Genomic DNA, 55,317 nt, shown 5'->3' on the forward strand with positions numbered 1-55,317 from the left:
CAGTTGCGCGCAAAGGGACGGCAGGCTTTCTGGTAATCGCTGTCAGTGAGGACTTCCAGCGCATCGAGGGCCTTGAGACTCTCGTCATCGGCCAGCGCTCCCATGCTGCGGAACCCTTCAATGACTTCCGGCGTGATGGGCGCATCCGCCGTGCCTACCATCACCACGCGACGGCGTCCGCTGCGGATGTCATTCAGGCCCAGCTTCAGGTTGTAGAGGAAACTGGCGCAGGCACCCATCGCGGCACCGGCTCCCCCGACATTGCCAAGCACATAGGCATTCAGGAAGTCGGCCGGCATCTGGGCATAGCCCAGCGGCATCTGCTTGGAGGTGGCGCGCTCGCCGGCCACGAAGGACTTCATCAGTCCGCCCCAGCCTTCAGTGTCCATCTGGCCGATCGAGTTGCCGGCATAGACGGCAATGTCGTCGGGGTCGAGGCTGTCGCGCAGCGAGTCCCAGTCAAGTCCGCTGTCGCCGAGGCAATCACTGGCGCCGAAGATGGTCATCGACAGGCCGCGAGGGTGATGCACGCTGCGGTAGAGCTGCTCCGGCGCGAAGCCGCTGGGCAGCTGACCGGCGGCGCGGACCAGTGCCCTGCGGTTGTCCGGCAGAAGAACATCGAATTCGCCTGCCGGCACCGTGACTTCGACGCGACGATTGTCCAGCTCGCGGATCTGCCACGCGGCGGGTGGCTGCTCCGGCAGCTGGCGGCTGCGCAGGGTGAAGCTCAGGTCCTCGGTCAACGTCAGGCGTGACTGGCGGTTGGCGGGAATCCCGGCGTCATTGAAGCGTTCGTCTTCGATGCGACGAATCAGGGAATGTGCCAGTACCTGCTCTTCCAGACGAGCCGCGAGTGCCTGTGCCTCGGCGGGCTGGCCTTCGGCATCGAACCACTGACCCTGCTCGTCGCAGCGGGCGAGATTCATGAGCGATGCAAGGCCCAGCAGGGTCTCCTGGCGGTCCGTCTCCGACAGAGTCTCGAGCACCGTGCGCCGGAAGGCTTGATGACCCGAAGTCCTGCCGGCGGCGTTGACTCCGCCCATGCCGACGATCACCGGTAAGTGTGACAAGCCGCTTTCCTCGTGAAAAATGCTGTGAGTCGTTGGTCTGGGCGACGCCTCTGCGGGCATTCGTCCAAATGATGCCGCGATGATAACACCCCCTCAATACAGGCGTCATGCACCCTGCTCTCAGGCTGCGGCGCTAGCGAGGACTCGCTGCGAACACTGTGCGATATCCTGCGTTGCAGGGTAGGCCATTCCACCGAGGTCTTGGGTCACGAAAAAAGATCAATCGTTTGTTTGATTATGGGCGTGACGGATGAGATGCTTCAGGGGCTGTTTGAGTCGCTAGAGTTGGTGTAGGCGCGTGCCGAGAGGCATGCGCCTTTTTTTGTGCATTGCCTGCCGGCGCTTGCCGCCAGACCGAGCGGGGCGCGGCGGATTCCCGAAAGAGGAATCTGCTAGAATTCCCTCGTCCATTTTCTGCTCGCCTGCCACCGGAATTCCGATGTACGCCAACTCCCGTCAGATCGACTCTCCCCAGTCCGGCCCCCACGAGGACATCGAGCGGCGCGTACGCCGTGCGATGGCACATCCGCTTCGCAAGCCAGTCGCGGAGCACACGCGTGAGGCGTTTGAACAGGCGCAACGCTGGCTGGCGGAACAGGACAAGCCCTTGTGGCTGGACAGCGGCTGTGGCGTCGGGCGCTCGACCCGCCAGCTGGCACTGGCCCATCCGGATCATGCGGTGATCGGGGTCGATCGCAGCGAGGACCGCCTCACTCGCAAGCACGGCGAGCTTCCGGACAACGCGTTGCTGGTACGTGCTGATCTCGTTGATTTCTGGCGTCTCGCACTGGCGGCAGGCTGGGCGCCGGCTCATCACACCCTGCTGTATCCCAACCCCTATCCCAAGGCGCGTCACCTCAAGATGCGCTGGCAAGGCCATCCGGTATTTCCGATCATCATGGCATTGGGCGGTCGGCTCGAGTTGCGCACCAACTGGCAGATCTACGCACTGGAATTCGCTCAGGCCATCGGTCATGCCACCGGTGTCGAGGTGACGGCAGAGGCCTTTGTCCCGCACGGCGATTATCTGACCCACTTCGAGCGCAAGTATCATGAGTCCGGTCAGGCGCTGTGGCGCCTTGAATGCCAGCTCGAGCACACGCCTGAGCGTTACCCCCTGCAGGTGTGAGGCGTGTCATGCCGGCGGCAGGTTCTGGTTGGCGATGGCGGCGTGACTGTCACGGAAGGTGTCGCGCAGTGATTGGCGCAGCCAGCTGGCGGCAGGGCCGCGGGGGCTGTCACGTCGCGAGATCAATTCGATATCAATATCGGCGGTGGCGCCCAGTGCACTCAGGTCCAGTATCGTCAGCCGCTTCTGGAAGGGCGGGTAATGGGCGATGTGACGTGGCACCTGTGCCCAGCCCAGGCCACGTGTCGTCAGTTCCGCCATGGCATAGAAGCTGTTGAGCTGCCAGAAACGCTGTGAACGAGGAGCTTCCTGGCCGGGGCCCAGCTGCTGACGCTGACCGATCATCAATTGACGGTGATCCGCCAGATCGCTGTGGGTCGGGCTCTCGAGCTGTGCCAGGGGATGGTCGCGGGCGACGATCAGCACCTGCTCCAGTCGTCCCAGAGCCTCCCGCTCCAGTGCCATGGCACAGAGCGGCTGGCAGAACAGGATGCCGAGGTTGGCCTCGTGCTGCTCCACCCAGCGCGCCACTTCATCCTGAGCCCCATTGAGCAGATTCAGTGTCAGTGTCGGATACTGCACCGCCATCTTTTCCAGTACTTCCATCACGGGTGGCATCTCCACCAGCGCTTCATCGATCGCCAAAGTCAGGCTGGCTTCCAGGCCCTCGCTGAGGGTGCGTGCGCGGGCCTCCAGGCGTTGGCATTGCACCAGTACGCTATTGGCTTCGTGCAGCAGTGCCTTGCCTGCAGGTGTCAGGATGGGGGTACGCGGGGTGCGATCGAACAGTTCGCAGCCCAGGTCCATCTCCAGATTGGCGATGGCGGTGCTGACGGCGGACTGCGCACGGCCTAGACGACGTGCCGCGGCGGAGAAAGACCCCGTTTCCGCCACGCAACGCAGCGTCGTCAGCTGTTCCAGTGTCCAGTTCATTGCCTTGCCTCTCGCCTCGATCCATCTGAATACTAGATGGATACTAACTTTTATCCATCTCCATGACCTCTAGAATGCCTGACATATCCACCTCGCACAGCCGCACGGCATCATGTGCGAAGTCTGAGCAGGAGTCTCGGTGATGCGTTCCAACAAAGAGCGATTGGCACAGGCTGGGTTGCTGGAGCTGGGCGGCATTCTGATCGTGGCCCCGCTGTCCGCCATGTTGACGGGGCATGATCTGGCGAGCATGGGGAGCCTGGCCGTGGTGATGTCCACGCTGGCCGTGATCTGGAGTACGGTCTGGAACTGGATGTTCGACCGCTGGGTACCGACTCGCCAGCGCAATATGCTTCAGCGCATCACCCAGGCACTCGGCTTCGAGCTGGGACTGGTGCTGGTGACGGTCTTCCTCGTCGCGGCCTGGCTGGAGATCGGGCTATGGCAGGCACTGTTGCTGGACCTTGGTTTCGTGGCCTTCTTCCTTGTCTGGGCCATGATCTTCAATCCACTGTTCGACGCGGTCATGACCCGCCTGCTGGCACGCAAGGCTGCCCGTGAGCGGAAGCACCCGTCACCACATTCCATGAGGTGAGTCGATGAGTTATGTCTTTCTGGCGCTGGCAATACTGGCAGAGGTCATCGCGACCAGTGCGCTCAAGGCCTCCGAGTCCTTTTCGCGACTCGGCCCCAGCCTGATCGTGGTGGTGGGGTACGGCATCGCCTTCTATCTTCTGACGCTGGTGCTGCGGGACCTGCCGCTGGGCGTCACCTATGCGGTGTGGTCTGGACTGGGGATCGTGCTGGTCACCCTGTTCGGCGCGGTGGTCTATCGCGAGATGCCGGACCTGCCGGCGATCCTGGGTCTGGCGATGATCGTGGGGGGAGTTGCCGTCCTGCATCTGTTTTCCAGCGCCACTCCTCATTAAGCTAGAGGCATCACGGCGCCAATCCGGCTGTGACATGGATGCTCACCGACGACGTCACTGGATGCCTCATGCCTCTACTTCGCACTGCACCAACCTCTGCGCGGCCTGCGTTACTGCCCACGTTGCTCTCTTCGCTGCTTCGCCCGTTCAAGGCGGCGGCACACCCCGCGGTGTCGGGAATGCCGCTACGCTTCACGCGCTCGCTGCGCGGACTGGCCATCGCCGCCGGCGCTACCCTGGTGGCGACCGGGCCGGCGCAGGCAGCCGGGTTCGACAACCTCACTCGCCTGGCTGACAAGGGCTTCATCGTCAGCGCCCAGGCCCGCATGCTGGACACCGGCGAGACGCTGGCCTCGGTCGATCCCGGCCTGCAATTGACGCCCGCATCGTTGTCCAAGCTCTATATCGCCGGCGCGGCGCTGGACCGTTTCGGGCCGCAGTATCGCTTCTCCACACGTCTGCGCAGCACGGGCTCGATCAATGACGGCGTGTTGACCGGCGATCTGGTGCTCGAGGGCAGTGGTGACCCGGCATTGACCAGTGAAGAACTGTGGCGTCTGACCGAAGAGCTGCGCTTCAGAGGCATCCGGCGCATCGAGGGACGCCTGCTGGTCAGTCAGTGGCGTTTCGGGCCGGTGCCATGCATCAGTACCGATCGCTGCAATGCCTCGCGTCGCTCGAGCAACGCCTATGATGCGCTGCTGTCGTCCGCGGCCAGCAACTATGCCAGCTGGTGCGTGAAGGTGATGCCGGGGGCGGGCAGTCAGGCGCCGGCGCGACTTGCCAGCTGTGACACGACCCAGCCCACCGAGATCTTCGACAATCAGGTCACCACCGTCGCGGCCGGCGGAAAGAATGCCCTCAATGCGCGGCGTACCACCAGCAACGGGCGCGATACGCTGGTCGTCAGTGGCACTATCGCCGCCGACAGCCAGCCGCGCAGCATCTACCGTGCCGTGTCCAACCCGGCGCTGTATACCGGCGAGCTGATGCGCGACATGCTGGCGCGTGCCGGCATCGCGGTCACGGGCGGCGTGGACATCACCACCACGGCGCCGCCTTCCAGTGCGGTACAGCTGGGGAGTGTCGAGGGCAAGCCGATGCAGGAGCTGTTGACGCGGATGCTCAACTACTCCAACAACTTCATGGCCGACCAGCTGACATTGGCACTGGTCGGTGGCAGTCAGGCCACGCTGCGTCAGGGAGGTGCCAAGCTTGAGACCTTCGCCAGCGCGATCCCGGGTCACGGCCCGCTGACGCTGTATTCAGGCAGTGGTCTGACCTCGCAGAACCGTACCAGCGTCAATGGTCTGATCGCGTTGCTCGACAGCATGTACCACCGCCCGGCCCTGTTCCCCACTTTCGTTGCTGGGCTTCAGGCGCCGGCCAATGGTCCGATGCGCTTCATTCGGCGCGGCAGCGAGACCTTCCGCAACCACGTGATGGTCAAGACGGGAACGCTCAACAATCCTGTGCCGGTGCGCGCCATCTCGGGCTACTTCCGCACCCAGACAGGCCGCTGGGGAGCCTTTGCCGTGATGGTCAACGGGCGTGCCGCCGTACCGTATCTTTCCTGGCCGCAGGTGCTGGATCCGGTCGCGGAGGACCTGACCGCGATGATCGAGCGCAATTGATCCATCGGCCGTGACTGCATGACACGAAAGCCCCCGCCAGCTGGCGGGGGCTTTCGTCTTCATGGCCTGAGTGACAGGCACAAAAAACCCCGCCCGAAGGCGGGGTGATCCTCCACACGCCCGGCATGGCTGAGGGGAGGGCACTCGGGACGCTCGACAGGGCGTAACGAGATGCCTAGAGCATAGCGTCGTGAGGCCGCCTTGGCTAACCTCAAACAGCGTATTGCACCGCAACAATCAATGACTTGGCGCAATTTTCGATGCAATGGCGCATTTTTTCCGTGATCGGCTGCGATTCGTGGTGCGCGCTGGCATGTCAGCGGGCGGGATCCAGCAGTACGCGGCCACTGATGTTGCCGTCGATCATGGCCTCGGCACGTGCCGCGATGTCATCCAGTCCCACCGTCTCCAGCTGCATCCGCGCGTGCAGCTCGCTGGAGACCTCGGCCAGTCGTTGCCACACCTGCTGGCGACGCTCGGCATTGATCATCACGCTGTCGACGCCGAGCAATGAGACGCCGCGCAGGATGAATGGCATCACGCTGGTGGGCAGGTCGGCGCCCGCCGCGAGTCCCACGGCCGCCACCTTGCCATCGTAATGCATCTGCGCCAGCAGGTTGGCCAGTACCTGGCCACCGGCGGTATCCACGGCACCGGCCCAGCGGCTCTTCTCCAGCGGACGGCCCTTCTCCTCGAAATCGCTGCGCAGATGGACCTCGCTCGCACCCAGTGACTCGAGCCACTCACGCTGCTCGGCCTTGCCGCTGACCGCGTGGACCTCGAAGCCCTGCTCGGCCAGCATCTGCACTGCCCAGCTGCCGACCCCGCCAGTGGCACCGGTGACGATCACCGGGCCTTGCTGGGGCGTCAGGCCGGCCTCTTCGAGACGCATCACGCACAGCATGGCAGTCAGGCCCGCCGTGCCGAAGGCCATGGCCTGTTCGGCGCTCAGGTTCGCGGGGCGCTTGACCAGCCACTCGGGCTTGACGCGCATGCGCTCGGCCAGTCCGCCCCAATGACGCTCGCCCACGCCCCAGCCGGTCAGGATGACCTCGTCGCCTGGCTGGAAGTCCGGCGAATCGGAGGCCTCGACACGACCCGCGAAATCGATGCCCGGCACGAAGGGCAGCTCGCGCACGATCTTGCCACGGCCGGTGATGGCCAGCGCATCCTTGTAATTGAGGCCGGAACGCTCGATGGCCACCGTGACAGGCAGGTCGGGTAGCTGATCATCGGAGAGTTCGACGACTCGGGCGCGTGGGGTCTCGTCGTGCAGCATCAGTGCGCGGGACATGGCAGTCTCCTCGTGATTGGCGTTGGTGTTGGCGCTCTTCCTGCGTGAAGGTGTCAGGGCGTCTGGCGTGAGACGCTCGGTCTCACAGTGCCTGCAAGCGACGCCGCGGGGAAGTCCCGAGACCTCGACATTGGGATGAGACTGACGCAACCGGGGCCGCTGATCAGATGAAGCTGCGCACGGTGGCCAGGCCGACCAGGGTCATCAGCACGGTATAGGGCAGCGCCATCCATACCATGCGCCCGTAGGACAGCCGGACCAGCGGGGCGATGGCCGAGGTCAGCAGGAACAGGAACGCCGCCTGACCATTGGGGGTCGCCACGCTTGGCAGGTTGGTGCCGGTGTTGACCGCCACCGCCAGCGCATGGAAATGCTCACGACTGATGTTGCCCGCCAGGTACTCGTTCTTTACCTGAGTGATGTATACCGTCGCCACGAAGACATTGTCCGAGATGGCGGACAGCAGTCCGTTGGCGAGGAACAGCGCCCCCGCCTGGTCCTCCATCGGCAGACTGAGCACCCATTGGATGAAGGGCTGGAACAGATGCTGCTCGTGGATGACGGCGACGATGGTGAAGAACACCACCAGCAGTGACGTGAAGGGCAGCGCTTCCTGGAAGGCGCGTCCGATCTGATGCTCATCGGTGATGCCGTTGCCGGCGGTTAACAGGATGATCACCGCCAGCCCGATCAGCCCGACCTCGGCCAGATGCAGCGCCAGTGACAGGACCAGCAGGATGGCCACCACCCCCTGCACGATCAACGCTGCGCGCTCGCGCGGGGTGCGGCGCGCATCCTGATGGCGATCATAGTCCTCGAGAATCCGGCGGACGCTGGCAGGCAGGCGTTGGCCATAGCCGAACCAGCGGCCGCGTTCCAGCAGCACGCATAGCGCAAGTCCGGCGAAGAAGGTGGGAAGGGTGACGGGGGCCATCTGCAGGAAGAAGGACAGGAAATCCCACTCGGCGGCCTTGGCGATCACCAGATTCTGCGGCTCGCCGATCATGGTGCTGACGCCCCCCAGCGCGGTACCGACGGCACCATGCATCAACAGCGAGCGCAGGAAGCCGCGGAAGTCCTCGAGATCTTCGCTGTGGATCGCCTCGACACTGATGTCGTTGGCGTGATCATGCTGGGTATCGAAATTCTTGCCTGATGCCACCTTGTGATACACGGAGTAGAAGCCCACCGCGATACCGATGATCACCGCGGTCACGGTCAAGGCATCCAGGAAGGCGGACAGCAGGGCGCTGGCCAGACAGAACATCAGCGACAGCCAGGTCTTGGAGCGGACGCCGAGAATGATCTTGGTGAAGGTATAGAGCAGCAACGGCTTCATGAAGTAGATGCCTGCCACCATGAACATCAACAGCAGGATCACCGGCAGATTGCGCTCCATCTCCTGCATGATGGCATCCGGGGAGGCCATGCCGATGGCGACGGCCTCGATCGCCAGCAGGCCGCCGGGTTGCAGCGGGTAGCACTTGAGCGCCATGGCCAGCGTGAAGATGAATTCGCCCAGCAACAGCCAGCCGACGATCACCCCCCCCTGAGGGCCGCTGAACCACAGCAGCAGCGGATTGGTGATCAGGAACAGGCACATCAACTGCTTGTACCAGCGCGGCGATTGGCCGAGGAAGTTGCGCGCCAGTCCGTGACCGAGTGTCTGGCGTGTGTCGTGAGATGAGGAAGGCATGGGCAGTTCCCGGGCGTTGACTTGTTGTTGTTGGATGACAGTATCGGCAATGCCGCAACATCGCGGGCTTTGCTATCATCGCCGCCGTCATCGAGCGCCTGGCGGTATTAGAGCATGCTCGGTGATGAGGTCTCGGGTAGCCTTTGGTCGTGAAAATCGCGCAGCTAGCGCTGCGAGGTCGCCAGCCGGTGTGCTGGCAGCTCTCCCCGAGACGTGTTTCTGGTAAACGTCATCGTCCGATTGAAAGATCGGCCTTTGCAGCCACCGTGCTGCGTCTGCACGAGACCCGAAGATGAAATCACGGCATACCGGCCTGACCCACCTCAAGCACTCCGCGCGTTACTCTCTCAAGGGGCTCAAGGCGGCCTGGCGCAATGAAGAAGCCTTCCGGCAGGAGTTGATCCTGTGCGCGCTACTCTTGCCGTTCGCCTGGTGGATCGGAGAATCGCACATCGAGTGGCTGCTGCTGGTCGGCTCCATCCTGATCGTGTTGATGGTCGAGCTGCTCAATTCCGCGGTGGAGTGCGCGATCGATCGCATCGGCCCGGAGTTTCATGAACTGTCCGGACGCGCCAAGGACATGGGCTCGGCAGCGGTGATGCTCGGTCTGATCTTCGCGGGCCTGACCTGGGGCACGCTGCTCTACGACAAGCTGTTCGGATAGGGCATATCGCCTGTGGGGCATGGCCGTGTCATGTCCCCTCTGCCTCCGTTATGCTGAAGGTCGGATCGAAGGAGACGACCATGCCCGACAACGCCCCCGCCTCATCACCTCACTCTTCCTGTCCGTCAGCGGATCTCCCGCTGCCGGCAGACTTCCTGCCGCTGGAGTCGCTGCTCGGCCAGCAATTCGAGCACAGTCGCCAGACACTGGAGGAGGCTGCCGGCGCCGCACGGGAGCGTCTGAACGAGAGCCTGATGCAGGCCCGGAGTCTCAGCGAGATGCGCGGCGATGCCAGCTCGCCCGTGGCGACGTTTCTGGCGCTGGGGGCGCAGCAACGTCTCGAGCTCGCCCGTCTGGTCACGCTGTCGGACTTCGCTCTCGATACCCTGTGCCGTCGCCCTGAGCTTCTGGCCGAACTGATCGAGAGCGGCGAGCTTGAACGCGCCTTGCCGCCACGGGAATTGAGCGCACGGCTGGCGGAGGGGCTGTCGGCCGCCGAGGATGAAAAGGCGATGCAGCAGGTGCTGCGGCGTTTCCGCCAGCTGCGCATGCTGGGCATCATCTGGCGTGATCTCAATGGCACGGGCATGTGGGACACGGCGGGCGCGGTCTCGCGTCTGGCCGAGGTCTCGCTTGAAGGTGCGCTGGGATGGCTGGAGGCCTTTCTTGAACCGCGCTATGGCCGCCCGGCAGCGGATCGCTTCGGAGAGCCGCAGCGGTTGGTGGTGCTCGGCATGGGCAAGCTGGGGGCCGGAGAGCTCAACCTGTCCTCCGATATCGACTTGATCTTCGCCTTCCCCGACAAGGGCGAGACGACGGGCGGGCGCAAGTCGCTGGATCACCAGGAATATTTCACGCGGCTGGGCCAGAAGTTGATCGCGGCGCTGGATGCGATGACCGCCGATGGCTTCGTGTTCCGCGTCGACATGCGCCTGCGGCCGCTGGGGGACGGCGGCCCACTGGTGGGCAGCTTCTCGATGCTGGCCAGCTACTACCAGGATCAGGGGCGTGAATGGGAGCGCTACGCGATGCTCAAGGCGCGTCCAGTGGCCGGCAGCATCACCGCGGGCGAGCGACTGATCGCACATCTACGGCCCTTCGTCTACCGCAAGTATCTGGACTTCGGCGCCATCGAATCCCTGCGCGAGATGAAGGGGATGATCAATCGCGAGGTCAAGCGCCGCGGGCTCTCTGACAACATCAAGCTGGGGTCCGGTGGCATTCGCGAAGTGGAATTCGTCGCCCAGGCCTTCCAGTTGATCCGCGGTGGGCGCGAGTCGGAACTGCAGGTCACCTCACTCAAGACAGCCTTCGCGCGACTGCCCGAGCTTGGCTTGCTGCCACAGGCGGTCGTGGATGAGCTGGTGCCGGATTACGTCTTCCTGCGTGATCTTGAGCATGCCCTGCAGGCGCAGGCCGACCGCCAGACCCAGACATTGCCGCTGGACCCGCTGGGGCGCGAGCGTCTCGCGCTGGCGATGCAGCTGCCGGACTGGGAGGCGCTCACCGAGCGACTCGAAGAGGTGCGCGCTCGCATCCGGCTGCACTTCGACAACGTGATCGCCGCGCCGGAAGACGAGGAAACCGAACCGCCCGAAGGGCAGCAGGCACTCGATGAGTGGCGTGCCCTGTGGCGCGATGAGCTGACGGTGGAAGAGGGTCGGGAGCTGCTCGCCGAAAGCGGATTCGAGGCACCCGACGAGAGTCTGCGGCGCCTGAACAGCCTGCGTCGCTCACGGGCAGTGCAGGGGATGCAGCGCATCGGTTTTGATCGTCTGGATGCCTTGATGCCCTCATTGCTGCAGGCGCTGGGCTCGGCGGCGGGCGACCCGGAAAAGCCCGGCGAGCATGATGCCAGTCGCGTGCTGGAGCGTGTGCTGCCGCTGATCGAGGCCGTGTTGCGTCGCACGGCCTACCTGGCGCTGCTGCGCGAGAATCCTGATGCACTGACGCAGTTGATGCGCCTGTGTGCGGCGAGCCCCTGGATTGCCGAGCAGCTGGCGCGCTATCCGGTGCTGCTGGACGAGCTGCTGCACCCGCACAATCTCTACTCGCCCGCCGACAAGGTGCGTCTGGCCGATGAGCTGCGCATCGCGCTGTCACGCATCCCCGAAGATGATGAAGAGGCGTTGCTCGAGGCGCTGCGCGTCTTCCGGCACGCCCAGGTGCTGCACGTCGCGGCCTCCGACATCGCGGGGGCGCGCCCGCTGATGAAGGTGAGCGATTATCTGACCTTCATCGCCGAGGTGATCCTCGAGCAGGTGTTGGCGATGGCCTGGAAGACCCTGACCCGCAAGCACGGCTTTCCGCTGGGGCGGGATGGCCAGCCGATCACCGGGGACAGTCTGAGCGGCTGCTTCGTGATCGTCGGCTACGGCAAGCTGGGGGGCATCGAGCTGGGCTATGGCTCGGATCTGGATCTGGTCTTCCTGCACGATGCCGCCAGCAAGGGCCAGACGGATGGCCCGCGCCCCCTCGACAACCCGCTGTTCTTCACCCGGCTGGGTCAGCGCATCATTCATCTGCTGACCGCGGTGACTCCGGCCGGCGCCCTCTACGAAGTCGACATGCGCCTGCGGCCTTCCGGCAACTCCGGACTGCTGGTCTCGAGCCTGGCTTCCTTCCGTGATTACCAGCTTTCCCAGGCCTGGACCTGGGAGCATCAGGCGTTGGTGCGGGCACGTGCCGTGGCGGGGGATCCGGCGCTGGCGCTGGCGTTTGAGCAGACACGTCGGGAGGTGCTGGGGCAGGCCCGAGAGGCCGATGCCCTGGGCAAGGACGTCGTCGCCATGCGCCACAAGATGCGGGATCACCTGGGGAGTTCCGCCAAGGACCGGGATGCAGGCCAGTTCCACCTCAAGCAGGATGCGGGAGGCATCGTCGATATCGAGTTTCTGGCCCAGTACTGCGTGTTGTCGATGAGCCATCAGGAGCCTGAGCTTCTGAGATGGAGTGACAACATGCGACTGCTCGAGACGCTGGAGGCCTGTGGGCGCCTGCCGGGTGAACAGGCCAGTGAGCTGCGCGAGGCCTATCTGGCTTATCGCAATACCAGCCACCGCCTCGCGCTGGAAAAGCGTGGCAGCCTCATCAATCTCGAACAGGTGCCGCTCATCGCCATGCACCGCGAGCGTGTCATCGCCATCTGGCAATCCTTGCTGGGGGAGTGATCTTGACTCAGACATTTCGTGTCCGGCTCAGGCATTCCCTGTCCCGGTGATTCGCGCGGCGTGATTAAACGCCATATCAATGCTCGCAATCCCCTGTCGCCATCCCCAAGAAAGGGTGCACCAGACAACGTTGACAGGGGAGGTCAGCATGATGGAGTGGATCGCGAATCACTCGAAAACCATCTCGGCGATTGCCAGTATCGGCTCGTTCTTCATCTGGCTGGTCTACGCACAGCTGCTGTATCACAACTTCCGTCGCCAGCGGCGCCCGCGCGTGCTGATCAATCGCGGCAAGTCCAAGGGGATCGACAGCCTGTGCATCGTCAGCAACATGAGTGCCGAATCGATCTTCATCGAGCACATCATCGCCCGGCTAGATACCAGTCATGGCAGCCTGCTGATGGATGTCACCGAGTTCGAACGCAGCTATCAGGAAGGTGACGAGCAAAGTGACAATCAGCAGGACGGCGACAGCGAACAGTCCGCGAAGGAGGCTTCCAGCAGCAGTGAATGGCGTATCTCCGATACCACGCGCCAGGGGCCGCTGGGCTCGGGCGACTTCCTGCATATCGGGACGTTCTCTGAAGTCATCGAGCGCATGGCGCGCCGCAATGGCATCTCGCTCGACGGTCACTGGCCCAGCAATGAGCAGCTGAAATTCCAGCGCCTGACGCTGAGCATCATCGGCATCTATGGCAGTGAAGACCACCCGATCGGCGTCGAGCGTGCCTTCCGTCTGCACGATGCCAATGGAGAATGTGCGCTGGTACCGGAGCGCTGGGATTCCAATCGCCTGTCATCACGCCGTCAGCGTCACAAGTTGCGCAAGCTTCTGAATCGCATCAGTGGGGAAGACATCAGCGAGCAGTCTACCTTCCAGCCTCCGAGTGACGACGAGTCGCGCGACAAGACGTCATGAGCGCGGGCACATGAGGCTAACGCATGAATCACCGAGCGCATGAAGCTTCGGTCGCATGAACTACCGGGCGCATGAATCATCACAAGCACGACAGCGGTGTCTTCACACTGTCAGGGCGTCGAGGATGGGGTAGGCTTTCCTGAGCCCCATTTACGGAGATCCTCGGATGCAGGAACGCGTCACGCCCTTTCAGCTGTTCATCCTGGTGCTGTCACTGTATGTCATCGGTGCGATGGTCGTGGATCTGATCTTCGAACTGTCGCCCCCGGTCCAGCGACTGCTGCAGTACATGGACTACGTGGTCTGCCTGTTCTTCTTCGTCGATTTCTGCAAGCGGTTCGCCAGTGCGAAGAGCAAGCGTGAGTACATGAAGTGGGGCTGGATCGACCTGCTGGCCTGTATTCCGGCAGGCCTCTTCCAGGGGGCGAGGCTGTTTCGCGTGGTGCAGATACTGCGGGTGCTGCGCGCCATCAAGTCGATGGAGATGATCTGGAAGCTGCTGTTCCGCAATCGCGCCGAGGGGGTGTTCGCCTCTGCGGCCACTGCCACGGTGCTGCTGGTGGTCTTCGGCGCACTCACCATGCTGATGGTGGAGACTCCCAACCCCGACAGCCCCATCAACACTGCCGAGGAGGCGCTGTGGTGGGCCGTCGTGACGGTGACCACCGTCGGCTATGGGGACTATTATCCCATCACTACTCTGGGGCGGGTCGTGGCCGTGCTGTTGATGGTGGGAGGCGTGGGGTTGTTCGGGAGCTTCGCGGCCTACATCAGTTCGATCTTCATCGAGGATGACAGTGAGCAGGAGGCGCGCGCGGCGCGTGCCCAGCGCGACATGACCCGCGCGCTCTACCACCAGATCAGCGAGCTGACGACCGAGGTGCGTGAATTGCGCACCCGGCTTGATGAAGTGGCGGTGATGCAGGGGGAGTCGCTGGCGGAGCGCGAACAGCGCCGTGAGGCGCTCCAGCGTGAGGTCAATGACGAGATGGCCCGGCGTCTGGACGAGGCCGGCACCACTGCGCCGCAACGCAAGACGGACCCCGGGCCTGACGGAAAGCGTTGAGCCGTGATCGGGCCAGAAAAAAGCCCCTGACACCCAAAGGTGTCAGGGGCTTTTGCATGCCTCGAGGCGTGCCCGGCTCAGTCGAAGTTGCGCGAGTAGAAGATCTCGAGCATTTCGCGACGCAGGCGGCTTTCGATGTTGGTGGCTTCCTCGAAGGTCAGCTCGCGACGCGAGGTGCCGAAGAGGTAGTTGTCCAGCTCGAAGTCCTTGAGCAGCATCTTGGTGTGGAACATGTTTTCCTGATACACGTTCACATCGACCATCTGGTAGGCACACTTGGTGTCTTCCGCCAGGTAATCCTGGATCGAGGTGATGTCGTGATCGATGAACAGCTTCTTGCCATCCACGTCGCGGGTGAAGCCGCGCACGCGGTAATCCATGGTCACGATGTCGGAGTCGAAACTGTGGATCAGGTAGTTCAGTGCCTTCAGCGGGCTGATCATGCCACAGGTCGAGACATCGATATCCAGACGGAAGGTACTGATGCCGTTGTCCGGGTGGGACTCAGGGTAGGTGTGCACCGTGACGTGTGACTTGTCCAGATGGCCGACGACCGTCTCGGGCAGCGGGCCAGGACCCGGCTCCGTCTGGGCGGGGTCCGTCTCTTCCAGCTCATGCTCGGCGATCAGGATGGTCACGCTGGCACCATGCGGCTCGTAGTCCTGACGCGCGATGTTCAGCACGTGGGCACCGATGATGTTGGTGACATCCTTGAGTATCTGGGTCAGACGCTCGGCGTTGTAGAGTTCATCGATATAATCGATATACGCCGTACGCTGTTCTTCGGTCTGCGCGTAGCAGATGTCGTAGATATTGAAGCTCAACGAACTGGTGAGGTTGTTGAACCCGTGAAGGCGGAGTTGATCGCTCACGTCCAGGCCTCCTTGAGATGGGAGGGTGGTATGACATCCGATGCCTCTATCACGCCCGTGTGGCGTCGCCATCCAGGGGTGAACATCGGGCCGAAGAAGGTGTCCTGCGGCGCTCGTTTCGTGGCCGATGGCCGAGGAGCGACCGGGAAGACAACCGGTTTGAGGGGCGTATTATGCACAGGCAGGGCTGACACGCCAGCGTCAATTCCCGTCGAGCGTCGCTCGCTGGCGTGAGCCCCCCTCTGCCACCCGCCGTCAGATCGCTCATGGCGGCGGGTAGCAGAGGGGGAGTGCCGGGAGATGATCAGGCGGCGCTGTCGATGACTTCGTAGGAGTGCGTGATCTCGACGCCACCGGCGCTGAGCATCAATGACGCGCTGCAGTACTTTTCGGCGGACAGCTCCACGGCGCGTTTTACCTGTGCTTCCTTGAGGTTGTAGCCCGTGACCACGAAGTTGACGTGAATGCTGGTGAAGACGCTGGGCACGCCATCGGCGCGCTCGGCCGTGAGGTCTGCGCGGCAGTCCGTGACCTGCTGGCGGGCCTTTTCGAGAATCTGGATGACGTCAAAGCTGGTGCAGCCGCCCAGCCCCATCAGCAGCATCTCCATCGGGCGCGGGCCGGTGTTGCGTCCGCCATTTTCCGGATTGCCATCCATGACGACGCTGTGGCCGCTGCCGGATTCCGCGAGGAACTGGCGACCATCGGTCCACTTGATGCTGGTGTTCATTGCCATGACGAATTCTCTCCCTTCGGTGAATCAATGAGTCAGTGAGGTGCACCGGTGCGCAGGCGGGACCGCACGAAGGCGCACAGAATAGCATTGCCGCGCCCGCGGCCGGAGGAACGTCCGGCGCTGAGCTTATGCCTGCGAGCTCATGCCTCCGGATGTGCCGGGCGATCGCTGAGCAGCCTGTCCAGCTCGTCCAGTCTTGCCGGCGTTCCGACGTCGATCCATTCGCCACGGTGATGCAGTCCGCGTGCCTCCCCGCGCTGCATGGCATCGCGCAGCAGCGGTGCCAGCTTGAACACGCCATCACCCTCTCGCAGAGCCGGCGTCTCGTGCAGGGCGCGCCGGATCAGGCGTGGGGACAGCCATGACACGCCGGAGAAGGTCAGGCGGTCTGCGTTGTCCATGCGCTCGTCCGTTCCATTCACGGGGCCGTCGCGGACTTCGCCATCCTGCATCAGCAGGAAGTCGCCGCTCGGATGGTGTGGCGGGTTGTCCACCAGTACCAGGCCCGCCAACGGCCTTGGCGGCAGGCACTGAGTCTGGCTGACCAGTGCCTGGGCCATCAGCGCCCCGAGATCCACATCGCACCAGACATCGCCATTGATCAGCAGGAAGGGTGTCTCGTCGGCGTCATCGGCCGTCAGAGCGCCGGGCAGTGTCAGCGCGCGTGCGATGCCGCCACCGGTCTCCAGTGGCGTCGTCTCATGGGAGAACGTCAGCGTCAGTTCGCGCCTGCGGCCCTGCCAGCGCGCCTGCAGCAAGCCGCAGGGAGAGCGAGCAGCGACGAAATGCTCCAGGATCTTCTGCGCAAGATGGCCGACGTTGATGACGATGTCATCCACGCCTGCGGCTTCCAGCCTGAGCAGATGATGCTCCAGCAGCGGGCGCCCTGCGACGTTCAGCAGCGGCTTGGGCGTGTGGTCAGTCAATGGACGCATGCGAGTCCCGAAGCCCGCGGCCAGAATCATCGCGCGCATCAGCCTTTCTCCTGCGTGACATCTGTCTGACGTGCCTCGGCGTTGCGCATCAGGCGTGCCGCGCGATCGGCCAGTGCAGCCAGCTCATCGTAGTCGTCAAGGTTGATCTCCGGCGTCTCGCCATTGGCCAGTCGCAGGCCTCGTGCCTCGCACTCGGAGGCCAGACGCAGTGACAGCGCCGGGGTCAGCACCTCATCCAGCCAGTGGGTGAAGGAGATCAGTTCAGGGCAGAAGGCCAGACCTTCACGCAGATGGCCGAGGAAGCGTGGCATCAGCGTCAGATAGCGTGGCTTGGCGTCGCGCAGGGTCAGGCGCGCGAAGATGCCGAGAATCTTGAGATTGCGCTGCACGCCCATGCGCTCGACGCTCTGACGATACTCGAGCGGGCTGGGGGCCGGCAGGCCAGCGGCGGCATAGCGTGGCAGGGCGGCAAGGCGGGCCTGTTCGATCCAGCGCGCCATGGCGGGCTCCGGCCAGCGCCAGTGGCGGTCACGCAGCAGCGAGATCAGGTCGTAGTTCTCGGGACCGATGACGGCATCCTGGAAGTCGATGATCCACAGCGTCTCGCGCGACTGGCCGGCATCGGCATGCAGGAACAGGTTCTGGGCATGGAAGTCGCGGTGCACGGTGACGAGAGGTTGCGCGCGCGCGGCCGTCAGCAGCTGTCCGCAGAGCGTTTCCCAGGCGGCGTAGCGGCGGTCATGCGGCATGTCGAGCAGCTGCTCCAGACACCATTCGGGGAAGAGGTCCATCTCGGCCTTGAGACGCGCATCGTCATAGGCGGGCAGGTCGGCCAGCGGCAGTTCATGCAGCTGCTCGAGCAGGCCGATGGCCTCGCCATAGTAGTGGTCAGCGTGTTCGGTGCTGGTCAGGGCCGTCATCAGTGGCGTATCACCGAGATCCTCAAGCTCCAGAAAGCCTCGGGCGTCATCGAAGGCGAAGACCACGGGCAGGGGCAGGCCGGCCTCTCGCCACTGGCGGGCGATGGCGACGAAGCCATGGCTGTCCTCCTTTTCCGGCGGTGCATCCATCAGGATGCGGGGCGACATGCCGGGGGCGCTCTCATCGAGATGCAGGCGGAAGTAGCGACGAAAGCTGGCGTCGTCGGCCACCGCGCTCATGCGGACGGTGTCGGGGGTGAGGTCGTGGCGTGCGGCAGCCCAGGCGTGGAGGGCCTGACGGCGGGCGTCGGATGTCATGGGGCGGGGCTCCTGTCGGCGGATACGGGGGCCGGCTGTCAGTTGACGCCTGTGCCGCGGCCCCGCATGCTGGGGTGTGGTGACCACAGGACAGGCGGAACCGGCAAGCAGGAAGGCCGGTTGCTGGGCCTGTATAATACCGATTCCCCCAGCCAAGGACACAGAGCAGCCATGGCCCAGCGCAGCCATTCAATACACACGGGCAAGCCGGTGTCCGCCCTCGGGCGGCCGCATCGTCGTCTTGCGTCTTCCACGACGGCGACGCGTCTCCCCGTCAGCCAGCCGGCGACATGGCGGCTCAAGCCGCTGGTGCTGCGTCTCCTGTGGACGCTGGCCCCGCTGGCCGCCGGCGCGCCGCTGATGGCGCAAGCCGCCCCGCCGGAGCCGCTGTCGGCAAGCCAGCTCGACTGGCAGCCTTATGATGAGGTGCCGAAGGGGCAGTTGTGCAGCGGTCGCTACGTGACACCGGCCTACCGGATCGATGCGGGCGACACGCCCGAGCAGGTCGCGACCTCCGCCGACAAGGCCAATTATGGCAATGACGGCGTCGCGACCCTGATGGGCGAGGTAGTGCTCAGACGGGGTGATTCCCAGCTGGAATCGCCTGAGGTCAGCGTCAACGAGGCGCGAGACACCGCGACGGCCAAGGGCCCGGTGACCTACCGTCAGCCCGGCGTGCTGCTGCGCGGAGATGATGCCCGCGTCTCGCTCAACAGCGACGCGGCCAGCGTCGACAATGGTCACTACGTCTTCCACAAGCAGCGTATCCGGGGGGATGCGGTGCAGTTGGCGCGTCTGGAAGATGGCCGTTATCGCCTGAAGGATGCCAGTTTCACCTCCTGTGAGCCGGGCAACAGCCTGTGGCGTCTGGTCGGCAGCGATATCACCATCGACCGGGAGTCCGGTTGGGGGGAGGCGACCCACGCGCGCATGGAAATGGGCGGCGTGCCGGTCTTCTATTGGCCCTATGTGCGTTTCCCGGTCGATGACCGCCGCCACACCGGGTTGCTGTGGCCGCAGCTCAGCTACACCAGCTCCAGCGGCTTCGATTATGCCCAGCCCATCTATCTGAACCTGGCCCCGAATTACGATGCCACCATCACGCCTCGCTACATTTCAGAGCGCGGTGAGATGCTGGAAGGTGAGTTCCGTTACCTGCTGCCGCGTGGCGACGAAGGCACGCTGGAAGGCGCCTGGTTGGCCGATGACGATGGCGGCAGTGATCCGGATGACGATGAAGAGGATCTCATCGGCGAGGATCGCTGGTACATCAATTACCAGCACTCTGGTCGCTATGACGCGCGCACGGCCTATCAGCTCAAGTATGGCGCGGCATCCGACGGCAATTACTTCGATGACTTCGGGCGCAACTTCGGCGAGACCGAGACGGACAGCCTCGAGCGTCTCGCGCGACTGAATTACCGTGGCGACGTCTGGGATCTCGAGTTCAAGGCGCAGGGGTATCAGCGGATGGACTTTCCGCTGGATGACGAGGACAAGCCGTTCTATCGCCTGCCGAGCCTGACTGCCAACGCGCGCTGGAGCCAGACCAGCGGCTTCTATGAAGAATGGAATTCCAACGCCACCTACTTCTGGCGTGATGTGGACGAGACCGACACGGACATCGACGACGATGAAGCCGCCAACGGCACCCGTCTGCGTCTGGCGCCGGCCGTGGGCTGGCGCAGTGATCAGAGCTGGAGCTTCATCGAGCCGCGTGCCCAGCTGATCAGTCTGAGCTACGACCTGGACTACGGGGATCGCGAGACCGATCGTGACAGCAGTACCTCGGCGACCATTCCGGTGCTGTCACTGGACAGCGGCTTGATCTTCGACCGTGATACCGAGTGGTTCGGCGAAGGTTACAAGCAGACGCTGGAGCCGCGTCTGTACTACGCCTATGTCCCTGAGGTCGATCAGTCCGACTTCCCGGACTTCGACACCTCCGAGGATGCCTTCAGCTGGAATCAGCTGTGGTCTCCCTACCGCTTCAGCGGTGGCGACCGAGTGGGCGACACCAACAAGATTTCCTACGGCGTCTCCTCGCGCTTCATCAGTGACGAGAGCGGTCGTGAACGCCTCAAGCTGGGCGTTGGCCAGTCCAGCTACCTGTCGGACCGCAACATCGACATGGATGGGGACCCGGACAAGACGTCGCGCTCCGACTTCGACAGCTACTCCGATTACTATCGGGCGACGCGTGACCGCTCGCCGGTGGTCTTCCAGGCCGATGTGGTCCTCAACGACCAGTGGACCGCGACCCAGGCCGTGTTCCAGGACTTCGATCGCGGTGTCACCGAAAGTGCCCAGACATCACTGCGTTATCGCGCCAAACAGGGCACGGTACTGAACTTTGGCTTCAATCGTGAGATCGAAGGGTTCGTGCCTTACGATGATGAGGACGATGAAGACGTGCTGGGCTATACCCGCAACGAGTGGGATTTCTCGTTCGCGACGCCGGTCAGCGCAAGCTGGTCGCTGCTGGGCCGCTATCAGTACGACAGCACCAATTCCCGCTCGCTGGAGAAGGTGCTGGGTGTCCAGTACAACGACTGCTGCTATGGCGTCCAGGTCACCTGGCGGGAATGGCAGGATGACAACGACACCGCCAATACCATCTCGGATGATGAAGAGAAGAACGGTATCTTCCTGACCTTCGAGTTCAAGGGACTGGGTGGCGTCGGCCAGAGCGCGGACAGCTATCTGGAGCAGGCGGTGCCGGGCTATCGCAACGCCGGTTTCTGACCCCCGGGATGCGTCACGCACGCTGACGACAGGGCGCCGCTGCAAGGCGGCGCCATCAACATTTTTACGTCGAGAGAACACCCGATGCGCAAGACCCTGATTGCCCCGCTGGGGCTGGCATTCGCGCTGGCAAGCCTGCCGGTGAGTGCCGCCGAGTTGCTCGACCGTGTGGTTGCCGTGGTCAACAAGGACGCCATCATGCAAAGCGACATGGAGCGGCGTGTCTCCCAGGCCAGCCAACAGCTGCAGAGTCGCGGTATCAACCTGCCGCCGCGCAATGTGCTGGAGCGCCAGGTGCTCGACCGCATGGTCAATGAGCAGATTCAGCTGCAGATGGCGGAGCAGGCCAATCTGAGCATCGATGACACCCAGCTCAATGCCACCCTGCGGGGAATCGCCAAGGACAATGGTCTGAGCCTGGAGGCCTTTGCCGACAAGCTCGAGCAGGATGGCATGTCGCTGGCCGATGTGCGTGATCAGGTGCGTCGTGAACTGCTGGTGCAACAGATCCAGCAGCGTCGCGTGGCCAGCAAGGTGCGCATCTCCGATCGCGAGATCGACCGGTATCTCAACCAGCAGGACGTCGGCAGTGATATCCAGTATCACCTGGCGCACCTGCTGGTCGCCCTGCCGCAGGAGCCGACACCGGCTCAGGTCAAGGCGGCGCGCGAGCGTGCCGATGGTCTGCGTCAGCAGATCGCCGATGGGACGGACTTCGCCCAGGTGGCAGCGGCGGAATCCGCTGGCAGCCAGGCGCTGAGTGGCGGGGATCTCGGCTGGCGCGCCGGCGGTGAGCTGCCGAGCGTATTCGCCGATGTGGTGCCGGACATGCAGGCAGGTGAGGTGTCCCAGCCGTTGCGCAGTGCCAGCGGCTATCACCTGGTCAAGCTGATCGAGAAGCGTGGCGCAGGCAAGTCATTGATTTCCCAGACTCAGGCGCGTCACATCCTGATCCAGCCCAACCCGAACATGAGTGATCAGCAGGCGCTTGAGCGTGCCGAGTCCATCCGCCGTCGCGTGCTGGGAGGCGAGGACTTCGCCGCGCTGGCCCAAGAGTTCAGCGACGACAAGGGCAGCTCTCTCAAGGGTGGCGAGCTGGGGTGGGTCAGCCCGGGGCAGACGGTGTCGTCCTTCGAGACTGCCATGAACGCCCTGAAGGTGGGTGAGGTCAGCCAGCCCATCAAGACGCGCTTCGGTTATCACATCATCGAGGTCGAGAATCGTCGTCAGCAGGATGTCACCAATTCCAGCCAGCGTGACAAGGTCCGCAAGACCCTGTTCCAGCGCAAGCTCAATGACGAACTGGAAGCCTGGCAGCAGCAGATCCGCGCCGAGGCCTATGTCGACAACCGCCTTGATGAGCAGTGAGCGCGCCATGTCGTCCGAGGTGATCGCGCTGACCGCCGGGGAGCCGGCGGGCATCGGTCCCGAGCTGCTGGTGATGCTGGCGGCTCAGGCCGAGGACTTCCCGGCGCAGCTGGTCGCGGTCGCCGATCCCGACCTGCTGGCCAGTCGTGCCCGCCTGCTGGGGCTTTCGCTTGAATTGCATGAGCTGAGCCCCGGCGACCCCCTGCCACCGGCCCGCAATGGTCATCTGGCCGTATGGTCGGTGCCGCTGGCGGTGCCCAGTGAGCCGGGGGTGATCGATGCGCGCAACGGTGATCATGTCCTGCAGATGCTCGACGTGGCCATCGCCGCCTGTCAGGCCGGACACGCCAGTGCCATGGTGACGGCGCCGCTGTCCAAGGCTGCCGTGATCGAGGCCGGCCACGCCGGTTTCACGGGGCATACCGAGTATCTGCGCGACGTCTGCGGTGTCGAGGCAGTGGTCATGATGCTGGCGTGCCCGGGACTGCGTGTCGCGCTGGCCACCACCCATCTGCCGCTGCGTGAGGTGGCCGACGCCATCACGCCGCAGGGGCTGACACGAGTGCTCACTATCCTGGCGGAAGATCTCAAACGCTACTTCGGGCGTGAGACGCCGCGCATCGCGGTGTGCGGACTCAACCCCCATGCCGGCGAAGGTGGGCATCTCGGCGTCGAGGAGATCGAGGTGATCTCACCGACGCTCGAGGCACTGCGCGCCACGGGCATGCAGCTGGCGGGGCCGCTGCCGGCGGATACCCTGTTCACGCCACGTCATCTCGATGGCGTGGATGCCGTGCTGGCGATGTATCACGATCAGGGGCTGCCGGTGCTCAAGTACGCCGGATTCGGTCAGGCGGCCAACATCACGCTGGGCCTGCCCATCGTGCGTACCTCGGTCGATCACGGTACCGCGCTGGATCTCGCGGGCACGGGTCGGGCCGATGTCGGAAGTCTCGTGCAGGCCGTGCAGGTGGCCATCGAGATGGCAGCCGCCGCGCGAGCCTGAGATAATCCCCCATCATCTGGCGTGACCGTCCATGCGGCACGCCGAGCGCGCACCTCAAGCAGGCGTCGCCGCTACCCCAGTCATTCGACCATCCAGGATGGTCTCGCCGTCCTTTCCATGTCCCTCGATGCCTCTGCATCGATTCCACAGGTGAAGGATGGCGTCTTGTTGTCGGGAGTCCACAGGGCTCCCCGGAGGAAAGTCAGTCCCATGTCCCAACATTTCCCGGCGCATCGTGCGCGCAAGCGTTTCGGCCAGAACTTCCTGCAGGATCTTGGCGTCATCTCACGTATCGTCAGGGCCATTCGTCCGGCAGAGGGGGAGCGGCTGGTCGAGATCGGTCCGGGGCAGGGGGCGCTGACCGGTCCGTTGCTGGAAGCGGCGGGCAAGCTGGAGGTCATCGAGCTGGACCGTGACCTGATCCCCGGGCTGCGCGTGCAGTTCTTCAACTATCCCGATTTCGTCATCCACGAGGGCGATGCTCTGCGCTTCGATTTTCCGGCGCTGGTAGGCGATGGCCCGGCACTGCGCGTGGTCGGCAACCTGCCGTACAACATCTCCACGCCACTGATCTTCCACCTGCTGGAAGCGCGTGGCGCGATTGCCGACATGCACTTCATGCTGCAGAAGGAAGTGGTCGAGCGTCTGGCGGCTGAGCCGGGTGGCACGGACTGGGGCCGTCTGTCGGTGATGACCCAGTATTACTGTGCGGTCGAGAACCTCTTCCTGGTGCCGCCCAGTGCCTTCTTCCCGGCGCCAAAGGTGGACTCGGCCATCGTGCGTCTGGTGCCGCATGCCGAGCTGCCGCATCCGGCGACTGACGAGAAGCTGCTGGCCATCATCGTGCGGGAAGCCTTCTCTCAGCGTCGCAAGACCCTGCGCAACAACTTCAAGGGGCGTATCGATGCCGAACAGCTGACGGCGCTGGGCATTGATCCCTCGCGTCGCCCGCAGACGCTGACGGTCGCGGAGCTGGTGATGATCACCAACCATCTGAGCGCCCAGGGCATGACCGCCAGTCAGGCGGACAGCGCGCCCCGCAAGCGCCCCCGCAGCAATGTCGGTCACGGTGAGGTCAAGACCTCGCAGGCCGCCACTGACAGCGATCACGACGCATGAGCGGCGTGGCGGACATTCATGTCGACGCCGTACCGGAGTACTGCGCCGACGAGAGTCGTCCGAGCGAGAACCGCTTCGTGTTCCGCTACACCATCACGGTGCACAATGGCAGCGACGAGACGATCCAGCTGCTGGCGCGTTACTGGAAGATCACCCAGGGAAGCGGCAACGAGCAGGAAGTCCGCGGCAAGGGGGTGGTCGGCAAGCAGCCGCTGATCGCCCCGGGGGAAAGCTTCCGCTATACCTCGCGGGCCGTCCTCGACATGCCGGTCGGCGTGATGCAGGGGGCCTATACCTTCTCCGATGCCACCCATGCGCGCACCTTCGAAGTCGCCATCGCGCCATTTCGTCTGGCCGGGCCGCATCAGGTGCATTGATGCCTGCCGAGTCTCGGGCCAGGTCGGGACATGGCCCATCGGTCTGTCGCCGTCCTGAACGAAATTATCAGCAAGTCATTCACGTAGCAGGCCGCCAAGCGGCCGGGGGAGCAGCATGACGCAGTGGGCGATTGGCGATCTGCAGGGATGTCACGTTGAGTTCGAACGCCTGTTGCAGCGTCTGGAGTTCACGCCCGGACGTGATGTGATGTGGTTGGCCGGAGATCTGGTCAATCGCGGGCCGGGCTCGCTTGAATGCCTGCGCCATGCCAAGGCTCTCGGGGACAGTGCGCGCATCGTGCTGGGCAACCATGATCTGCATCTGCTGGCGGTCGCGCATGGCTTCGGGCGCCTCAAGCGTTCCGATACGCTTCAGCCCATTCTGGACGCGCCGGATCGCGACGAGCTGCTTGACTGGCTGCGTCGCCAGCCGTTGATGGTGGAAGAGACCATCGATGCGCGGCGCACGGTGATGACGCATGCCGGCGTTCTGCCCGGCTGGACCTTGAATCAGGCGGCAGCGCTGGCCCGCGAGGCGGAAGCTGCACTGGCGGGGGACGCCTATCGCGAGTTTCTCGGCGAGATGTATGGCGACACGCCCGATCTCTGGCGGGAGGATCTCAGCGGCATCGCGCGGCTGCGTTGCATCGTGAATGTCTTCACCCGCATGCGTTTCGTGGACCGCGAGGGTCGCATGGACTTTGCGGCCAAGGAGGGGCTGGATTCCGCGCCCGAGGGCTATCGTCCCTGGTTCCAGTTTCCGCGTCCCGAGGGGGCCTGGGATGACTCTCCGCGCCTGCTGTTCGGCCATTGGGCGGCGCTGGAAGGCGAGACTCCAGCGGCGCGCCAGGATGTCGCGGCACTGGATACCGGCTGTGTATGGGGTGGCGGGCTGACAGCGCTCGATCTCGAGACGGGGCAGCGCGTGTTCGAACCGGCGGTGACATCGCGCGACTGACTCTGCAAGGCGCCTCCCCTGCGCGGCGCACGTCCATTTTCCTGTCCCTATCTTCAGCGGAGTTCCCATGAGTTTCGAACATCTTGATCTGGCGTCACTGGCGCAATGGCGCGACGGCGAACAACCCTTCGTGCTGCTGGACATCCGTGATCCGCTCAGCTTCACTCAGGGGCGCATTCCCGGCAGCCGGCATCTGGACAACGCCAGTGCGGGGGCGATCCTGGAAGAGACACCGCGTGACACACCGCTGGTAGTGGTGTGCTATCACGGCCACTCCAGTCAGCAGGCAGCGGCCTGGCTTGCCGGGCAGGGCTTCGAGAAGGTCTACTCTCTCGATGGCGGTTTCACCCAGTATCAGCTCACCCATGGCGACGATGTCGAAAGCGGTAGCTGATCCTACCTTTGCCTGATTGTCTCATCTCCCTTCTGCCAAGGAGTCCCCATGACTCGTAGTGCCCCTCATCGACTTGATGCGTCATCGGACCGCCTGCTGCAAGGGCTCGAGGTCTATCGGGTAGGGGGCGCCGTGCGCGATGCGCGCCTGGGCTGGCCATGGCATGAGTGCGATTTCGTGGTGGTGGGCGCGACGGTCGAGGACATGCAGGCGCGTGGTTTCCGCCCGGTGGGGCGCGACTTTCCGGTCTTCCTGCACCCTCAGACGCAGGAGGAATATGCGCTGGCACGCACCGAGCGCAAGTCCGGACATGGCTACGTTGGCTTCACCGTGCATGCCAGCCCCGACGTGACCCTGGAAGAGGATCTCGTGCGTCGTGATCTGACCATCAATGCCATGGCCGAGCCGCTGGACAGTCCGCCCGGCGAGGGCGAACTGGTGGACCCCTACGGCGGACTTGCGGATCTCGAGGCACGACTGTTGCGCCACGTCTCCGACGCCTTCAGTGAAGACCCGCTACGCGTGCTGCGCGTGGCACGCTTCCTGGCACGTTATCAGGGGCTGGGTTTCACGGTCGCCGAGGAGACTCGCGCGTTGATGCAGGGGATGGTCGAGAGCGGCGAAGTCTCGCATCTGGTCGCTGAGCGTGTCTGGAAGGAAACCGAGAAGGCGCTGGGGGAAGCCAGTCCTGAGGCCTACTTCCAGCTGCTGGATGAGCTGGGTGCCCTGAGCGTGCTGATGCCGGCACTGGCGAGGGAGGCCCGTGCGCTTGAGTCAGCGCTGGAGCGGCTGGATCGACTGCCGCGACAGCTGGTCGATGAGGCGGAGATGGTCTGCTGGCGCATGGCACGGCTGGTGGAGCACCTGTCGCGTGAGGAGATCGATACCCTGGCGCAGGAGCTGCGTCTGCCCAGTGCCGTGCGCGATGCGGCTCAGCAGGCGCGTCTGTGCCGAGAGCTGAATGATGCGTCGCATCGTGAGGGTGGCGTGCAGGCGGAAGATCTCAAGGTCTGGCTGGATGGCGTCGATGCGTGGCGTCGTGGTGAGCGCCAGTCGGTGCTGGTGGCCTTGCTGGCGGTGGAAGACAAGGGGCTGGCACGGCTGGGCAATGCCGCCTGGCAGGCCGCGACGGCGGTCTCGCCGCAATCCCTGGTCGCTCAGGGGCTCAAGGGTGCCGAGATCGGGCGGGCGATGGGCGAGCAGCGTCAGCAGGCGATTGCCGAGGCGTTGGATGAGTGGCGAGCCACGCCAGAGGTCCATGCGCCGCACTGTGGTTGTGGCCACGCTCACTGAGAGGACGATGCACGCAGAGGCAAGGGCCGGGCTGCGGAGTGAGGGTCTACAGGCGCGGTTCGCTGCCATCGCTCAGGCGGCGCAGATTGAGCGCGTGACGCACCACGATCAGACTGGCGAAGACGAGTATCACGCCGCTCATTTCCGGCGCCAGCCACAGGCTGAAGAGCGGGGCGGCAAGCCCTGAGACGAGTGAGGCAATGGCGGCGGTGCGCAGGCGCCACGCCAGTCCGATCCACAGGGCAGCACAGCTCAGGGCCACGCCCGGTGCCAGCATCAACAGCACGCCGAAGGCGGCAGCGACAGCCTTGCCGCCTCGATGTCCACGATGCCATAGCGGCAGGCTGTGGCCGATCAGCACCGCCAGCCCGATCAGTCCCAGTGCCCAGGCGGGCAGGGCGATCTCGCCACCCAGCCACAGGGCAGGCATGCCCTTGGTGGCATCGAAGGCCAGGACCAGCGCGGCAGGCATGGCACCGTGCAGTCGCAGTACATTCGAGAAGCCCGGATTGAAGGAGCCGGCCAGCCGCGGGTCGGTCAGGCCCAGGCGCTGGCAGATCCACACCGCTCCCAGAACCGACCCTCCCCCATAGGCCAGTGCCAGCAGCAGGCTCAGCTGCTGCCAGTGTGCCAGCGTGGCCACCCAGCCGATGATGTCGCTCAGCATGCCTCCCCCGCACATGACCCGCTGCGCGCCGTCAGCCATGTCGCTTGCGGACAGGCGCATCGCGCGGCTCGGTTTGGCCAAGCAGGGGCCGGGTGCAGTAGAATCTCGGGCATGATGGCGGGGCCTTTGGCGGCGTCGTTTTACTGGTTCATCCGACAAGCATAGAGGTAACGCCATGGATCGTGTGCTGATCGAGGCTCTGGCAGTTGAGACCGTGATAGGAGTCTATGACTGGGAGCGTACCATTCGCCAGCGTCTGGTGATCGATCTGGAGATGGCGACGGACATCCGTCCTGCCGCGACGGGGGATGATCTGACGCATACCCTTGATTATGCTGCCATCAGCGCTCGTATCCAGACCTACGCAGACGACAGCCAGTTCGAGCTGGTGGAGACCTTCGCGGAGCGTCTCGCCGCGCTGCTGCGGGAAGAATTCGGGATTCCCTGGCTCAGGATGACGGTGCGCAAGCCGGGGGCGGTCCCGGAGGCGCAAGCGGTGGGCGTGCGCATCGAGCGTGGCACGCTCGTGGATGTCAGCGCATGACTCTGGTGCTTGTCTCCATCGGCAGCAACATCGAGCGTGATCATCACGTGCGAGTCTGCCTGGATGCCCTGGAGGCGACCTTCGGGGAGCTCACGCTGTCTTCCGTCTACGAAAGCGAGCCGGTGGGGTTCGTCGACGGGCGCAATTTCTACAATCTGGTGGCGGGATTCCACAGTGACTGGAGCGTCGGTGAGCTGCAAGCCTGGTGCAAGCAGGTCGAGTTCGCTAACGGACGCCTCGAGGGCAGCCCCAAGTTCAGTCCGCGTACGCTGGATATCGACATCCTGACGGTCGGTGAGCTGACCGGCGAGATCGACGGTGTCCTGCTGCCGCGCGAGGAAGTGGATCGCAATGCCTTCGTGCTGCTGCCACTGGCGGAAGCCTTCGCCGAGCAGCGCCACCCGGTGCGTGGGGTCGACTATGCCAGCCTGTGGCAGTCATTCGTCGAGCATGGGCATGCCGAGTCGCAGCCCTTGTGGCCGGTGGAGTTCAGCTGGCGTTGCCGGAGGATCTCCCGCACCGGCGTCGCGCCGTGATGAGGCGGCACTCTGCGCGGTCTGATCACGTCGCTGAATGACGCTCGCGCCATGACCTGCGCCACATGAAGCACGAACGCCCTGCCGGGTAGCCCGGCAGGGCGTTGCTGTTTTCATCGGAACCGTTTTCATCGTAGCCGTTTCATCGCAGCTACGCCTTTTCACGCCCGCCGAGACGCGCCGGGAGCGGCAGTGATCAGTCGTGATGCCCCTGCGGCGCGGACAGGCTATCGAGAGGCCAGCGTGGTACGGCCTTCATCGGGCCAGTGTCCTGCTCACCGGCGTTCAGTCGTTGTGCACCCACGTAGGCGATCATGGCGCCATTGTCGGTACAGAAGCGACCGCGCGGATAGTAGGCGCGGGCGTTGCGCTTGGCCAGTTCATGGCTCAGGCGCTCGCGCAGGCGGGTATTGGCACTGACGCCGCCCGCCACGACCAGACGCTTGAGGCCGGTCTGATCCAGCGCGCGGCGGCACTTGATGACCAGGGTGTCGACCACGGCTTCCTCGAAGGCGCGCGCGATGTCGGCGCGATGCTGTTCGTCCGGCTCGCCACTGGCCGTTGCCTTCTTGAGGGTGACCATGGTGTGGGTCTTGAGGCCCGAGAAGCTGAAATCCAGTCCGGGGCGATCCGTCATCGGGCGCGGGAAGCGGTAGCGCTTCGGATCGCCCTGTTCGGCCAGCTTGGCAACCTGCGGCCCGCCGGGGTAGGGCAGTTCCAGCATCTTGGCGGCCTTGTCGAAGGCCTCGCCTGCGGCATCATCCACGGACTCGCCCAGCAGCTCGTACTCGCCCAGCCCGCGTACCGCCACCAGCTGTGTGTGGCCACCGGAGACCAGCAGCGCCACGAAGGGGAATTCCGGTGCGTCGTCTTCCAGCATTGGGGCCAGCAGATGGCCTTCCATGTGATGCACCCCGAGCACCGGAATCTGCCAGGCTCTGGCCAGGCCATGGGCCGTCGAGGCGCCGACCATCAAGGCGCCCACCAGCCCCGGGCCTGCGGTATAGGTGATGGCATCGATGTCAGCGGCTTTCAGATTCGCCTCGTCCATCACCTGCTGGATCAACGGCAGCAGCTTGCGGGTATGATCGCGAGAGGCCAGCTCCGGCACCACACCGCCGAATTCGGCGTGCATGGCGATCTGGCTGTAGAGGGCGTCTGCAAGCAGGCCCTGGTCCGTGTCGTAGATGGCGACGCCGGTCTCGTCGCAGGAAGTCTCGATGCCGAGCACACGCATGGCTGACTCTCAGGAAATATCAGAAGTAGAGGGCGGCACGGCCAGCGAGGCTGCCTGAGCGAGCCCGAGAGGCGAGGGTGCCGTGAATGCGTATTCTACTGGCTGTGAGCACGGGTGTCGCGCCAGCTGGCGTTATGCGAGAGACGATTTCCGGTTTCCGCGTTTGCAAAGGCGGGGACGGGTGTCTAGAATATGGCACTCTGCAAGACTGGGTCGTGCATCCGACCACCCCGCAAAAGCTCCCCGAATCATGATTCCAGCCAGCGACGGCTACCCTCACCGGTGGTGTCGCAGGCGACTGATTGATGCTGGATCGACCTGCAGGTGGCGGTTTACCGTCGCTGGCTGGTGGCTCCTGAGGAGTGGCTGCACCGGATGTGCGTTCAAACCGAACTCATGATCTCAAGGTAGGTGAGTGTTTAATGCCTTCAGTTAAAGTACGTGACAACGAGCCGTTCGACGTCGCCCTGCGCCGTTTCAAGCGCTCCTGCGAAAAAGCCGGTGTTCTTTCCGAAGTGCGTCGTCGTGAGCACTACGAGAAGCCGACCGCTGTTCGCAAGCGTCAGCAGGCGGCCGCTGTAAAGCGCCACGCCAAGAAGGTTCAGCGTGAGCGCAAGCGTTTCGAGCGTCTCTACTGATCCGTACTTTTGGGGAGTGATCCACTGCTCTCTGGAAGGACACCAAGCGGCTGCCTCACGGTGGCCGCTTGTTTTTGTCTCTGGTGATCCGTTTGTTCCCGAGTCGTGTGTCAGTTCACTGCACACGTTGCTGTTTCTCGAGGGATGGCCTGACCCGAGCGCTGTCGTCGATGTGATCGCCCGTTGGCGTGAGGTCGACTCACTGCGTTGGGGTCAGTCCGTTTTTCCATGACTTCTGGCGAACCATGGCTGGTCTCATCCCGCAAGGCTTCATAGACGATCTGCTGGCCCGTACCGATGTGGTCGAGGTGGTAGGTGAGCGTGTCCAGTTGAAGAAGGCTGGCAAGAGCTATGTCGGCCTGTGCCCCTTCCATCAGGAAAACTCTCCCTCGTTCAACGTCATTCCGGACAAGCAGTTCTATCACTGCTTCGGGTGCGGGGCGAGCGGCAGTGCCCTCAAGTTTCTGATGGAATTCGATCGTCTGCCGTTTCCGGAAGCGGTCGAGCAGCTCGCCTCGCGTCTGGCGCTCGAGGTGCCCCGTGAAGGCGGCAATCAGAGCCCCCATGAACGTCGTGAGCGCCAGCGCCGCGAGCAGGCCCGTGAAGAGGGTGTCAATCTGCTTGAGGCGGCGGCTGACTTCTATCGCCAGCGCCTGACGGAACCTGCCGCACAGTCCGCCCGTGAGTATCTTGAGGGGCGTGGGCTGTCGCGTGAGGTGATGCGCGATTTCGGTATCGGCTTTGCGCCCCAGGGCTGGGAACATCTCAAGCACCATCTGAGCAAGCTGGGTGTCAGCGAAGAGGTGCAGATCGAGTACGGCCTGCTGATCCATCACGAGGAGAGTGGGCGGCGCTATGACCGCTTCCGCGATCGCGTGATGTTCCCGATCCGTGACTGGAAGGGGCGCACCATCGCCTTCGGTGGTCGCGTGATGGGCGATGCGAAACCCAAATACCTGAATTCCCCCGAGACGCCTGTCTTCCACAAGGGGCGTGAGCTCTACGGCCTGTATGAGGCCCGCGAGGCGAATCGCAAGCTTGAGCGCATGCTGATCGTCGAGGGCTACATGGACGTCGTGGCGCTGGCGCAGTATGGCATTCGCAATGCCTGCGCCACCCTGGGCACCGCGACCAGTGAGGAGCACCTCAAGCGCCTCTATCGGCTGGTCGATGAAGTGGTGTTCTGCTTCGACGGTGACAAGGCTGGCCGTCAGGCCGCGCGCCGGGCACTGGAGACGGTGCTGGACGTCATGATCGATGGCCGCCAGGCACGTTTCCTGTTCCTGCCTGAGGGTGAAGACCCGGATTCGCTGGTGCGCAGTGAAGGGCAGGAAGCCTTCGAGAAGCGGGTGACCTGCGCCTCGGGGCTCTCCGAATTCCTGTTCGAGCAGGCGGCGGAAGGGCGCGACCTCAAGCGCATGGAGCAGCTGGAGCGCTTCGTGACCCAGGCGCTGGAATGGATCTCCCGGGTGCCCGAGGGGGTGCTGCGTTCACTGCTGCTCAAGGAGCTGGAGCGCCGCAGTGGCCTGGAGCGTGAGCGGCTGGATGCCATGCTGGTGGAGCGTGCCGCGGCGCGTGATGCCCAGCAGGCGCGTCTCCGGCAGCATCAGCAGCTGCGCCAGTCGCACTCCGCCGCTCCGGCGGGGAATCGCCTGGAAGGTGGCAGTCTGAATGAACCGCAGGGTGGCGACTGGTCATCGCTGGATGCGATGGCAGATGCCGGCTTCGGTGAGCAGGATGCAGAGGGCTGGCAGCCGGAGGACTGGGCGCCACCCCCGGAGGCTGGTGGTGCCTCGGGTGGGCGGTCTCGTCCGGGCGCTGCCTCGCATGGCGCGGCGCGCAAGACGTCACCGCGTCACTCGGTCAGCATGCTGACGCGCCTGCTGCACCTTCTGGTGCATGAGCCGCAGCTGGTGGCGGAGCTGCCGGCCAGCGATGAATGGATCGAAGGCGCCGGCGAGCCGGCAGACAGTGAGGATGTCCGTCTGCTGGTCGAGGTGGTGAGATTGCTCAAGGCTGGCCAGTATCGTTCGCCTCAGGTGCTGCTGGCGCACTTTCTGGGCACTGCTCAGGGGCCGCGCCTCGAGCAGTTGGCCGCGCGTGAGCTGCTCATCCCGCGTGAAGTGCGCAGCGAGGAGCTGAAGGGGCTGGTGGAGCATTGCCAGCATCAGCTGGCGCGCACGTCACCCGAGGCGGAATACCAGGCCTTGCTGGCCAAGGAAAAGCAGGGCGAGAAGCTGTCGGCTGAGGAGAAGCAGCGGCTGATGGCCCTGCTGATGCAGCTGGCAACGCGGCGCTGAAGCTCACGGAGCCTTTCGGTGACCGCATGTGGGAGATGGGCCGTCCTCGCGGATGAAAAAGCGTTGGCTGACCTTGAAAGACGCTCTCACACACACTATCTAATGGGGTAGTTCCCGATGCGGACTGCCGCAACGTAACCGATAACGCTAACACACCTGGATGGTCCGGCAAATACGCCGCTGGCAGCATCTCCCGATGGCACGCTATACTGGTGCGCTTGATGCTCTCTTCGTCCCTAACCGGCGCTTACTCGCTGAGCAGCGTCGCGTCCAGGTGCTTCATTCTTCTTCGTCGAGATTAGGGGTTCTATGGCTGGTAATGCGCAGCAGCAGTCGCGTCTCAAGGAGTTGATCGCGCGCGGCAAGGAACAGGGTTACCTGACCTATGCCGAGGTCAACGATCACCTGCCCGAGGATATCGCTGATCCAGAACAGGTGGAAGACATCATCAGCATGATCAACGATATGGGCATCAAGGTCGCTGAAGAAGCGCCTGATGCCGATACCTTGATGATGTCTGATTCCTCCACTGACGAGTCCGCCGCCGAAGAAGCCGTCGCTGCTCTCGCCGCGGTGGAAAGCGATGTGGGACGCACGACCGACCCGGTCCGCATGTACATGCGTGAAATGGGTACCGTCGAACTCCTGACCCGTGAAGGCGAGATCAAGATCGCCAAGCGGATCGAGGAAGGCACGCGTGAGGTCATGTCGTCTCTGGCCTTCCTGCCGGGAGCGGTCGACTCCATTCTCGAAGCCTACGATGGCACGCTCGGCGAGGACGGCGGACGTCTGTCCGACCTGTTCTCCGGTTTCATCGATCCGGATGAAGGCGTACCGGGTGTCGCTGAAGTCGAGGTCGAGGAAGTCGAGGAAGTCGAGGAAGGCGAGGAGTCTGAAGGCGAGGACGACGACGAGGACGACTCCGCTTCCGAGGGTGGTCCGGACCCTGAGCTTGCACGCGTGCGCTTCGAGCAGATTCGCGAGCAGAATGATCTGACCAAGGCCGCCATCGAGAAGTACGGTTCAGGTTCTCCTGAGGCCAAGGCCGAGCAGGAGCGTCTTGCCGAGCTGTTCTCGCCGATCAAGCTGGTGCCCAAGCACTTCGAGCGCCTCGTCGGTCAGGTTCGCGTGTCCGTCGAGCAGGTGCGCGAGCAGGAAAAGGTCATCCTGCAGATCTTCGTCAAGCGCGGCAAGGTGCCTCGCAAGAGCTTCATCAAGGCCTTCCCGGGCCACGAGTCCGACATGGATTGGTTCGACAGCTTCATCGGCGGCAGCAAGAAGTACGCCGACAAGCTCGAGCCGTTCCGTGCCGACGTGCTGCGTGCCCAGCGCAAGATCGCCTTCGAGCAGGACATGGTCCAGCTGCCGGTCAGCGAGCTCAAGGAAGTCAATCGTCGCCTGTCGATCGGTGAAGCCAAGGCGCGGCGTGCCAAGAAGGAAATGGTCGAGGCCAACCTGCGTCTGGTCATCTCCATCGCCAAGAAGTACACCAATCGTGGCCTGCAGTTCCTGGATCTCATCCAGGAAGGCAACATCGGCCTGATGAAGGCCGTGGACAAGTTCGAGTACCGTCGTGGTTACAAGTTCTCGACCTACGCCACCTGGTGGATCCGTCAGGCGATCACGCGCTCCATCGCGGATCAGGCGCGCACCATCCGTATTCCGGTGCACATGATCGAGACCATCAACAAGCTGAACCGTGTCTCGCGTCAGATGCTGCAGGAAATGGGTCGCGAGCCGACGCCGGAAGAGCTGGGTGAACGCCTCGAGATGCCGGAAGACAAGGTGCGTCGCGTGCTCAAGATCGCCAAGGAGCCCATCTCCATGGAGACGCCGATCGGTGACGACGATGATTCGCACCTGGGTGACTTCATCGAGGACGGCACCATGGTCTCGCCGATCGACTCCGCCACCGGCGAAGGTCTGATCGAAGCGACCCGCGGCATCCTGTCCGGCCTGACCGCACGTGAAGCCAAGGTGCTGCGCATGCGTTTCGGTATCGACATGAACACCGACCACACCCTCGAGGAAGTCGGCAAGCAGTTCGATGTCACCCGTGAGCGTATCCGTCAGATCGAAGCGAAAGCGCTGCGCAAGCTGCGTCACCCGTCACGCTCCGAGTCACTGCGTTCCTTCATGGAAGAGTGATCTGAAGCGTTCGGAGCCACGGTTCAGCCGCTGGCCCCGCTGACAGCACAACGCCCGCCCCCATGCGAATGGGAGGCGGGCGTTGTCGTTTCTGGTCGCGAGTGAATGGCGTGGATGGCAGGCGGACATGATCGTCTTGCGATGCGCTGAGTGGTGGTGCCGTCAGGCTCCATGCCCCAGCTGATGCGAGGATGAGGTCGCGGCCACGCTGAAGATGACGCGTCCCTTGACGCACTGGCGGGACACCGGGCCCATCTGCTCACTGCTCAAGCCATCGGGGTGCTCTCCGTACAGCCAGAGGCGGCCGTGGTGGTCGATGCGATCTACATGCTTGATCAGCCGTCCCAGCGTCGGGTGTTCCACCACGATGGTGGTACCCGGTGCCAAGGGCCAGTGTCCAGGCCAGCGCATGCTGATGACCAGACTGTGCTGCGGGAGGCGGGGGGCAAGACTATGACCGTGCAGGCGGTAGCTGTTGAACCAGCGCATGTGAGGCTCCTTGAAGGTGAGGGCATGACACGGTCGGGGTCTTGTCGGTGTCTTTCCTGAGCAGTGGTGATAGTTGTAGGATATCCACTGCTTAGTAAAATATAATCATTCTCATTTGATGTCCAGGCATTCTCATCCCCGGACGGAGGGATGGTGCCGGGCAAGGGCCGAAAAAAAAGCCGCGGCTCATGGTGAGCAGCGGCTTCTTCGGTATCACGAACGTGCGGGATTCTCGGGGTTCCAGCGGCGCTGGAGAGGGACTCGAGCGATGTGCGTCAGAGTGCGGCGTCGAGTTCGCGCAGTCGGGCACGGCGCTGGCGACCCATGCGAATGGCCAGCAGCACGATTTCGGCCACGGCGATCGCCATCAAGGTGTAGCCGAACAGTTCGGTGACTTCCTCGGCAGCATTCTTGACCGAGCGCAGGTAGGCGCTGCCCATCAGGGTTTCCCAGAACTCCGAGCGACCATAGAGGCGCGAGAAGACATAGGTGGCCAGGAAGCCGGCGCCAAACAATCCGAAGGCGAAGCTGCGACCGAAGTGTTCGAACTCGGCCACGAAGCGGGTGCGATGGCGCCATACGCCGATGATGACCGGAATCGCGACCACGCTGACCAGGATCTGCCAGCTGCCATCACCGAGCATGCCATCGAGCATGGCGTCCTGTTCACGGATCAATGACGCTGCGAACAGGCCGAACAGCAGCAGGCTGACGGTGCGCAGATCCGGCAGGCGTGAATGTACCAGCCACATGGTGGCGGCACTCAGCGCCAGCAGGGTGCTCTGCATGTGTTCCGTCCAGCTGGCTTCGCTGAAGCCGACATCGCCGAAGTGATGGGCATCATGCATTACCAGCGACATCATCGCTGCCACCACGGGGGCATAGATGGCCAGGCGCAGGCAGGCCTGCATGAACAGCGAGGTCGGCTTGCGACCATAAAGAGGCTGTTCGGCGCTGATGGGCAGCGGGACGGTATGGTGGTGTCGTGTCTGTGAGGTCAGGCGAGACAAGGGACTCTCCGGACAGTCCATGGACTGCCTGTCAGGGTGAGGGTGTCGTTTGCCTGCTCATTATAACGATGCAAAGGTGGCGGGTTAATATTGCCTTAAGAAAACTGTGAGGTGCCATTTGAGCATCGATGTCGCGTCATCAATCACTCATCCCTGTCTCAGTCGGTCGCGCTCGGCCTCTTCGACGATCCAGTCATGCACGGCCTGGATACGGCCATCGTCCAGAGTGCCGTGGGGATGGACGATGACGTAACGCTTGCCGGTCAGCACGCGCTCCGCGAACGGGGCAATCAGGATGCCGCTGTTCAGTTCATGGGTGATCAGGGTGCGTCTTGCCATGGCGACGCCCATGCCGGCGATGGCCGCTTCCATCGAGAGATGATTGCGATTGAAGGTATAGCCACGCTGAACGTTGACCTCCGGTGCGCCGATGCTCGCCAGGTAGAATTCCCATTCGGCATGGTCGTGGCTGCCGCGCCACGCAGTGACGTCATGCAGGAGGGGGTACCAGGCGAGATCCTGAGCATTGCGCAGTGGGGGGCGGCCGCGCATCAGGCCGGGGTGGCAGACGGGGAAGATCTCTTCTTCCATCAGCTCCGTGACCTGCATGCCGGGGTAGTGGCCATCGTTGAGGTCGACCGCCAGCTCGAAATCCCCCTCGCGCAAGGGTGAGTCACTGTCCTCGGCACGTACGTGCAGCTCGATGTCCGGGAAGCGTGCCTGCAGGCGGGGCAGGCGTGGTGCCAGCCATTTCGAGAGGAAAGACGGCACCGAGCGCAAGCGCAGCACGCCGCTCATCAGGCCGCTGCGCAGCCGCTTGACCTCCAGCCCCACTGCGCCGTAGGACTGCTCCACCACGCGTGCCAGACGCGCACCTTCCCCCGTCAGTTCCAGCCCGCGTGAACGGCGTAGAAACAGCTTGAAGCCCAGCCGCTCCTCCAGCTGCTTGATCTGCTGGCTGACTGCACCGGTGGTGACATGCAGTTCCTCGGCGGCACGCGTGAAGGAAGCGTGCCGAGCCGCACAGGCGAATACCTGAAGCCAGGCGTGGGTCTGGCCATTGAGATGGCGTGGGCTGATGGGGTGAGGCGTGGCGAGTGGCGAGTCGGAGGGCTTGGGCATGCTGGAACTCGTGCTGGCAAGAGACGACAGATGGATGCTGACTGAACAGGGGTGACGCTTATGACACAGTCTACGCCGTTTTTGTCTCGTATAGTTTAGTAAAACTAAAGCCATGGGCAATTTTTATGGTTTGTGACTGTGGTGCCCCTCCCTCATCATGGCGTCATTCACTCGCACGGCCACTGGCTCGGCGGGAACTCGAGATGAGGTGTCGTCATGTCCATCAGCGTATTTGATCTCTTCAAGGTCGGTGTCGGTCCGTCCAGCTCGCATACCGTCGGCCCGATGCGCGCTGCCGCACAATTCGTGGAAACGCTGCGCGCAAGGGATCTGCTCGAGCGTGTGGCGCGCATCGAGGTGCAGCTGCATGGCTCGCTGTCCGCGACCGGTGTCGGGCATGGCACCGACAAGGCTGCCATCCTCGGGTTGATGGGCGAGCTGCCCGAGACCATCGACCCGACCATCATCGAGCCCTGCGTCGAGGAGCTGCTGGAATCCCAGACGCTGCTGCTCGACAACCGCATCGCGGTGCCCTTCGTGTGGGTGCGCGACATGCAGTGGCACGACGAGCCCTTGCCCTATCACCCGAATGCCATGCGTCTGGTGGCGCATGGCTACCGTGAGGAGCTGTACCGCAATGTCTACTACTCGGTAGGCGGCGGCTTCGTGGTCGATGAGGTGGAAGCGGCGCGTGATCCGTTGCTGGAAGACGAAACCCTGCGCCTTCCCTATGAGTTCAATACCGCCAATGAGCTGCTGGCGCTGTGTCGCATGCACAAGATGCGCATCAGTGAGCTGATGATGGCCAATGAGTGCTCGTTGCGCAGCGAAGCTCAGGTGCGTCGCGGTCTGTGGCGCATCTGGGAGGTGATGAACGAATGCATCGACAACGGCCTCAGCCATGAGGGCATTCTGCCCGGTGGGCTCAACGTCAAGCGGCGTGCCAAGCGGCTGCACGCGCGTCTTCTGGATGTGGAATCCAGCAAGTCGATCATCACCTCGACCTTCTCGGCGATGGATTGGGTCAACCTGTTCGCGCTGGCGGTCAATGAAGAGAATGCCGCTGGTGGTCGCATGGTCACCGCGCCGACCAATGGCGCGGCGGGCATCATTCCGGCGGTGCTCAGCTACTACATGAAATTCCAGGAGGATGCGCGCGAGGAGGATGTGGTCGATTTCCTGCTCACGGCGGCCTCGGTGGGCATCCTGTGCAAGAAGAACGCGTCCATCTCCGGGGCGGAAGTCGGCTGTCAGGGCGAGGTGGGCTCCGCCTGCGCGATGGCGGCGGCCGGCCTTGCCGAGCTGATGGGCGCGACGCCGGAGCAGGTCGAGAACGCCGCGGAAATCGGTCTCGAGCATAACCTGGGGCTGACCTGTGACCCGATCGGCGGCCTGGTGCAGATTCCCTGCATCGAGCGCAATGCGATTGCCTCGGTCAAGGCGATCAACGCCGCCCAGATGGCGATGTGTGGCGATGGGGATCATTTCGTCTCGCTGGACAAGGCGATCCGCACCATGCGCGACACCGGCCGCGACATGCAGGACAAGTACAAGGAAACCTCCAAGGGCGGGCTCGCCGTCAACGCCATCGAGTGCTGATGCGGCTCCCTGTTCCGACGCTCTCTTTTCTCTTCTGAAGTCTTGCCATCTTCGGAGGCTAACGCATGGTCTCCGGCCAGAGATCATGTGCTCGGCAACCCTCATTGACGCCTCTCGGCACGGATTTCCGTGACCGGGATGGCGTCTTTTTTGTGCGTCTCTTTCACCGACCGTCACCACCCGACGCCTGATATCTGGCAAGGAATCGTCCCCTTGCGCGTGCCCTGGCGGCAATCACCTGCCGCTGGCATCGCCATGCCCGATATTTCGCGCCTGTCGATGATCAAGCAGAAACTGATATATCGGCTATTGGTCGAGTGACGTGGGATGAGGCTGGCAGCGTGAGTGGTAGTGTTCTAGTTTACGTTAACGTTAATTGCGCTGAGTGCAACGCCCCTGTCGGGCGGCGCCAGCGCCTCTTCACTCAGCCTTGTCGCACAGACACTGCCGGCTTGCCGGACAGGGACGGAGACCCGACATGCCATCACCTCCCATTCAGGGACCGCGCGCCAGTGGAGGTGCCTCTGCCACGGCGCCCATTCTCGAGACACGTGGCCTGAGCAAGGATTTTCGTGGTTTCACCGCTGTCGATGATGTCGATCTGCAGATTCAGGAAGGCCACATCCATGCGCTCATCGGACCGAATGGCGCAGGCAAGACCACGGTCTTCAACCTGCTGACCCGGTTCCTGCCCGCGACCCGTGGCGAGATTCTCTATCGTGGCAAGTCGATCACCCGCATGCGCTCGCATGAGATCGCGCGTCTCGGGCTGGTGCGTTCCTTCCAGATATCCGCAGTCTTCGCGCAGATGACGGTACTCGAGAATGTGCGGGTGGCACTGCAGCGCTCACAGGGCACCTCGTTTCACTTCTGGAAGTCCGAGCGCAGCCTCGACAGCCTCAATGAGCAGGCGCTGCATCTGCTGGAAGAGGTGGGGCTGCGCGAGGACGCCAACCGAGTGACGGCCAGTCTGCCCTATGGCCGCAAGCGTGCGCTGGAGCTCGCCACCACGCTGGCACTGGAGCCGACGGTGATGCTGCTGGATGAGCCGACCCAGGGCATGGGCGCCGAGGATGTAGACCGCGTGGTCGAGCTGATTCGCGTCGCGGCACGTGGGCGCACGGTGCTGATGGTCGAGCACAACCTGAGCGTGGTCAGTCGTCTGTGTGACCGCATCAGTGTGCTGGCGCGCGGACGCGTGCTGGCGGAAGGCGACTACGCCAGCGTATCGGCCGACCCCGAGGTGCGCGAGGCGTATCTGGGCAGCGAGGTGACCGATGTCACAGCGGATCAGCGCGAGGAAGTTTCATGACCGAGATTCTGGAAAGCCCGGCCAAGCGTCAGGCCTCTGCGAGTGACTCCGCCACGCCGCAAGAGCAGCTCTGTCTGCGCGAGCTGAACGCCTGGTATGGCGAGTCCCATGTGCTGCATGGCGTCAACATGACGGTGCGGCGCGGCGAGCTGGTGACCTTGCTGGGTCGCAATGGTGCCGGCCGCAGCAGCACGCTGCGCGCGATCATGAACATGGTCGGCCGGCGCAGTGGCGGGATCTTTCTCAAGGGTCGCGACACCATGAAGCTGGCCCCGCATCACATCGCCCATCTCGGTGTGGGCTACTGCCCCGAGGAGCGTGGCATCTTCTCGAGTCTGAGCGTCGAGGAAAACCTGCTGTTGCCACCGATGGTCAAGGGCGCAGGGCATGGCCAGGGCCAGAGCCAGAGCCAGAGCCAGAGCCAGCGTCAGGGTCAGGGTCAGGGTCAGAATCAGGGCATGTCGCTGGATGAGCTCTACGCGCTGTTTCCCAATCTGCATGAGCGGCGCAACAGCCAGGGCACGCGCCTCTCCGGTGGCGAGCAGCAGATGCTGGCGCTGGCGCGCATCCTGAGAACCGGGGCCGACCTGCTGTTGCTGGATGAGATCACCGAGGGCCTCGCGCCGGTCATCAATCAGAAGCTGGGTGAGGTGCTGATGCTGCTGAAGGCGCGTGGCATGACCATCGTGCTGGTCGAGCAGAATTTCCGCTTTGCCGCACCACTGGCCGACCGCCATTACCTGATGGAGCACGGCACCATTCTTGAGGAGATCTCCGCCGCTGAGCTGCCGGCACGCCACGAATATCTGCACAAGGTACTGGGGGTCTGAACTCCCGGTCGGGCTGAGCTGCACCGGGCTTGCCGCCATGCACCGCCGTTGCGCTCGCCAATCTGAAGTCCGTACGTCTCACCACAACAATCACAATATTGCCGGGTAAACCGGTCTGGAGATGTCATGCACGCCACCGTTTCATCCAACGCCACCCCTGTCGCGTCACCGTTGTCACGTCGCATCACGGCGGCCACACGCCGGCGCCTGTGGCCGCTGTCCGCGCTCATGATGGGGTCACTGCTGTCGGCGGGAATCGCGCAGGCCGATATCAGTGACGGCGTGATCAAGATCGGCTATCTGGCCGACATGTCGGGCACCTATCGTGACCTGGCAGGCCCGGGCGGCCTGGATGCGCTCAAGATGGCGGTCGAGGACTTCGGCGGCAGCGTCAACGGCATGCCGATCGAGGTATTGAGTGCCGATGACCGCAACAGCGCCGATGTCGGTGCCAATACGGTGCGCGGCTGGATCGATCAGCAGAATGTCGACATGGTCGCAGGCCTGGTGGCCTCATCGGTGAGCATCGCGGTGACGCGGATTCTCGCCGAACAGGACACGCTGGGAATCGTCTCCGGCTCGGCGGCCTCCAGCATCACCAATGAGCATTGCACGCCCAATCATGTCCACTGGGTGTATGACACTTATCCGCTGGCGCATGGCACGGCCAAGGCCATCGTCGATGAAGGCGGCGACAGCTGGTTCCTGCTGACTGCGGATTATGCCTTCGGTCATGCCCTGGAAGGGGATGTGGAAAAGGTGGTGACCGAGAACGGCGGGAGCATCGTCGGCAAGGTGCGTCATCCGTTCCCGACCAGTGATTTCTCCTCCTACATCCTGCAGGCGCAGGGTTCCGGCGCCAAGATCGTCGGGCTGGCCAACGCCGGGGCGGACACCGTCAATGCGTTGACCACGGCGAGTCAGTTCGGCGTGGTGCAGTCGGGGCAGTCGCTGGCAGGGCTGTTGATCTTCCTCAACGACGTGCACGCGCTGGGGCTTGAGGTCGCGCAGGGGCTGCAGCTCACCACCGGCTGGTACTGGGACCTCAATGACGAGACGCGTGCCTGGTCCCAGCGCTATCACGAGCGCAATGCGCGCATGCCGACCATGGTCCAGGCCGGCATCTACTCAAGCACCCTGCATTACCTGAATGCGGTGGCAGCCACCGGCAGTGATGACACCGCCACCGTACGGGCGAAGATGGGCGAGACGCCGGTCAATGACATGTTCGCCAACAACGGCACCATCCGTGCCGATGGGCGCATGGTGCACGACATGTACCTGGTCAAGGTCAAGACGCCCGCCGAGTCCCAAGGCGAGTGGGATGTCTATGACGTGATCCGCACCATTCCCGGCGCTGAGGCCTACCGACCGCTGGCGGACAGCCAGTGCGAGCTGGTCAAGGGCTGAAGGCGAACGTCAGTCGAGTCGCTGAGACGTATGGCATGGCGCTGCTGATCACGGGATCGGCAGCGCCGAACGGCTGACGCAAGTGGGCGCTGAAAAGGACTGAGCGGATGACGATGATTCTTGGAATACCCCTGATGGTACTGTTCGGCCAGCTGATGCTGGGGCTGATCAATGGTGCCTTCTATGCATTGCTGAGTCTGGGGCTGGCGGTGATCTTCGGTCTGTTGCGCATCATCAACTTCGCGCATGGTGCCCAGTACATGCTGGGGGCCTTCGCGGCGCTGCTGGGGGCGCAGTATCTGGGGCTCAATTACTGGGCGGCGCTGATCGTGGTGCCGCTGGTGGTGGGGGCGCTGGGCATTCTTGTCGAGCGCTTCCTGCTGCGCCGCATCCAGCATCTCGATCACCTTTATGGCCTGCTGCTGACCTTCGGTCTGGCGCTGATCCTCGAGGGCACGCTGGTGAATCTGTTCGGTGTCTCGGGGTCGAGCTATCCGATTCCCGAGGCGCTGAGTGGCGGCTTCAAGCTGAGCTTCATGTTCCTGCCCACCTATCGCGCCTGGGTGCTGGTAGCGGCACTGGTGGTCTGCTTCGGAGTCTGGTTCCTGATCGAGCGCACGCGCCTCGGTGCCTATCTGCGCGCGGGAACCGAGAATCCGGAGCTGGTGCAGGCCTTCGGCATCAATGTGCCCTTGATGGTGTCGCTGACCTACGGACTCGGCGTGGCGCTTGCCGCCTTCGCCGGCGTGCTGGCCGCGCCCTTGTATCCCGTCTCGCCGACCATGGGCTCGAGCCTGCTGATCGTGGTGTTCGCGGTGGTGGTCATCGGCGGAATGGGCTCGATTCTCGGTGCCATCCTCACCGGGCTCGCGATGGGGCTGATCGAGGGGCTGACCAAGGTGTTCTATCCCGAGGCCGCCAATACCGTGATCTTCGTGGTGATGGTGATGGTCTTGATGCTTCGCCCCGCCGGGCTGTTCGGAAAGGAGGCCTGACATGGCCGTACTGCAACAGGACCACCAGGCCGCGCGTGCAGGCAGCGCGCCGCGCAGAATCACCCCGCTGGGCATGCTGTATCTCGTGCTGTTCCTGCTCGGGTTGCTGGCGCCCTGGGTCGCCTATCCCGTCTTTCTGATGAAGATTCTGTGCTTCGCGCTGTTCGCGAGCGCCTTCAATCTGCTGCTCGGCTTCGTGGGGCTGCTGTCCTTCGGGCATGCCGCCTTCCTGGCCACGGGCGCCTATATCACCGGCTTCTTGCTCGCGGAGTATCCGGGCCTGAGCCCCGCGCTGGGCATCGTGGCCGGCACCTTGGGGGCCGTGGTGCTCGGCACGCTGTTCGGCGCGCTGGCCATTCGGCGGCAGGGCATCTACTTCGCGATGATCACGCTGGCCCTGGCACAGATGATGTTCTTCTTCTTCATCCAGGCGCCGTTCACCCATGGGGAAGATGGTTTGCATGGTGTGCCGCGAGGTGAGCTGTTCGGCGTGTTCGATCTGGCGGACAACCACACGCTCTATTACGTCGTGTTCGCGATCTTCGTGGCGGCCTTTGCCCTGATCCGCCGTGTGGTGCATTCCCCCTTCGGTCAGGTGCTGAAGGCGATTCGCGAGAACGAGCCGCGTGCCATCTCGCTGGGCTATCACACCGATGCCTACAAGCTGGTCGCCTTCGTGCTGTCGGCGGGGCTGGCGGGCCTTGCGGGAGCGACCAAGACGCTGGTGTTCCAGCTCGCCTCGCTGGGCGATGCCAGCTGGCACATGTCGGGGGAGGTGATCCTGATGACACTGCTGGGCGGTGTCGGCACGCTGCTCGGGCCGCTGGTGGGTTCCGGACTGGTCATCGGGCTTCAGCATCAGCTGGCGCAGTCCGCGCTGGGGGATTGGGTCAGCGTGATACTGGGCGCCATCTTCGTGGTCTGCGTGCTCAGCTTCCGCAGCGGCATCATCGGGGAATGCCAACGCTGGATCGCGCGTCGTCAGCAGCGGGAAGAAAAGTGAGCGGCGAGGGTGGTGATGAGAAGCGAGGTCAGCAAGAAGGTGCGGGTGGCGCGTTTTGCTCTTAAGCAAAGAAAATCAATGGCTTGCTGATGACTTCAGGCATAAAAAAAGTCCACCCAAGTGGGTGGACTTAAATGCCATTGTATATCGAGGGGGATACGCCGGTCCCGGATCCTCGACTCAGCAATGAGCACGCCATGCGAGATAGCCGCCATTTGCCATCTCGCTTTATAGATTGCATACCTGGTGCCAGCTTTCTAGCAAGTCATTCAAAATCAATAGCTTGAGTGTTTTCTCTTCGCCAGATGCCTGCCAGGTGGCGGTCAGGCGAGTCGAGGCGTGCGCATTGCCGGGCGGATCATGGTGCGTTGCAGCATGGTTGTGCACCAAATATGTGCCATTTTTCGAGCATATCCTTACGTCATCAATAGCTTATGTGCTTTTCAGGCATCGGCCTGTCCGCTAGCACTGTATCTGCACGGCATCCCCCTCGAGGCGAACCGGCCACACCTGAAGCGAGAGCGTCTCGTCATCCAGGCATTGGCCATCCTTGAGTCGATAGCGCTGCTTGTAGAGCGGCGAGATCACCAGTGGCTCACCGGCATGATCGCCCAGCAGACCGCGGGCGATCACGTTGGCGCCGGATACCGGATCATGATGGTCGATGGCGAACAGCGTGAGGGCGTCGCTGTCCGCGCTGGAGGGTAGCGTGAACAGCGCGATCTGGAAGTCCTGGCCGGCCTGTTCCAGCCAGGCGGCCACCCCGGAGCCCGGCACCAGGTCCCCGCGCTGACAGAGTGTCACCCAGCGAAGTGGCGACTCCTCCTTGGTTGAGGTGTCAGGTGCCGTGTCCTGTGCCGTGTGGCACGCTGTGGAGAGCGGTGTGGAAGCGAGTGCAGGCGATGTCATGAGCGCACCTCCGTGGCCAGGTTGGCCGTCAGTTCTGTTGCCAGGCTGATGCCTGAGTCCGTTCCCTCATCGAGAGAGCCGCCGTCACTGGTGATCAGCTCGCCGCGGCTTGCCGGGCGTATCTGGTCACGCTCGATGATGTTGACCACGGCCGGGTCGGGTCGCTGGTCATTCACGTAGTGGCGGAAGCGCTTGAGCTTCTCGGGACTCTTGAGGGCATTGGCCCATTCGCACTCGTAGCGGTCCACCACCTGTTGCATCTGCTCCTCGAGGGTCTCGCCAAGCCCCAGACTGTCCTCGAGAATCACCTCCTTCAGATAGTCGAGCCCGCCTTCGAGGCCCTCGCGCCAGACAGAGGTGCGCTGCAGGCGATCGGCGGTGCGAATGTAGAACATCAGGAAGCGGTCGATGGTGCGGATCAGTGTCTCGTCATCCAGATCGGTCGCGAACAGCTCCGCGTGACGCGGGCGCATGCCGCCGTTGCCGCAGACGTAGAGGTTCCAGCCGTTCTCGGTGGCGATCACGCCGACATCCTTGCTCTGGGCCTCGGCGCATTCGCGGGTACAGCCGGAGACGGCGAACTTGAGCTTGTGCGGTGAACGCAGGCCCTTGTAGCGGTCTTCCAGCGTCAGCGCCATCGCCATGCTGTCCTGCACGCCATAGCGACACCAGGTGCTGCCGATGCAGGATTTCACCGTACGGGTGGACTTGCCGTAGGCGTGGCCGGTCTCGAAGCCGGCGGCGATCAATTCACCCCAGATATCCGGCAGTTCATGCAGCTGGGCGCCGAAGAGGTCGATGCGTTGCCCGCCGGTGATCTTGGTATAGAGGTTGTAGCGCTTGCCGATCTCGCCGATGGCGATCAGCTTGTCCGGCGTGATCTCGCCGCCGGGAATGCGTGGCACCACGGAGTAGGTGCCGTTCTTCTGCATGTTGGCCATGAAGGTGTCATTGGTGTCCTGCAGCGGAATGTGCGAGGCCTCGGTGATCGGCGCATTCCAGCACGAGGCCAGAATCGAGCCCACCGCGGGCTTGCAGACCTCGCAGCCCAGGGCATCGGGATGGCGACCGTGGCTGGCCATCAGCTCGGCGAAGGTCTGGATGCCTTCGACGCGCACCAGCGAGTAGAGCTCCTGACGGGTATGCGCGAAGTGCTCGCACAGCGAGCGATCGACCTCGACGCCACGACTTTCCAGCTCGGCATCCACCACCTTCTTGAGCAGCGCCGCACAGCCCCCGCAGCCGGTACTGGCCTTGGTGCAGGCCTTGATGGCGCCCAGATCGCTGTTGCCGGCGTCGATGGCGCTGCACACATCCCCCTTGGAAACGTTGTGGCAGGAGCACAGGGTGGCGCTGTCAGGCAGGGCATCCGCGCCCAGGGTGATGGACTCGCCACTGGCATTCGGCAGGATGAGTGCCGCCGGGTCCTTGGGCGCCGCGATGCCATTGGTGACGTACTGCAGCAGGGTGTCGTAGCGCGAGTTGTCACCGATCAGCACCGCGCCCAGTACCTGCTTGCGATCCTGTGAGACGACAAGGCGTCGATAGACACCTTCGGCTTCATCGCAGTAACGATAGCTGATCGCGCCTTCGCTCTTGCCGTGGGCGTCACCGATGGAGCCGACATCCACCCCCAGCAGCTTGAGCTTGGTGGACATGTCGGCGCCCTGGAAGCGGAAGCGCTCCTGCGCATCGCTTGTGGCATCTCCTGTGCTGGCGGCCAGCAGGGACGCCACGCCGCGTGCCATCTGATAGCCGGGCGCGACCAGCCCGAAGATGCGCGATTGCCACAGGGCGCACTCGCCGATGGCGAAGATTTCCGGGTCCGAGGTGCGGCATTCGTCATCGATGATGATGCCTCCGCGCTCGCCGATCTCGAGGCTGGCGCTGCGTGCCAGTGCATCCTGAGGACGGATGCCGGCGGAGAACACGATCAGATCCGCTTCCAGATGCTCACCGTCGGAGAAATTCATCCGCCACTGGTACTCCTCGCCGGGCACGATGTCGGTGGTGGCGCGATTGAGGTGCACTCCCACGCCCAGCGCAGTGATGTGTTGCTTGAGTGCCAGGCCGCCATCCTCATCCAGCTGCACCGGCATCAGGCGTGGCGCGAATTCGACCACATGCGCCTCCAGACCGAGTGACTTGAGGGCGTTGGCAGCCTCAAGTCCCAGCAGGCCGCCACCGACCACCACGCCTCGTGTCTTGCCGTCGGCAGCGGCGCGTATCTGGTCGAGGTCTTCCAGGGTGCGGTAGACCAGCCGATTGCTGGCGGCAGCCTCGCTGCCTGGCTCGCCAAGGCCCTGGATGGGCGGCACGAAAGGCGTGGAGCCGGTGGCCAGCACCAGGCTGTCGTAGGGATAGCGCCCTTGGGGAGTGATGACATGGCCGCCGTCGCGATCGATCGCCGTGACGCACTCGTCGAGGTGCAGCGTGATACCGGCGCTGGCGTAATCCTCCACGCTGCCGAGCGCGAGAGAATCGGCATCGCGTCCGGTGAAGTACTCCGAGAGATGTACACGGTCGTAGGCGATGTGGCGCTCTTCGCCGAAGACATGAATCTGGTAGTGCGCGGTGGCGCCCAGCGCGATCAGCTGCTCGACGCAATGATGGCCTACCATGCCATTGCCGATGATGATCAGGTGTTTCATGCGGCCTCCTCGAAGGTGTCAGGGGTGGTGTCGCGATCAGGATGTTGAGATGCAGTGTTCTGGTGGGTCGCTCTGCCGCCGGGGTCATTCGGTGGGCCAGAGGGTGTCTCGTCCAGTTGTGCCAGCGCTTGTGCGGGCATGAGCAGCAGGTCGTCACGAATCGCTGTCAGTGGTGTGCCTGCCTTGAGGGCTTCGAACAGCGCGTTGCCGGCACTGACATCGCCGTAGAGCACCACGCCGACCAGACGCTCATCGCGCAGCAATAGTCGGCGGTAGTCACCCAGGGCGTGGTCCTGATAGACCAGCACCTCGTCAGTGGGATGTGGCATCAGCTCGCCGCAGCTGTAGAGGTCGATACCGCTGACCTTGAGGCGGGTGGCCAGGGGGGCATTGCGATAGGGCGGGGTCGCTTGCTCAAGAAGATGGCGTGCGAGCACCTCGATCTGTGCCCAGATGGGCTCGATCAGACCGAAGGTCTCGCCCTCCACCTCACAGCATTCGCCCAGCGCGTGAATGTGCGGATCGCTCGTGAGCAGGTGGCCATCGACCTGGACAGCGCGCTGGCAGGCCAGGCCGGCAGCACGCGCAAGCGTGATCTTGGGGCGGATGCCAGTGGCGGCGATGGTCAGTCCGGCGTGCAGTTCACGGCCATCCTTGAGACGCACGCCAGTGATGCGGCCCGCCGGCGTCTCGAGCCATTGCTCAAGATGCGCGTCGGTGATGATCTCGAGGCCGCGCTCGCTCAGCTCCTGCTCCAGCAAGCCGGCGGCCACGTCATCCAGCTGACGGTTCATCAGGCGCTCGCTGCGCTGTAGTAGCGTCACCTCAAGGCCACCCTTGCGCAGGCCCTCGGCGGCTTCGAGCCCCAGCAGGCCGCCGCCGATCACCAGGGCATTGCCGTCGTGACCGGCTCCGGTGCGACAGGCGGCCTGCATCTGCTCGACATCCCTGAGGTCACGAAAGCCCATCAGTCCCGGTGGCCAGTCATTGGCATCCAGTGCCTGAGGCAGGTGAGCGGGGAGCGGCAGTGGCAGCGCCGGGCGTGACCCCGTGGCGATCACCAGACGCTGATAGGGAATGCGGCGACCGCTGGCGGTCTCGACACAGCGGGCGGCGCGGTCGATCTGACAGGCGGGATCACCGCTGATCCGTGTGATGCCATGCAGCGAGAACCAGTCGGCCTGCTGGCTGATCAGGTCATCGGCTTGCGTCTCGCCTGCCAATAGTGGGGAGAGCTGAATGCGGTTGTAGGGCAGGTGAGGCTCTTCACCGATCACCGTGACTGCCCAGGGGAGCTGGCGATCAGGTGACAGCGCGACCAGTTGCTCCAGCAGCTTCTGCGCCGCCATGCCATGACCGATGATGATCAGGGACGGGGTCGTGTCGCCGGTGGAAGATGACGGATGCATGCTGCCTCCTTGCGATGGGATATCGAGTGCAAAAAAAAAGCGCCTGCTTGCCGCCGTGAAGTTCACGACGTCAAGCAGGCGCCTTTGCCTGGAAGATGAGGGCTAAGCATTGGATAGCGAGTTGCAGTGCTGCGCGACGATACGGCTGTCACTCGGGACTGCGGCAGGTCTGGCGGACCGTTGGCTGCCGTGCATCCGCATGGATGCGCGGCGAGACCTGCGATTCGGGGTCGTCATTGACCCAACCTGTCAGGAATACAGCGAATTTGGTGCCGCCTGAGGAAAAACCACCAACTTTCATTGGTTTGTGAGTATTTCGATGTCGAGGGTCAGGTGTTTTCGAGTGGCTTGAGGCGCCATGGGAGCCGCCTGTCGTGAGGGAATGGTGCAGGAAGTCTCAAGGATGCACAGGGCTGGTGCGACAAGGCGGAGTGAGCGGCAGGGTCTTGCGGCTCCTGTCGACAGACTGGTGAGGATGAATGGTGCAAGTTGCTGTTATCAAAGAGAAAGAGAAATGATTGGTCTGGTATCTGCCTCTTTTACCGCATTCATGTGCAGACATGACTGAGGGATCCATGTTCGCGTCAGCAATGACGTCGGGCATTACATCCGGCCAATGGCGGCTTGATCAGTCAGTCCGCGCGATGACCCGAACCGGGTCAGATACCTAGTCAGTGAACAGATATCAGCAACAGGCAAAGGCGCCTGATGACCGCACGCTTCGTGCTCGGTCGTCAGGCGCCTTTTTCGTGGTCAACGTTCTGTGCTCAATGCACCAGGGAGTGATGTCGATGCAAGTCAGGAATCCCCCAGACGCCCCGCAACCTGCTAGATGTCGTGCCACCACCACCTGCCCGTATTGCGGTGTCGGATGTGGTGTGGCGGTCGAGCTTGAGCAGGACCAGGACAGTGTGCGCATCGTGTCGTTGAGTGGTGATGTCGCGCATCCGGCCAACCATGGCCGGCTCTGCGTCAAGGGCTCCGCGCTTGCCGAGACGCTGTCGGCCGATGGGCGTCTGACGATGCCGCAGGTGCGTGATGAGGCCGGGGTATTGCGAGAGGTGAGCTGGGAGACGGCGCTGGACCTGATCGCCGCACGCTTTGCTGATCTGAGCAGGACGCATGGCGGAGAAAGCATCGCCGCCTATCTCTCGGGGCAGCTGCTGACCGAGGACTATTACGTCGCCAACAAGCTGTTCAAGGGCTTCATCGGTACTCCTCATCTGGATACCAATTCGCGACTGTGCATGGCCTCGGCCGTCGTGGCTCACAAGCGTGCCTTCGGAGCGGACGCCGTGCCCTGCAGTTACGAGGACCTCGAGCGTGCCGAGCTGGTCGTGCTGGTCGGCAGCAATCTGGCCTGGAACCATCCGGTGCTGTTTCAGCGGCTCAAGCAGGCGCGTATCGACAATCCATTGCTGCGAATCGTGGTGATCGACCCCCGGGTGACCGACAGCTGCGAGATCGCCGATCTCTATCTTGGCCTGCGTCCCGGCAGTGATGCGCGTCTCTTCAATGGTCTGCTGGCCTACATGGCAGATCGCGGACGCCTGGATCGCCTCTATCTGAAGGCGCACACCCAGGGCTTCGATGCGGCGCTCAAGGCGGCAAGGCGGGAAGACTGTTCGCTGGCGGCAATCGCGCGTGACTGTGATGTCGATGTGGAGCGTCTCGAGACTTTCTATTACTGGTTCGCGACCCAGTTGCATGTGGTGACGCTGTTCTCCCAGGGTGTGAACCAATCGACCAGCGGTACCGACAAGGGCAATGCGATCATCAATTGCCATCTGGCCGGGGGCAAGCTCGGGCTGCCGGGGGCGGGACCGTTCTCGATCACCGGACAGCCCAACGCGATGGGCGGCCGGGAAGTCGGTGGACTGGCCAATCAGCTGGCGGCACACATGGACTACGAGACGCTGGGCGCGCGGGAGCTGGTCGGTGAATTCTGGAACGCCCCGAATATCCCTCAGGGGCCGGGGCACAAGGCGGTCGAACTGTTCGCGGCGATCGAGCGTGGAGAGATACAGGCGCTATGGATCATGGCGACCAATCCGGCGGTCAGTCTGCCGGACAGTACGCGCGTACGTGCGGCGCTGGCGGCCTGTCCGCTGGTGATCGTCTCCGAGTGCATGGCGGACAGCGACACCCTGGCGTATGCCGATGTGGTGTTGCCGGCCAGCAGCTGGAGCGAGAAGGATGGCACCGTCACCAATTCCGAGCGCTGCATCTCGCGTCAGCGTGGGTTGCTCGCACCGCCGGGCGAGGCACGTCACGACTGGTGGCAGCTGGCGGAGGTCGGCAAGCGCATGGGGTACCAGGCGGCATTTGGCTACTCGGGGCCCCACGCGATCTTCCGTGAGCACGCCAGGTTGTCCGGCTTCCGCAACGTCGCGCCACGTCACAAGGCGGGCAGCAAGCCTCTGGCGGCTTCCTCGATCAGGCGGCTGTTCAACATCGCGCCGCTGGCCGAGCTGGATCGCGAGGGCTATGACGCGCTCAGACCGATTCAATGGCCGGTACGGCGTGGTGAGAAGGGGGAGCTCATCGGCACATTGCGGTTGTTCGAGGATGCCACCTTCAATACGCCGAATGGTCGCGCGCGGCTGGTGCCCGTGACCCCGCAATTGCCGCATCAGGCGCTGAGTGATGCGACACCGCTGCGCCTCAATACCGGTCGCATTCGTGATCAGTGGCACACCATGACACGGACTGCGCGCAGCGCGCGCCTGATGAATCATCGCGCCGAACCCTTCGTGGAGCTTCACCCGCAGGATGCCGCGGCTCGCGGTCTGCAGGAGGGGGCTCTGGCGCAGCTTGCAGGGCGTGATGAGCAGGGGAGCGTGCGTGGCGACTATCGTGCGCGTGTGCGTATCAGTCATGGCCAGCGTCAGGGTGAGGTGTTCATCCCCATGCACTGGAATGATCACTTCGCCAGTCACGGGCGCGCCGGGGCGTTGCTGGCCGGCCTGGTCGATCCTTTCTCCGGTCAGCCGGAATCCAAGCATGGCGCGGTCGATGTCATGCCATTGCCCTGTGAATGGCAGGCCACCTTGCTGATCGCCCCTGGCGTATGGGGTGGGCATGAAGATCTTGCAGGCGCGATGACAGAGCTCGAGGGATGCTATTGGGCGCGCATCCCGCAGGCGACATTGGTGCGCTATCAGCTGGCAGGGGAAGGGCAGCCGGATTGGGCGCTCTGGTGTGAAAGGCATCTGAGTGTTCAGGCGGGGCTCTGGGCACAGGATGTGGCACAGGGAGGCATCAGTGCCGCAGGTTTTCGTGAGGGACGGCTGATCTGGTGGTTGAAGGTCACCGCTGGCGCGGCACGCTCCGACCGACAGCCCAACATTGCCTGGCTGGGGGAATGTTTCGCCTCTGACCAGCTTTCTGCACTTGAGCGTCGCAGTCTCCTCGCCGGACGCCTCTCTGGTCAGGCGGATGTCGGGACGATGGTATGCGCCTGCCATCAGGTCGGCGAACTCACGATTCGGCAGGCCATCCAGTCGGGTGACCGTTGCGTGGAAGCATTGGGGGCGCGATTGGCCTGCGGCACTCGCTGTGGCTCCTGCCTGCCTGAACTCAAACGTCTTGTGGAAGAGGAGCGATCCGATGAGCGGACTGATTCGTTGGAAATGGCGTGACCTGATGGCATCGAGCATCAATTCAGCAACCCTCGGCATCTCCATGGCACGGCTGACGGAAGGCTTGCTGTCGCGTCGCGAGTGGCGTGCCATTGGCGGGCAGGCACGATCACGGGCTGATGCCGGGGCCATCACGCCTGCCTGGGGCGGGCTTCTTCCGGGGCAGGTCGCGTTGGTCGGAGCCGGCCCGGGGGATCCGGATCTGATGACGCTCAAGGCCTGGAGAATGCTCAATGCAGCGGATGCCGTGGTCTATGATCGCCTGGTCGGTGACGAGATTCTGGCTCAGCTCCCGATGCACTGTGAGCGCTATTACGTCGGCAAGGCCTGCGGCAATCACAGCGTACCCCAGGACGAGATCGGCGCGCTGATGGTGCGTCTGGCCAAGGAGGGCATGCGTGTGGTCAGGCTCAAGGGCGGGGATCCCGGTATCTTCGGGCGCATGGGAGAAGAGCTGGCGGCACTTGATGAGGCTGGCATCACCCGTCATGTCGTTCCCGGCATCACCGCGGCCGCCGGTGCGGCAGCTTCGCTGGGCATGCCGCTCACCGACAGGGCTCATGCTCAGCGGCTGCGATTTGTGACCGCCCAGCTGTGCAACCGGAATGACCAGCCCGAATGGCAGCAGCTGGCACGCCGGGATGAAACGTTGCTCTTCTATATGGGGCTGAATCGCCTCGACACCATCTGTGATGAGCTGCAGCGCCATGGTCTGCCGTCAGACTGGCCGATGATGCTGGTGGCCAATGCGAGCCTCCCCGAGCAGCAGGCCTTGCACGGCACCTTGGGTGACATGGTGGCTCGTCTGGCAGAACGCCCGCTGCCGACACCCTGCCTGATCATCGTGGGCAGCGTGTGCGAGATGGCAGCGGGGCGAGACCTCGTGATGGCTGCGGCCATGGCACATTCCTCAGAGCGCGAAGCGTGTGTCGCCTGACAAGATCAGCCGCGCCGAGGCGGCTGCAAGGTGGCCAGTCTTGTCACGGGGTCAGAAGGGGAGTCGTTCTGGAGGGCATGTGGATGAATCTTTTATCCACAAGTCCTTGAAACCAGGCCGGTGAATGCGTAAAGTACGCATCCGCTGCCGGGGACGCATGGCGTTACCAGCGGTGAAAGAGGTTTGCAGGTGATTGTTTTATTTGATGTTTTTGAAGCCCGCTTCCAAATCATCGATTGACAATTCCGGGCGATTCGCTAGAATACGCCGCACTCCTTACGGAACAGGTGATCGAGCAACGCTCCTCACCGCTGGATGATGCTTAGAGGCAGTCGATTGACTCATCATCAAGTGCTTGACTTCTCAAGCGTTCCGGATAGAATAT

At 63.5% G+C, this 55,317-nt stretch carries 45 protein-coding genes (1 of these 45 running past the window's edge); 29 read left to right on the forward strand and 16 right to left on the reverse strand.

Annotated features, from left to right (window positions below):
* A protein-coding gene (locus HXS66_RS12040; protein ID WP_176503640.1) for a beta-ketoacyl synthase crosses the window boundary here: on the reverse strand, positions 1-1,043 show its 5' portion. The gene continues 832 nt to the left of window position 1, outside the view; the window shows 1,043 of its 1,875 coding nt (coding positions 1-1,043); its start codon is at positions 1,041-1,043; the stop codon falls past the left edge of the window.
* A gap of 466 nt (positions 1,044-1,509) precedes the next feature.
* On the opposite strand from HXS66_RS12040, the gene HXS66_RS12045 reads away from it, so the two are divergent.
* On the forward strand, positions 1,510-2,199 hold the full coding sequence (locus tag HXS66_RS12045) for a tRNA (guanosine(46)-N(7))-methyltransferase TrmB (protein WP_176503621.1): 690 nt from the start codon (positions 1,510-1,512) through the stop codon (positions 2,197-2,199).
* A gap of 6 nt (positions 2,200-2,205) precedes the next feature.
* Here HXS66_RS12045 and HXS66_RS12050 read toward each other — a convergent pair whose 3' ends face one another.
* On the reverse strand, positions 2,206-3,132 hold the full coding sequence (locus tag HXS66_RS12050) for a LysR family transcriptional regulator (RefSeq protein ID WP_077378039.1): 927 nt from the start codon (positions 3,130-3,132) through the stop codon (positions 2,206-2,208).
* A gap of 142 nt (positions 3,133-3,274) precedes the next feature.
* Between HXS66_RS12050 and HXS66_RS12055 the strand changes: the two genes are divergently transcribed.
* The 3 genes from HXS66_RS12055 to dacB all read left to right on the forward strand — a co-directional run bounded on the left by HXS66_RS12055 (position 3,275) and on the right by dacB (position 5,695).
* Entirely contained in the window at positions 3,275-3,727 is a 453-nt protein-coding gene (locus HXS66_RS12055; RefSeq protein WP_077378043.1) for a PACE efflux transporter, read from the forward strand.
* Between the two features lie 4 nt (positions 3,728-3,731).
* Positions 3,732-4,061, forward strand: a complete 330-nt coding sequence (locus tag HXS66_RS12060; RefSeq protein WP_077378046.1) for a multidrug efflux SMR transporter — start codon at positions 3,732-3,734, stop codon at positions 4,059-4,061.
* Positions 4,062-4,240: 179 nt separating this feature from the next.
* Complete coding sequence (dacB, locus tag HXS66_RS12065) at positions 4,241-5,695, forward strand: D-alanyl-D-alanine carboxypeptidase/D-alanyl-D-alanine-endopeptidase (RefSeq protein ID WP_176494267.1); 1,455 nt, start codon at positions 4,241-4,243, stop codon at positions 5,693-5,695.
* A 316-nt stretch (positions 5,696-6,011) separates the two neighbouring features.
* On the opposite strand, the gene HXS66_RS12070 is transcribed toward dacB, so the two are convergent.
* Positions 6,012-6,989, reverse strand: a complete 978-nt coding sequence (locus tag HXS66_RS12070; protein ID WP_077378051.1) for an MDR family oxidoreductase — start codon at positions 6,987-6,989, stop codon at positions 6,012-6,014.
* 163 nt (positions 6,990-7,152) lie between these two features.
* Positions 7,153-8,685 carry a sodium/proton antiporter NhaB gene (gene nhaB, locus HXS66_RS12075; RefSeq protein WP_077378054.1) on the reverse strand — a complete coding sequence of 511 codons (1,533 nt, stop codon included), beginning with the start codon at positions 8,683-8,685 and terminating at the stop codon, positions 7,153-7,155.
* Between the two features lie 292 nt (positions 8,686-8,977).
* Here nhaB and HXS66_RS12080 point away from each other — a divergent pair, with 292 nt between their 5' ends.
* The 4 genes from HXS66_RS12080 (at position 8,978) to HXS66_RS12095 (ending at position 14,504) form a co-directional block, all read left to right on the forward strand.
* The gene (locus HXS66_RS12080) at positions 8,978-9,349 is read left to right on the forward strand and encodes a diacylglycerol kinase (protein ID WP_077378057.1); all 372 of its coding nucleotides are present in this window, start codon (positions 8,978-8,980) and stop codon (positions 9,347-9,349) included.
* Between the two features lie 80 nt (positions 9,350-9,429).
* On the forward strand, positions 9,430-12,519 hold the full coding sequence (gene glnE / locus HXS66_RS12085; protein WP_176503622.1) for a bifunctional [glutamate--ammonia ligase]-adenylyl-L-tyrosine phosphorylase/[glutamate--ammonia-ligase] adenylyltransferase: 3,090 nt from the start codon (positions 9,430-9,432) through the stop codon (positions 12,517-12,519).
* Positions 12,520-12,667: 148 nt separating this feature from the next.
* Positions 12,668-13,438, forward strand: coding sequence for a hypothetical protein (locus HXS66_RS12090; RefSeq protein ID WP_077378065.1), 771 nt, complete (start codon positions 12,668-12,670; stop codon positions 13,436-13,438).
* A 166-nt stretch (positions 13,439-13,604) separates the two neighbouring features.
* Positions 13,605-14,504 (forward strand): ion transporter, encoded by a 900-nt coding sequence (locus tag HXS66_RS12095; RefSeq protein WP_077378068.1) that lies wholly within the window; start codon positions 13,605-13,607, stop codon positions 14,502-14,504.
* Positions 14,505-14,581: 77 nt separating this feature from the next.
* Here HXS66_RS12095 and speD read toward each other — a convergent pair whose 3' ends face one another.
* The 4 genes from speD to HXS66_RS12115 all read right to left on the reverse strand — a co-directional run bounded on the left by speD (position 14,582) and on the right by HXS66_RS12115 (position 18,285).
* Positions 14,582-15,376 (reverse strand): adenosylmethionine decarboxylase, encoded by a 795-nt coding sequence (gene speD / locus HXS66_RS12100; RefSeq protein ID WP_077378071.1) that lies wholly within the window; start codon positions 15,374-15,376, stop codon positions 14,582-14,584.
* Between the two features lie 304 nt (positions 15,377-15,680).
* The gene (locus tag HXS66_RS12105; RefSeq protein ID WP_077378074.1) at positions 15,681-16,106 is read right to left on the reverse strand and encodes an OsmC family protein; all 426 of its coding nucleotides are present in this window, start codon (positions 16,104-16,106) and stop codon (positions 15,681-15,683) included.
* A gap of 146 nt (positions 16,107-16,252) precedes the next feature.
* Positions 16,253-17,086, reverse strand: a complete 834-nt coding sequence (locus HXS66_RS12110; RefSeq protein WP_176503623.1) for a nucleotidyltransferase family protein — start codon at positions 17,084-17,086, stop codon at positions 16,253-16,255.
* Positions 17,086-18,285, reverse strand: coding sequence for an aminoglycoside phosphotransferase family protein (locus HXS66_RS12115; RefSeq protein ID WP_176503624.1), 1,200 nt, complete (start codon positions 18,283-18,285; stop codon positions 17,086-17,088). The genes HXS66_RS12110 and HXS66_RS12115 overlap by 1 nt, the downstream gene beginning before the upstream one ends.
* 360 nt (positions 18,286-18,645) lie before the next feature.
* Between HXS66_RS12115 and HXS66_RS12120 the strand changes: the two genes are divergently transcribed.
* From HXS66_RS12120 to HXS66_RS12155, 8 genes are all read left to right on the forward strand, one after another.
* Entirely contained in the window at positions 18,646-21,030 is a 2,385-nt protein-coding gene (locus tag HXS66_RS12120) for an LPS-assembly protein LptD (RefSeq protein ID WP_176503641.1), read from the forward strand.
* An 84-nt stretch (positions 21,031-21,114) separates the two neighbouring features.
* On the forward strand, positions 21,115-22,398 hold the full coding sequence (locus HXS66_RS12125; RefSeq protein WP_077378083.1) for a peptidylprolyl isomerase: 1,284 nt from the start codon (positions 21,115-21,117) through the stop codon (positions 22,396-22,398).
* A gap of 7 nt (positions 22,399-22,405) precedes the next feature.
* A complete protein-coding gene (gene pdxA / locus HXS66_RS12130; protein WP_218015169.1) occupies positions 22,406-23,404 on the forward strand; it encodes a 4-hydroxythreonine-4-phosphate dehydrogenase PdxA in 999 nt (332 codons plus the stop codon).
* 210 nt (positions 23,405-23,614) lie between these two features.
* The gene (rsmA, locus tag HXS66_RS12135) at positions 23,615-24,523 is read left to right on the forward strand and encodes a 16S rRNA (adenine(1518)-N(6)/adenine(1519)-N(6))-dimethyltransferase RsmA (RefSeq protein ID WP_176503626.1); all 909 of its coding nucleotides are present in this window, start codon (positions 23,615-23,617) and stop codon (positions 24,521-24,523) included.
* On the forward strand, positions 24,520-24,900 hold the full coding sequence (apaG, locus tag HXS66_RS12140) for a Co2+/Mg2+ efflux protein ApaG (protein ID WP_077378092.1): 381 nt from the start codon (positions 24,520-24,522) through the stop codon (positions 24,898-24,900). Before rsmA ends, apaG begins: the two co-directional genes overlap by 4 nt.
* A 115-nt stretch (positions 24,901-25,015) precedes the next feature.
* Positions 25,016-25,858 carry a symmetrical bis(5'-nucleosyl)-tetraphosphatase gene (locus HXS66_RS12145; RefSeq protein WP_141392525.1) on the forward strand — a complete coding sequence of 281 codons (843 nt, stop codon included), beginning with the start codon at positions 25,016-25,018 and terminating at the stop codon, positions 25,856-25,858.
* Between the two features lie 67 nt (positions 25,859-25,925).
* On the forward strand, positions 25,926-26,252 hold the full coding sequence (glpE, locus tag HXS66_RS12150; protein WP_077378098.1) for a thiosulfate sulfurtransferase GlpE: 327 nt from the start codon (positions 25,926-25,928) through the stop codon (positions 26,250-26,252).
* 48 nt (positions 26,253-26,300) lie between these two features.
* On the forward strand, positions 26,301-27,545 hold the full coding sequence (locus HXS66_RS12155) for a polynucleotide adenylyltransferase (RefSeq protein WP_176503627.1): 1,245 nt from the start codon (positions 26,301-26,303) through the stop codon (positions 27,543-27,545).
* Positions 27,546-27,591: 46 nt separating this feature from the next.
* On the opposite strand, the gene HXS66_RS12160 is transcribed toward HXS66_RS12155, so the two are convergent.
* The gene (locus HXS66_RS12160; protein ID WP_240499643.1) at positions 27,592-28,272 is read right to left on the reverse strand and encodes a glycerol-3-phosphate acyltransferase; all 681 of its coding nucleotides are present in this window, start codon (positions 28,270-28,272) and stop codon (positions 27,592-27,594) included.
* A gap of 115 nt (positions 28,273-28,387) precedes the next feature.
* Here HXS66_RS12160 and folB point away from each other — a divergent pair, with 115 nt between their 5' ends.
* Both folB and folK read left to right on the forward strand, forming a co-directional pair.
* Positions 28,388-28,756 (forward strand): dihydroneopterin aldolase, encoded by a 369-nt coding sequence (gene folB / locus HXS66_RS12165; RefSeq protein WP_176503628.1) that lies wholly within the window; start codon positions 28,388-28,390, stop codon positions 28,754-28,756.
* Entirely contained in the window at positions 28,753-29,292 is a 540-nt protein-coding gene (gene folK, locus HXS66_RS12170) for a 2-amino-4-hydroxy-6-hydroxymethyldihydropteridine diphosphokinase (protein ID WP_077378107.1), read from the forward strand. The genes folB and folK overlap by 4 nt, the downstream gene beginning before the upstream one ends.
* Positions 29,293-29,488: 196 nt before the next feature.
* On the opposite strand, the gene tsaD is transcribed toward folK, so the two are convergent.
* Entirely contained in the window at positions 29,489-30,529 is a 1,041-nt protein-coding gene (tsaD, locus tag HXS66_RS12175) for a tRNA (adenosine(37)-N6)-threonylcarbamoyltransferase complex transferase subunit TsaD (protein WP_176503629.1), read from the reverse strand.
* Positions 30,530-30,951: 422 nt separating this feature from the next.
* Here tsaD and rpsU point away from each other — a divergent pair, with 422 nt between their 5' ends.
* The 3 genes from rpsU to rpoD all read left to right on the forward strand — a co-directional run bounded on the left by rpsU (position 30,952) and on the right by rpoD (position 35,615).
* The gene (gene rpsU, locus HXS66_RS12180; RefSeq protein ID WP_024951433.1) at positions 30,952-31,167 is read left to right on the forward strand and encodes a 30S ribosomal protein S21; all 216 of its coding nucleotides are present in this window, start codon (positions 30,952-30,954) and stop codon (positions 31,165-31,167) included.
* A gap of 245 nt (positions 31,168-31,412) precedes the next feature.
* A complete protein-coding gene (dnaG, locus tag HXS66_RS12185) occupies positions 31,413-33,467 on the forward strand; it encodes a DNA primase (RefSeq protein WP_176503630.1) in 2,055 nt (684 codons plus the stop codon).
* A gap of 309 nt (positions 33,468-33,776) precedes the next feature.
* The gene (gene rpoD, locus HXS66_RS12190; protein ID WP_077378116.1) at positions 33,777-35,615 is read left to right on the forward strand and encodes an RNA polymerase sigma factor RpoD; all 1,839 of its coding nucleotides are present in this window, start codon (positions 33,777-33,779) and stop codon (positions 35,613-35,615) included.
* Positions 35,616-35,777: 162 nt separating this feature from the next.
* On the opposite strand, the gene HXS66_RS12195 is transcribed toward rpoD, so the two are convergent.
* The 3 genes from HXS66_RS12195 to HXS66_RS12205 all read right to left on the reverse strand — a co-directional run bounded on the left by HXS66_RS12195 (position 35,778) and on the right by HXS66_RS12205 (position 38,236).
* Positions 35,778-36,104 (reverse strand): S24/S26 family peptidase, encoded by a 327-nt coding sequence (locus tag HXS66_RS12195; RefSeq protein WP_077378119.1) that lies wholly within the window; start codon positions 36,102-36,104, stop codon positions 35,778-35,780.
* A gap of 275 nt (positions 36,105-36,379) precedes the next feature.
* Positions 36,380-37,114, reverse strand: coding sequence for a hypothetical protein (locus tag HXS66_RS12200; RefSeq protein ID WP_103751455.1), 735 nt, complete (start codon positions 37,112-37,114; stop codon positions 36,380-36,382).
* Positions 37,115-37,261: 147 nt separating this feature from the next.
* Positions 37,262-38,236 carry a LysR substrate-binding domain-containing protein gene (locus HXS66_RS12205; protein WP_077378122.1) on the reverse strand — a complete coding sequence of 325 codons (975 nt, stop codon included), beginning with the start codon at positions 38,234-38,236 and terminating at the stop codon, positions 37,262-37,264.
* A gap of 216 nt (positions 38,237-38,452) precedes the next feature.
* Between HXS66_RS12205 and HXS66_RS12210 the strand changes: the two genes are divergently transcribed.
* The 6 genes from HXS66_RS12210 (at position 38,453) to HXS66_RS12235 (ending at position 45,385) form a co-directional block, all read left to right on the forward strand.
* Positions 38,453-39,835 carry an L-serine ammonia-lyase gene (locus tag HXS66_RS12210; protein ID WP_077378125.1) on the forward strand — a complete coding sequence of 461 codons (1,383 nt, stop codon included), beginning with the start codon at positions 38,453-38,455 and terminating at the stop codon, positions 39,833-39,835.
* 478 nt (positions 39,836-40,313) lie between these two features.
* On the forward strand, positions 40,314-41,147 hold the full coding sequence (locus tag HXS66_RS12215) for an ABC transporter ATP-binding protein (RefSeq protein ID WP_176503631.1): 834 nt from the start codon (positions 40,314-40,316) through the stop codon (positions 41,145-41,147).
* Complete coding sequence (locus tag HXS66_RS12220) at positions 41,144-41,977, forward strand: ABC transporter ATP-binding protein (protein ID WP_176503632.1); 834 nt, start codon at positions 41,144-41,146, stop codon at positions 41,975-41,977. The genes HXS66_RS12215 and HXS66_RS12220 overlap by 4 nt, the downstream gene beginning before the upstream one ends.
* Positions 41,978-42,205: 228 nt before the next feature.
* Positions 42,206-43,387: an ABC transporter substrate-binding protein gene (locus HXS66_RS12225; protein WP_103751461.1), complete on the forward strand. Its 1,182-nt coding sequence runs from the start codon at positions 42,206-42,208 to the stop codon at positions 43,385-43,387.
* Between the two features lie 107 nt (positions 43,388-43,494).
* Positions 43,495-44,382: a branched-chain amino acid ABC transporter permease gene (locus HXS66_RS12230; RefSeq protein ID WP_176494279.1), complete on the forward strand. Its 888-nt coding sequence runs from the start codon at positions 43,495-43,497 to the stop codon at positions 44,380-44,382.
* Positions 44,383-44,455: 73 nt separating this feature from the next.
* A complete protein-coding gene (locus tag HXS66_RS12235) occupies positions 44,456-45,385 on the forward strand; it encodes a branched-chain amino acid ABC transporter permease (RefSeq protein WP_218015173.1) in 930 nt (309 codons plus the stop codon).
* Positions 45,386-45,847: 462 nt separating this feature from the next.
* On the opposite strand, the gene nirD is transcribed toward HXS66_RS12235, so the two are convergent.
* Genes nirD through HXS66_RS12250 form a run of 3 tightly spaced genes read right to left on the reverse strand, consistent with a single transcriptional unit; the run spans position 45,848 to position 50,354 of the window.
* Entirely contained in the window at positions 45,848-46,294 is a 447-nt protein-coding gene (gene nirD, locus HXS66_RS12240) for a nitrite reductase small subunit NirD (RefSeq protein ID WP_077378144.1), read from the reverse strand.
* On the reverse strand, positions 46,291-48,945 hold the full coding sequence (gene nirB / locus HXS66_RS12245) for a nitrite reductase large subunit NirB (protein WP_176503634.1): 2,655 nt from the start codon (positions 48,943-48,945) through the stop codon (positions 46,291-46,293). Before nirB ends, nirD begins: the two co-directional genes overlap by 4 nt.
* Positions 48,942-50,354 carry an NAD(P)/FAD-dependent oxidoreductase gene (locus tag HXS66_RS12250; protein ID WP_176503635.1) on the reverse strand — a complete coding sequence of 471 codons (1,413 nt, stop codon included), beginning with the start codon at positions 50,352-50,354 and terminating at the stop codon, positions 48,942-48,944. Before HXS66_RS12250 ends, nirB begins: the two co-directional genes overlap by 4 nt.
* Positions 50,355-51,145: 791 nt before the next feature.
* On the opposite strand from HXS66_RS12250, the gene HXS66_RS12255 reads away from it, so the two are divergent.
* Together HXS66_RS12255 and cobA are read left to right on the forward strand one after the other, a co-directional pair.
* Positions 51,146-53,995 (forward strand): nitrate reductase, encoded by a 2,850-nt coding sequence (locus HXS66_RS12255; protein WP_218015170.1) that lies wholly within the window; start codon positions 51,146-51,148, stop codon positions 53,993-53,995.
* Positions 53,964-54,932 carry a uroporphyrinogen-III C-methyltransferase gene (gene cobA / locus HXS66_RS12260; protein WP_255303227.1) on the forward strand — a complete coding sequence of 323 codons (969 nt, stop codon included), beginning with the start codon at positions 53,964-53,966 and terminating at the stop codon, positions 54,930-54,932. The genes HXS66_RS12255 and cobA overlap by 32 nt, the downstream gene beginning before the upstream one ends.
* The last annotated feature ends 385 nt before the right edge of the window (positions 54,933-55,317 follow it).

Origin of the sequence: Cobetia sp. 5-11-6-3 (assembly GCF_013374055.1) — a bacterium.
Lineage (GTDB): Bacteria > Pseudomonadota > Gammaproteobacteria > Pseudomonadales > Halomonadaceae > Cobetia > Cobetia marina.

Bases quoted from the DNA above. Each gene is read 5' to 3' on its own strand.
- HXS66_RS12045 (WP_176503621.1), top strand. From the start codon at position 1,510: ATGTACGCCAACTCCCGTCAGATCGACTCTCCCCAGTCCGGCCCCCAC.
- HXS66_RS12050 (WP_077378039.1), bottom strand. From the start codon at position 3,132: ATGAACTGGACACTGGAACAGCTGACGACGCTGCGTTGCGTGGCGGAA.
- HXS66_RS12055 (WP_077378043.1), top strand. From the start codon at position 3,275: ATGCGTTCCAACAAAGAGCGATTGGCACAGGCTGGGTTGCTGGAGCTG.
- HXS66_RS12060 (WP_077378046.1), top strand. From the start codon at position 3,732: ATGAGTTATGTCTTTCTGGCGCTGGCAATACTGGCAGAGGTCATCGCG.
- dacB (WP_176494267.1), top strand. From the start codon at position 4,241: ATGCCGCTACGCTTCACGCGCTCGCTGCGCGGACTGGCCATCGCCGCC.
- HXS66_RS12070 (WP_077378051.1), bottom strand. From the start codon at position 6,989: ATGTCCCGCGCACTGATGCTGCACGACGAGACCCCACGCGCCCGAGTC.
- nhaB (WP_077378054.1), bottom strand. From the start codon at position 8,685: ATGCCTTCCTCATCTCACGACACACGCCAGACACTCGGTCACGGACTG.
- HXS66_RS12080 (WP_077378057.1), top strand. From the start codon at position 8,978: ATGAAATCACGGCATACCGGCCTGACCCACCTCAAGCACTCCGCGCGT.
- glnE (WP_176503622.1), top strand. From the start codon at position 9,430: ATGCCCGACAACGCCCCCGCCTCATCACCTCACTCTTCCTGTCCGTCA.
- HXS66_RS12090 (WP_077378065.1), top strand. From the start codon at position 12,668: ATGATGGAGTGGATCGCGAATCACTCGAAAACCATCTCGGCGATTGCC.
- HXS66_RS12095 (WP_077378068.1), top strand. From the start codon at position 13,605: ATGCAGGAACGCGTCACGCCCTTTCAGCTGTTCATCCTGGTGCTGTCA.
- HXS66_RS12105 (WP_077378074.1), bottom strand. From the start codon at position 16,106: ATGAACACCAGCATCAAGTGGACCGATGGTCGCCAGTTCCTCGCGGAA.
- HXS66_RS12110 (WP_176503623.1), bottom strand. From the start codon at position 17,086: ATGCGCGCGATGATTCTGGCCGCGGGCTTCGGGACTCGCATGCGTCCA.
- HXS66_RS12115 (WP_176503624.1), bottom strand. From the start codon at position 18,285: ATGACATCCGACGCCCGCCGTCAGGCCCTCCACGCCTGGGCTGCCGCA.
- HXS66_RS12120 (WP_176503641.1), top strand. From the start codon at position 18,646: ATGGCGCAAGCCGCCCCGCCGGAGCCGCTGTCGGCAAGCCAGCTCGAC.
- HXS66_RS12125 (WP_077378083.1), top strand. From the start codon at position 21,115: ATGCGCAAGACCCTGATTGCCCCGCTGGGGCTGGCATTCGCGCTGGCA.
- pdxA (WP_218015169.1), top strand. From the start codon at position 22,406: ATGTCGTCCGAGGTGATCGCGCTGACCGCCGGGGAGCCGGCGGGCATC.
- rsmA (WP_176503626.1), top strand. From the start codon at position 23,615: ATGTCCCAACATTTCCCGGCGCATCGTGCGCGCAAGCGTTTCGGCCAG.
- apaG (WP_077378092.1), top strand. From the start codon at position 24,520: ATGAGCGGCGTGGCGGACATTCATGTCGACGCCGTACCGGAGTACTGC.
- HXS66_RS12145 (WP_141392525.1), top strand. From the start codon at position 25,016: ATGACGCAGTGGGCGATTGGCGATCTGCAGGGATGTCACGTTGAGTTC.
- glpE (WP_077378098.1), top strand. From the start codon at position 25,926: ATGAGTTTCGAACATCTTGATCTGGCGTCACTGGCGCAATGGCGCGAC.
- HXS66_RS12155 (WP_176503627.1), top strand. From the start codon at position 26,301: ATGACTCGTAGTGCCCCTCATCGACTTGATGCGTCATCGGACCGCCTG.
- HXS66_RS12160 (WP_240499643.1), bottom strand. From the start codon at position 28,272: ATGCGCCTGTCCGCAAGCGACATGGCTGACGGCGCGCAGCGGGTCATG.
- folB (WP_176503628.1), top strand. From the start codon at position 28,388: ATGGATCGTGTGCTGATCGAGGCTCTGGCAGTTGAGACCGTGATAGGA.
- folK (WP_077378107.1), top strand. From the start codon at position 28,753: ATGACTCTGGTGCTTGTCTCCATCGGCAGCAACATCGAGCGTGATCAT.
- tsaD (WP_176503629.1), bottom strand. From the start codon at position 30,529: ATGCGTGTGCTCGGCATCGAGACTTCCTGCGACGAGACCGGCGTCGCC.
- rpsU (WP_024951433.1), top strand. From the start codon at position 30,952: ATGCCTTCAGTTAAAGTACGTGACAACGAGCCGTTCGACGTCGCCCTG.
- dnaG (WP_176503630.1), top strand. From the start codon at position 31,413: ATGGCTGGTCTCATCCCGCAAGGCTTCATAGACGATCTGCTGGCCCGT.
- rpoD (WP_077378116.1), top strand. From the start codon at position 33,777: ATGGCTGGTAATGCGCAGCAGCAGTCGCGTCTCAAGGAGTTGATCGCG.
- HXS66_RS12195 (WP_077378119.1), bottom strand. From the start codon at position 36,104: ATGCGCTGGTTCAACAGCTACCGCCTGCACGGTCATAGTCTTGCCCCC.
- HXS66_RS12205 (WP_077378122.1), bottom strand. From the start codon at position 38,236: ATGCCCAAGCCCTCCGACTCGCCACTCGCCACGCCTCACCCCATCAGC.
- HXS66_RS12210 (WP_077378125.1), top strand. From the start codon at position 38,453: ATGTCCATCAGCGTATTTGATCTCTTCAAGGTCGGTGTCGGTCCGTCC.
- HXS66_RS12215 (WP_176503631.1), top strand. From the start codon at position 40,314: ATGCCATCACCTCCCATTCAGGGACCGCGCGCCAGTGGAGGTGCCTCT.
- HXS66_RS12220 (WP_176503632.1), top strand. From the start codon at position 41,144: ATGACCGAGATTCTGGAAAGCCCGGCCAAGCGTCAGGCCTCTGCGAGT.
- HXS66_RS12225 (WP_103751461.1), top strand. From the start codon at position 42,206: ATGATGGGGTCACTGCTGTCGGCGGGAATCGCGCAGGCCGATATCAGT.
- HXS66_RS12230 (WP_176494279.1), top strand. From the start codon at position 43,495: ATGACGATGATTCTTGGAATACCCCTGATGGTACTGTTCGGCCAGCTG.
- HXS66_RS12235 (WP_218015173.1), top strand. From the start codon at position 44,456: ATGCTGTATCTCGTGCTGTTCCTGCTCGGGTTGCTGGCGCCCTGGGTC.
- nirD (WP_077378144.1), bottom strand. From the start codon at position 46,294: ATGACATCGCCTGCACTCGCTTCCACACCGCTCTCCACAGCGTGCCAC.
- nirB (WP_176503634.1), bottom strand. From the start codon at position 48,945: ATGAAACACCTGATCATCATCGGCAATGGCATGGTAGGCCATCATTGC.
- HXS66_RS12250 (WP_176503635.1), bottom strand. From the start codon at position 50,354: ATGCATCCGTCATCTTCCACCGGCGACACGACCCCGTCCCTGATCATC.
- HXS66_RS12255 (WP_218015170.1), top strand. From the start codon at position 51,146: ATGCAAGTCAGGAATCCCCCAGACGCCCCGCAACCTGCTAGATGTCGT.
- cobA (WP_255303227.1), top strand. From the start codon at position 53,964: ATGAGCGGACTGATTCGTTGGAAATGGCGTGACCTGATGGCATCGAGC.